Here is a 56,371-nt window from a genome sequence, read left to right as displayed (position 1 = left end):
GCGGCGGACCTGAAGTCCCGCATGCTCCTCCAGGTCCACGACGAAATCGTCCTGGAGATCGCCCCCGGCGAGCGGACGGCCGTCGAGGAACTCGTCCGCCGTGAAATGTCCGACGCCGTCCACCTCAGGGCCCCGCTGGACGTCTCGGTGGGCGTGGGCCCGGACTGGGAATCGGCAGCCCACTAGAGCCCGCGGCGCGCGGACGGGGGCCGGGGCGGTGGGGTGCTGCAACCCCGGGCGCCGGGAGGCTGCGACGCCGGGCGGTGGGGTGCTGCGACGCCGGGCGGTGGGGTGCTGCGACGCCGGGCGGCGGTTACGAGCGGGCGGGGGGCGAGCGGGGGCGGTCGCAAGCGAACGAAGGGGACGCTGCGCTGCCCCGCTCGCGCCGCTGCCCTCCGCTCGTGCAGCCGCTGCTCCGCTCGCGCCGCCGATCTCCGCTCGCGCCGCCGCCCTCCGCTCGTGCCGCCGCCGTCCTCCTCCGCCGTCCTCCTCCGCCGCCCTCCGCCGCCGTCCTCCGCCGTCCCCGTCTCCGCCGCCCCCTTCCCACCCCGGCCACCTCTGTCCGCCGCAACGGCGATCAACCCCCGCGGCGCACTCCGGCGGTGCCGAACCCACCGCAACCCGTACGGCGCCTGCCCCGCCCGGCAGCGCACCCCCCACCCAGCACGGCGCCCCCCTCACCCGCACCCACCATCCCGCCGAACCCCTGGAGGGCCCGTCACTCTCGTGGACCCCGTCAGAACGCCCCCCACCCCCCGCAGCCGCAACACTGCGGGCATGGGTATACGCATGCTTCACCGCCGGACACCCGAGGCAGCCACCGGGGCCTGGGCGGACATCGTCTCGGCGCAGGCCGTGCCCTTCGCGCCGGTCCCGGCTCTCGCGGCCGACGCAAGCACCGCCCGCATCCCGGCCGACCTGGCCACGACCGTCCGCCACGTCACCCGGCGCCTCCGGCGCGGACTCGCCGGCCGCCCGGCCCCCACCCCCGACTGGCGCCAGTGGACCGACCTGGCCCGCGGCTATCTCGCGCTCGTCCTCACCCTGGTCCCGAGATCCCGCCCCCGGCCCACGCTCACGGTCTTCGTCGCGTCCCTCACCGAGCGACCGGCTGCTCCGGGCTCGCGCCGACCACCCCGCCGGGACCCCCAGGGCCCCCAGGACCCGCGGCCGGACGCCAGACCCTGACCCCGACGGCGTACAGCAGCAGCCCCACGACCACCCCGGCGCCCACGCCGAAGCACAGGGTGGGCACCAGTTCCCACGGCCCCGCGGCCGTACCCCGCTGCTCCCGCCACCGCGCCGTCCGCTGTGCCGCCCCCGCCAGCGCACAGCCGCCGATCACCGCGAACGCGCACCACCGGTCCCGCGCGGACAGCACCGGCACTTCCGCCGCCGCCCCGCCCGGCGCCCGCCGCAGCGCGCGGACCACGAACACCGCGATCACCACGGCACCCGCCACCGAGGACCCGTACTGCAGCCAGGTGAACAGCGGCATGCCGGCCGGCCGGTCCCGGCCGATGGCCGGAACCAGCCGCGTACCCCACCGGTCGTGATGCGTGAACGCGTCCCACACCACATGGGTGAGCGCGCCGAGCACCGCGGAGCCGTACCACCGGCCCGCCGACGCGGCCCGCACGCGCGCGCGTGGCGCACCGCAGCGCAGCAGGGCGGCCGGCCTGCCCTGCCAGGCCCGCGGCAGCAGCGCCGGCAAGGGCTCGCGGACCAGTAGCCACAGCCCCGCGAGGGCCCAGGCGATGAGCACGTCGACCGTGACGACCCCGGCGAACGCGTGCGTGACCGTGCCGAACTCCATGCCGCCCGGCAGGACACCGGCCGTGTAATAGGGCATGTCGGGTGCGTAGGAGCCCGCGACGAGCACCGCCGGCACCAGCCGGCCCCGGCCGCTGCCGTCCCGGCGGATCGCGGGCAGCACGGCCGCCGCATGACTGAGCGTGAACGGCAACAGAACCCCCAGAGCGTCCGGCGGCCCGTACTCCGGCACCGGTGATCGACTGCGCCCAGTATGCGTGAGCACGGTCCGGGTCCCCGCGGGGCGACGACAGTTGGCCAACCGGTGAATCGGGGGCGCGAACGGGTGCCCGCTCACAGCAAGTTGTCGTAGGGTCACCTGCGTCGCCGTGCAGGACGGGCGGCCGCACACGCGTCACACGGAGGGAACGGCGGCACAGGGGCAACCAGATCACGGGGTCAACCGTCACACCAGAGCGAGGCAGACAGACGGAGACGGACGCACGGACGTCCATGGGAGGGGTTCACTCTATGGCGGCGCATTTCGGCAGGCGGCTGCGCAAGGGAGCGGCGACCACCGCCGTGGCCGCGGCGGCGGTCGCGGCTCTCTCCGCGTCCCAGGCTCCGGGAGTGACCGGCGAGGACCCCGGCAGACAGACGGCGACCGGCGCCACCGCTCCCGTGCCGGACGGGTCCGCCGCCGGCAACGCCACCGGCAACTCGCCCTACTACACGGACCTGCCGCCGCTGAAGAGCCCCAACCCCAGCCCCTCGGCCGGCGCCGGCACGCCCGTGTCCCGCGGCGAGGCCGAGGCCGGCATCCCGGCGACGGTCCTCGACGCCTACAAGAAGGCCGAGGCCGAACTCCGCTCCGCCAAGCCCGGCTGCAACCTGCCCTGGCAACTGCTCGCCGCCATCGGCAACGTCGAGTCGGGACACGCCCGCGGCGGCCGGGTCGACGCCGACGGCACCACCGTCGGCCGGATCCTCGGCCCGCAGCTCGACGGCAACGGCTTCGCGCTCATCCCGGACACCGACGACGGCGCGTACGACGGCAACAGCACCTACGACCAGGCCGTCGGGCCCATGCAGTTCATCCCGTCCACCTGGGCCTGGGCCGGCCGCGACGGCAACGGGGACGGCAAGAAGGACCCCAACAACGTCTACGACGCCGCCCTCGCCGCCGGCCACTACCTGTGCCGCAACGGCTGGGACCTGTCCACCGACGGCGGCCTGCGCAGCGCGATCCTCAGCTACAACAACTCGCAGGACTACCTCGCCCTGGTCCTGAACTGGCTGGAGTACTACCGCAAGGGCAGCCACTCCATCCCCGACGGCACCGGCGGCGTGCCCGAGCACCGCAGCGACGGCGGCTCCCCCCGCACCACGTCCCCGAGCCCCTCGCACCCGCCCACGACCAGGCCGCACCCGAAGCCCCACAAGCCCGGCGGCGACGGCGACGGCAACGGCGGCCACGAGACGCCCGGCCCCAAGCCCCCGCAGCCGCCCACGCCGCAGCCGCCCACCCCGCCGTCGCCCACCCCTCGGCCGCCCACCCCGCCTGCGCCCCCGCAGACGCCCACCGACCTCGTGGACCACCTGCAAGGCGTGGGCACCGGAAAGCTCACCGCGACGGCCGGCGACGCCTTCGCCGACCCGGTCGCCGTCCGCGCCGAGACCAAGGTCGGCAAGTCCGTCGCCAAGGTCAGGATCAGGTTCACCCTGACCGGCGACACGGACGCCACCTTCGCCGGCGGCGAGAAGGTGGCCACGGTCGTCACCGACGCCAAGGGCCTCGCGGTCGCCCCGGCCCTCCAGGCCGGTGAGAAGACCGGCGACTTCAAGGTCACCGCGACCGTCGTGGGCCGCTCGGTCAAGGGCGTCGACTTCACCGCCACGGTCACCGCGCGCGCCGCCGACACCCTGGCCCGCACCAGCGACACCCCGCTGACCTGCACCCCCGGCGGCGAGTTCGCCGACCAGGTCCAGGTGAAGGCGACGTACAAGGGCGCCGTCGCCGACAAGGTCGCGGCCACCGCCACGCTGATCACGTCCGACACGGACGCCACGGAGAACGGCAAGGGCCCCTACTTCAAGGACGCCGACGGCAAGCCCGTCCGCACCCTCGCCGGCCTCCAGACGGACGCGAAGGGCCTGCTCACCCTCCCGAAGCTGTACGCGGACGACACCACCGGCACCTTCCTGCTCCGCATCACCACCACGGGCGGCGCCACGCTCACCGTGGAACTGAAGGTCGCGGCCGACACCACGGCGAACCCGGCCCCGAGCGAGTCCGCCTCCTGACGCACGGCGGCACCGAGGGCGCCCCTCCGCTGCCGCGGGGAGGGCGCCCTCGTTCGTGCGTGCACCGCTGTTCTCATCTCGCCCGCCCGTTGCTACGGTGCCGGACCTGACGCACCATCAGGCAGCCGTCAGGACACCGACCGTCCGCCGGGAGGCCCCGCATGCGCGCCCTGATCGCCGCCGCGACCGGCCTCGCCCTCGCGTTCGCCCTGGTCCTCGCGATCAGCGCGCTGGGCACGCCGTCGGGCCGGACGTCCCCCGAGCCGCTGCTGACGACCGTGCCCGCGCACCCGTAGCCGCGCCCGTCCGGGAGGGAGGCCGCCATGCGCCGCAAGGCAAGCCTGGTCCTGCTCGCCTGCGCCGTGTTCTGCGCGGCGCTGTCCCCGCTGCTGCGCTGGTACGCCTTCCCGCGCCTGGCCCGGATCCCCGCCGGCCAGTACCAGGACATGGTCCTGGAGGCCCGCGACGCCACCCTCCTCGACTACGGCACCATGCGCGCCGTGAAGGTCCCGAAGGTCACCATCGTGCAGACCCTCAAGGGCGACGTGGAGGCCGCGAAGCGGATCGGGAAGGCGGCCGGACGGCCCGTCGTCGTCTGGGACGGCCTGTCCTACGTCCAGGGCCCCGACGGCAAAATGGTCTCCAAGGTGCCCGAACGCTACATCTTCGACGCCCACACCCAGGACCCCGTCCACGCCACCGGCGAGATGGTCGACGGCGACCCGGTCACCCGCGAGGGCATCGAGTTCAAGTGGCCCTTCCTGACCCGGAAACGGGACTACGAGTACTTCGACGCCCAGACCCGCACCACCCACCCCATCCACTACCGGGGCACCCGTACCTTCCGCGGCCTGACCGTCTACTCCTTCGAGCAGACCATCCCCTGGACCAGGGTCCCGATGCCGAAGACCATGCCCGTGCAGGGCATCACCCCCGCGTCGGTCGCCAGGACCGGCACCACCCGCTGGTACTCCACGGTCCGCAGGTTCTGGGTCGAACCCGTCACCGGGGCACCGGTCTACGGCGAGGAGATCCACCGGGAGGAACTGCGCGGCGGCACCCTGCTCGGCGGCCGCGCCAAGGTCACCGCGTTCGCCGGGCACGTGAAGATGCGCGAGGACTACATCGACCACACGGTCGCCCTGGTCAAGCACAACCGCACCCTCGTCCTCGCCCTCACCTCGTACGTCCCCTGGGGCTCCCTCGGCCTCGGCCTGCTGCTCCTCGCCCTCTCCCTCTGGCTGGAGGCCCGCGCCCGCCGCCCCGAGGGGCCCGCGCCCGCGCAGACCGAGGAGCCCGCACCGGTCAGCGCCTGAGCCGCGCGTTGGTGTGCCGCGTGGGCTCGGCCGCCGCCGGGTCCTCCGGCCACGGATGCTTCGGATACCGGCCGCGCAGCTCCGCCCGCACGGCCCGGTACCCGTCCCGCCAGAACGAGGCGAGATCGGCCGTGACGGCGGCGGGCCGCCCGGCGGGCGAGAGCAGGTGCACGAGCAGCGGCACGCCCGCGACGGCCGGCGTCTCCGGCAGCCCGAACATCTCCTGCAGCTTGACGGCGAGAACCGGCCGCTCCGGATCCCGGTAGTCGATCCGGACCCTGGACCCGCTCGGCACGGTGATCCGCTCCGGCGCCAGCTCGTCCAGCCGGCCCGCCTCACCGCCCGCCCAGGGCAGCAGCCGCGCGAGCGCCTGCCCGGCGTCGATCCGGGCCAGATCGGCCCGCCGCCGGGCCCTGCCCAGCTCCGGCTCCAGCCACTCGTCCACGCGCGCGTGCAGCGCCGCGTCCGACACGTCCGGCCAGGGCTCCCCGAGGTGCGCGCGCAGGAACGCCAGCCGCTGCCGCAGCACCTCCGCCTCCGGCGACCAGCGCAGCAGCCCGAGCCCGTCCTGCCGGAGCCCGTCCAGCAGGGCGGCCCGCACGAGGGCGGGGGCGGGGTCCTTCAGGGGGCGTACGGCCAGCTCGATCGCCCCGAGCCGCTCGACGTGCCGGGCCACCACGTCCCCGTCGGCCCAGTGCACCTCGTCCCGCTCGGCGAACAGCGCCCCGGCGGCGGCGCGCGCCACGTCCTCCGGCACGGCCGCCCCGAGCCGCACCCGCGCGTGCCCCTTCCCGGTGGGCCGGTCGGCGACGGCCACGACGATCCACGGAGCACCGCGCAGCGCCGACCCCTCGGCCGGCTCCGCGCGCGTCCCGGACGCCATGAGGTACGACCCGCCGTCCAGCCTGGCGACCCGCTCGGGAAAGGCGAGGGCGGCGACGAGCCCCGCGAGCTTGTCGTCGCCGGTGGCGGGTCCGATCCGCATGGCCCCTTCCTGCCGACCGTCGTGGGCGGGCGCGGGGGAGGACTCCCCCGACACGGCCCGCAGCCGCCGCACCTCCGCAGTCCACCGCGCGGCGTAGGCGTCACCTCCGCGCCGGGCACGACGCAACGCACCGGCAAGATCATCCCCGTAGTCCCGGGGCACTTCCTCGGACAGCAGGGCGACGACTTCAGCCCCTTGACCGCCGGTGTCCAGCAAGGCGCGCCCCAGCCGGGGGTGCACCCCCAGCCGGGCCAGCCGCGCCCCGAACTCCGTCACCCGCCCGGCGGAGTCCACCGCTCCCACCGCCGTCAGCACGGAGCGCGCCGCCGCCATCGCCCCGCCCGGCGGCGGATCCAGCAACGCCAGCCCGGAGGCGTCCGGATCGCCCCAGCAGGCCGCCTGGAGGGCGAACGCGGTCAGATCGGCCACCTTGATCTCCGGCGCCGGAAATGCCGGCAGACGGCCGTCCTCGGCCTCCGCCCAGCACCGGTACACCGCCCCCGGCGCCTCCCGCCCGGCCCGGCCCGCCCGCTGCCGCCCGGCCGCCCGCGACGCCCGTACGGTCGTCAGCCCGCTCAGCCCGCGCGCGTGGTCCACCCGCGGCTCCCGCGCCAGCCCCGAGTCGACCACCACCCGCACGCCCGGCACGGTCAGCGACGACTCGGCCACCGACGTCGCCAGCACCACCCGGCGCCGCACCCCGGGCGCCAGCACCGCGTCCTGCACCGCGGCCGGCGCCCGCCCGTGCACCTGGAGCACCTCGACGTCGCCGAGGTCCACGAGCAGGCCCGCCACGCGCGCGATCTCGCCCACGCCGGGCAGGAAGCACAGCACGTCCCCGGCCCGCTCGGCCAGCGCCCGCCGCACCACCGACGCCACATGGGCCGGCAGCGCCGGATCCACCCGCATGCCGTGCGGCGGCCGCAGCGGACGCGCCGGGGGAGCCCAGACGACCTCCACGGGATGCGCCACGCCCGCCGCCTCGACCACCGGGGCCCCGCCGAGCAGCCGCGCCCACCCCTCGGCGTCCGTGGTCGCCGACGCGGCCACCAGCCGCAGCTCCGGCCGCAGCGCCTGCCGCACGTCCCACAGGAACGCGGCCGCCGTGTCGGCGTCCAGATGCCGCTCGTGGCACTCGTCGAGGACGACGACGTCCACCCCGGCCAGCTCCTGGTCGCGCTGGAGCCGCTGGAGCAGGACACCGGTCGTCACGACCTCCACGCGCGTGTGCCGCCCCACCGACCGCTCGCCGCGCACCGTGAAGCCGACGCTCTGCCCGGGCCGCTCGCCCAGCAGCCACGCCATGCGCCGGGCCGCCGCCCGCGCCGCGATCCGCCGCGGCTCGGCCACCACCACCCGCCGCGCGGGACCGTCTCCGACCAGCCCCGCCAGCACCAGCGGCACCAGCGTCGTCTTGCCGGTGCCGGGCGGCGCCACGAGCACGGCGGTGCCGTCACCCTCCAGGGCGTCGGCCAGTGCGGGCAGGGCGGAGCGCACGGGCAGCGCGTCCAGAGCGTCGTAACGGATCACGCCCCCAGTGTCGTACGCCCCGGAAAACGGCCCTCACGCGCGCGTGCGCAGACGCGTGCACGGACACGAGTGGATACGACGGCCCGGGCGGCTCGGTCCCTCCCCGAGGCTCCGGCCGGAGGCACCCCCGTCAGTCTCGCTCGCAGACGAAGATCGCCGTGCCCGGGATCAGGTTCCCGCGCAGGGGCGACCAGCCGCCCCACTCGGCGGTGTTCCAGGCCGGCCACTCCGGCTCCACCAGGTCCACCAGCCGGAAACCGGAGGCCACGACGTCCCGCACGCGGTCGCCGAGCGTCCTGTGGTGCTCCACGTACACCGCGCGGCCCTCCTCGTCCTGCTCCACGTAGGGCGTGCGGTCGAAGTACGACGAGGACACCGCCAGGCCCTCCGGGCCCGGCTCGTCCGGGAACGCCCAGCGGATCGGATGCGTCACCGAGAACACGAACCGGCCGCCCGGCCGCAGCACCCGGCGCACCTCGCGCAGCACCAGCCGCGGGTCGGCCACGAACGGCAGCGCCCCGTACGCGGAGCACGCCAGGTCGAAGGAACCGTCGGCGAAGGGCAGCGCGCCGGCGTCGGCACACACCAGCGGGAACGAGCCGCCGATCCGCAGCGCGTGCTGCAACTGGCGGTGCGAGAGGTCCAGGGCCACCGGACGCGCCCCCTGGGCGGCCAGCCAGCGCGCGCACTGCGCCGCGCCCGCGCCGATCTCCAGGACGTCCTTGCCCTTCAGCTCCTCCGGCGGGCCCAGCAGCTCGGCCTCCACCTCGTCCAGCCCCTCCGGGCCCCACACGAAGCGGTCGTCGCCGAGGAACGTGCCGTGCTCGGTCTGGTACTCGTCCGCGTTGCGGTCCCACCAGCCCCGGTTGGCCCGTGCGCTCTCCGTGACATCGGCGTCACGCCGGGTGGCCTCCGGCTCGAAACCTTCGGAACCCTCCGGGTCGTACGCTTCCGGCTCTTGGATGATCGGCTCCCTCGTCGTACTCTTCCGTCCAACCCACGGGGGCCCGTACGAAGGGATCCCACGGGCCCGCGTGGCCTGTCGGGACGATTCTTCTGCCGGGAATGCGGCGATCCGCCCCGGGTGTGCGCCTTCGCGCATTGACCATGTCCGGCCGCCCCCGTATGCTACAAGTTGCGCTGCGGGCCTGCGCACCTCAGACGTAGCAGGCTGCGCTCGCATCTGTTGTATGTCCCCTCGGTTGTCGAGGCGCCATCACCAGTTTCCTGGTGGGGCGCTTCCTTGGCTGTCCGGCTTCTGCAGAGCGAAACGGGCTCCCGGCGTAAGCAGTACCTACGACTTCAATGTCCGTACCGGAGCCCTTTCCCACATGACGAGCAGCACCGAGACCACCGCCACCACCCCGCAGGTAGCGGTCAACGACATCGGTAACGAGGAAGCCTTCCTCGCCGCGATCGACGAGACGATCAAGTACTTCAACGACGGCGACATCGTCGACGGCGTCATCGTGAAGGTCGACCGGGACGAGGTCCTGCTCGACATCGGTTACAAGACCGAAGGCGTTATCCCGAGCCGCGAGCTCTCGATCAAGCACGACGTCGACCCCAACGAGGTCGTCGCCGTCGGTGACGAGATCGAGGCCCTGGTCCTCCAGAAGGAGGACAAGGAAGGCCGCCTGATCCTCTCGAAGAAGCGCGCCCAGTACGAGCGTGCCTGGGGCACCATCGAGAAGATCAAGGAAGAGGACGGGATCGTCACCGGTACCGTCATCGAGGTCGTCAAGGGTGGTCTCATCCTCGACATCGGCCTCCGCGGCTTCCTTCCGGCCTCGCTGGTCGAGATGCGCCGTGTCCGCGACCTCCAGCCCTACGTGGGCAAGGAGCTCGAGGCCAAGATCATCGAGCTGGACAAGAACCGCAACAACGTGGTCCTGTCCCGCCGTGCCTGGCTGGAGCAGACCCAGTCCGAGGTCCGCCAGACGTTCCTCACGACCCTCCAGAAGGGTCAGGTCCGCTCCGGTGTGGTCTCCTCGATCGTCAACTTCGGTGCCTTCGTGGACCTGGGTGGCGTCGACGGTCTGGTCCACGTCTCCGAGCTGTCCTGGAAGCACATCGACCACCCGTCCGAGGTCGTCGAGGTCGGCCAGGAGGTCACCGTCGAGGTCCTCGACGTCGACATGGACCGCGAGCGCGTCTCCCTGTCGCTGAAGGCGACCCAGGAAGACCCGTGGCAGCAGTTCGCCCGCACCCACCAGATCGGCCAGGTCGTGCCCGGCAAGGTCACGAAGCTGGTGCCGTTCGGTGCGTTCGTCCGTGTGGACGAGGGCATCGAGGGTCTGGTCCACATCTCCGAGCTGGCCGAGCGCCACGTGGAGATCCCGGAGCAGGTCGTCCAGGTCAACGACGAGATCTTCGTCAAGGTCATCGACATCGACCTCGAGCGTCGCCGCATCAGCCTCTCGCTGAAGCAGGCCAACGAGTCCTTCGGTGCCGACCCGTCCGCGGTCGAGTTCGACCCGACCCTGTACGGCATGGCCGCGTCCTACGACGACCAGGGCAACTACATCTACCCCGAGGGCTTCGACCCGGAGACCAACGACTGGCTGCCGGGCTACGAGAAGCAGCGCGAGGAGTGGGAGCGCCAGTACGCCGAGGCGCAGTCCCGCTTCGAGCAGCACCAGCAGCAGGTCATCAAGTCCCGCGAGGCCGACGCCGCTGCCGCGGCCGAGGGTGGCGAGGCTGCGGCTCCGGCCGCGACCGGCGGCTCGTACTCCTCCGAGGGCGCGGACACCTCCGGTGCGCTCGCCTCGGACGAGGCGCTGGCCGCGCTGCGCGAGAAGCTGGCCGGCGGCCAGAGCTGACCGCAGCAGCTGAGGCTTAGCCGATAGTCGGCTGAGGGGCCGTACCTTTCGGGGTACGGCCCCTCAGGCGTTTCCGGTGGCCCGTCGAGCCGTGACCCCCGCCGCCGTGCCGGCCGCGAGGTGACGCTCCGCAAGCGATCGCCGCTCAGCGGCGTGTCGCGGGAATTCCGCTGTTCCAGGGCACGTTGTCCATGAGGAACACGAGGAGGAGCGGTCACAGTGCTTGATCCGCAGGGTTTGTACGCATGGGAGCCGAAGGGCCTCGCCGTGGTCGACATGGCGCTCGCCCAGGAGTCGGCCGGCCTTGTCATGCTCTACCACTTCGACGGATACATCGACGCGGGTGAGACCGGCGACCAGATCGTCGACCGGCTGCTCGACTCACTGCCCCACCAGGTCGTGGCCCGGTTCGACCACGACCGGCTCGTGGACTACCGGGCCCGGCGGCCCCTGCTGACCTTCAAGCGGGACCGCTGGACCGGGTACGAGGTCCCGGCCATCGAGGTCCGCCTCGTCCAGGACGCCACCGGTGCCCCCTTCCTGCTGCTGTCCGGTCCCGAACCGGACGTGGAGTGGGAGCGGTTCGCGGCGGCGGTGCGCCAGATAGTGGAACGGCTGGGCGTGCGCCTGTCCGTGAACTTCCACGGCATCCCCATGGGCGTCCCGCACACCCGTCCGGTGGACCTGACCCCGCACGGCAACCGCAGTGACCTCGTCCCCGGTCACCGCAGCCCCTTCGAGGAGGCGCAGGTGCCCGGCAGCGCCGAGTCGCTGGTCGAGTACCGCCTCATGGAGGCCGGGCACGACGTCCTGGGCCTCGCCGCGCACGTCCCGCACTACATCGCCCGTTCCGCGTACCCGGACGCCGCCCTGACCGTCCTGGAGGCCATCACGGCCGCCACCGGCCTGGTCCTGCCCGGCATCGCCCACTCCCTGCGGACGGACGCGCACCGCACCCAGACCGAGATCGACCGGCAGATCCAGGAGGGCGACGAGGAACTGACCTCGCTCGTCCAGGGCCTGGAGCACCAGTACGACGCCGCGGCCGGCGCCGAGACCCGGGGCAACATGCTCGCCGAGCCCGTGGAGATCCCCTCGGCCGACGAGATCGGGCGCGAGTTCGAGCGCTTCCTGGCGGAACGCGAGGGCGACAACTGACCCGCGCCCTGCGCGGCCCCGCCGGGCGGGCGCGGCCGGCCCACCGGCCGGCACCTGCCCTACGGGCCCCGGAGCGGAGCGTCTAGGCTTCCGCTCATGCTGACAGTGGGCCTGACCGGCGGGATCGGCGCCGGCAAGAGCGAGGTGTCGCGGCTGCTCGTGCAGCACGGAGCCGTGCTCATCGACGCGGACCGCATCGCGCGCGAGGTCGTGGCGCCCGGCACGCCCGGGCTCGCGGCCGTGGTCGACGCCTTCGGCGCGGACATCCTCGCCGCCGACGGCAGCCTGGACCGGCCCCGGCTCGGCTCGATCGTCTTCGCCGACCCCGAGAAGCTCGCCGTCCTGAACGCGATCGTGCACCCCCTGGTGGGCGCCCGCTCCCGTGAGCTGGAGAGCGCCGCGGCCCAGGACGCCGTGGTGGTCCACGACGTACCCCTGCTCACGGAGAACGGCCTCGCACCCCTCTACGACGTCGTGGTCGTCGTGGACGCGAGCCCGGCGACCCAGCTCGAACGGCTGGTGCGGCTGCGCGGGATGACGGAGGAGGACGCACGCGCGCGCATGGCCGCGCAGGCGACCCGCGAACAGCGCCGGGAGATCGCGGACATCGTGATCGACAACGACGTCCCCCTGGACGCGCTGGAGAAGCGCGTCGCCGAGGTGTGGAACGACCTCGCCCGCCGGGCCCGGCAGCGCGGCGCGGGTGCTGAGGGCGCGGAATAGCGCTCCGGACCGGCGCGTTGAAACGCTGGAGTGAGGGAAGGACTCTGTCGTGCCCGAGACCAGCGGTTCCACCGGACGTACGCCGGAAACGCATGTCATCGACTTCCGTGCCGCCGAGCACCTGCTCAACGCGCGGGACCCGCGGGGTGCGGTGAAGCTGCTCGACGGAGTCATCGCCGCACACCCCGAGAACACCGCCGCCCGCCTGCTCCGCGCGCGTGCCTTCTTCGCCGCGGCACAACTGCGGCCCGCCGAACTGGAATTCACCATCGTGCTGGAGCGCGAGCCGGACAACGCGTTCGCGCACTTCGCCCTGGCCCGCACCTATGAGCGCCAGGGCCGCCCCGACCAGGCCAAGCGCCACTTCCGGCTGGCCGCGGCGCTCGACCCCAACCCGGAGTACCTGAGGGCGGCACGCTTCGACGACTGACGCGCCCGCCCGCCGCTGGTCCGGCCGTCGCGGCCGGTCACGGATGCCGGTGCCTCGGTGGGCCGGGATACGGAGGTCCGCCGTCCGGCGGCCGGTACGGCGGGATGTCACGGCCCGGCTGGTAGTGCGGGCCCTGCCGGATGTGCCGGAGGATCACGGTCATGTCGAGGGTGACCAGCAGCAACAGCACCCCGCAGGCAACCGCCCAGCCCGGCCGCCCCACCACCGCGAACGCGGCCGTGCCGAAGGCCGCCCAGACCAGCCCCCACGCGCTCAGCCAGAACCGCGCCCGCAGTGCACTGCGCGCAGTCACCGGTTCACTGCCCGTACGCATCGGATCACCACTCCTGCTTGCACCGTACTCCCCGATGACGGCCTGCGGGAGGGAACCGGGGGAGGAGGGGAACGGTCCCGCTCCTGCGATGAGTTCTCGGCTCCGGACCGGTCTACCTGGGTGAAAGCACTCGCCACCGCTGCACCAGGAGACCCCATGTCCGAGACCACCGCCCACGCCGGCTCCTCGACGACGTCCACGGCCCCCGCCGGCCCGCGCACCGGCCGGGCGCGTGCGGCCCGGATCGCCCTGCGCACGGTGCAGGTCCTGCTCGCCCTGTTCTACGGCCTAGCGAGCGCCCTGCCCAAGCTCATCGCGCACCCGGCCGCCGTCGAGTCCTTCGACCGGATCGGCTGGGGCAGCGGGGCCATGTACACCATCGGCGCGCTCGAACTCGCCGGCGCGGTCGCGCTGTTGGTGCCAGTGCTGCAGTCCGTGGCGGCGATCGCCCTGAGCGCGCTCATGGTGGGGGCGTTCATCGTCCAGCTCACCGCGTTCGACGGCCAGAACGCGGCGACCCCGCTGATCCTGATCGTCCCCCTCACCCTGATCGCCTGGACCCGCCGGACCCACAACACCGACCTGGTACGACTGCTGCGCCGAGGGTGACACCGCCTCCCACGAGCCCGCGCCCTTCTCGGCTCACCGCCCGCGGGACCGCCCACCGGACCCGCCGGAGCTGCCGCGTCCGCCGGAGGGACCGGGGTTGCCGAAGCCGGGGACGCGCGGGTAGCCCGCGGGAGTGCCGGAGGCAGCCAGGCCCCGGAGGCGCTCCAGTTCGCGGCGGTCCCGCTTGGTGGGGCGGCCGGCACCGGGGTCGCGCAGGCCGGCGGGGGCGACGGCCTCGCGGGGCGGAGGCGGAGGGGAGTTGTCGACGTAGCACTGGACGGCCACGGGCGCGCCGACCCGCTTGCGGATCAGACGCTTGACGATCACGATCCGCTCCCGGCCCTCGTTCCGGAGCCGTACCTCGTCGCCGACGCGCAGGGAGTAGGCGGGCTTCACCCGTTCGCCGTTCACGTGCACGTGCCCGCCCCGGCAGGCGGCGGCGCCGAGGGAGCGGGTCTTGATCAGGCGGACGGCCCAGATCCAGCTGTCGATGCGGACGGTCTCGCCGTTGCCGGGCCCGGCGGCCTCGGCGGCGGCCACCGCAGCGGCGATCTTGGGATCGAGCGGCTGGCCGGACGGGGAGGGGGCGGCGGAGGGCGCGGGACTCGCTCCGCCCGGCGCGCCTGTTCCCTCGCCGGTCCCACGGTCCACGCTCTCGTCCGCATCCTCGGAAGCCATGCCCCGACCTTAACTCCCGGGGGCCGCGCCACAGGAAGCCTTTTCCTGCGCCAGCGCAGGGCAGGCAGGGTACCCGGCATCCTCCGGCCGGCCGTGGGACGGGACAGGCCCCACCACAAGGGGCCGGTCAGCGGGGCATACGGTGGCGGTATGGACGACAGCAGCGCGCTCGCCCGGCTCGACCGGCGCGTCGCCGACTGCCGGGCCTGCCCCCGGCTGGTGGACTGGCGTGAGGAGGTGGCCCGTACCAAGCGGGCCGCGTTCGCCGACTGGACGTACTGGGGGCGGCCGGTGCCCGGTTTCGGGCCGGCCGACGCCCGGCTGGTGATCATCGGGCTGGCCCCGGCCGCGCACGGTGGCAACCGCACCGGCCGCATGTTCACCGGCGACCGTTCCGGAGACGTGCTGTACCAGGCGCTGTACGACGTGGGGCTGGCCTCGCAGCCCACCTCGGTCCGTGCCGACGACGGACTGCAGCTGTACGGCGTGCGGGTCACGGCGCCCGTGCACTGCGCCCCGCCCGCCAACAAGCCGACCCCCGGGGAGCGGGACACCTGCCGGCCCTGGCTGGTCCAGGAGCTGACGCTGCTCCGGCCGACGCTGCGGGCCGCGGTCGTGCTCGGCGCCTTCGGCTGGCAGGCCGCGCTGCCCGCGTTCGCGGAGGCGGGCTGGACCGTGCCCCGCCCCCGCCCGGCCTTCGCCCACGGCGCCCGGGTCGCGCTCGACGGCCTGGACCTCTTCGGCTGCTTCCACGTCAGCCAGCGCAACACCTTCACCGGCCGGCTCACCACCGACATGCTCCGCGAGGTGCTGCGCACGGCGGCGGACGCGGCCGGGCTGCCGTAGAGCCCGCGACCCCTGCGACGCCGTCGTACCGGCCGGGCCGGGATCACGGGCGGGAGCTGGTGACAGCCCGGCCGGCGGTCCGGCGGAATTCCGGAGCGGACCACGGGGCGGCTGCGCCAGGGTGGACGCATGCCTTCCTCCTCCGACGCCGGCTTCCTCGCCACCACCGCCGACCGGCTGGCCGCCCTCCCCGCCGTCCGGGCCGTGGCCCTCGGCGGCTCCCGTGCCGAGGGCACCCACCGCCCGGACAGCGACTGGGACCTGGCCGTCTACTACCGCGGCCCCTTCGACCCGGACGACCTGCGCGCCCTCGACTGGCCCGGTGAGGTCTCGGACATCGGCGGCTGGGGCGGCGGTGTCTTCAACGGCGGGGCCTGGCTGACGATCGACGGGCGCCGGGTCGACGTGCACTACCGGGACCTGGACGTCGTCGAGCACGAGCTGGCCGAGGCGGAGCAGGGCCGCTTCCGGGTGGAGCCGCTGCTGTTCCATCTGGCCGGGATCCCCAGCTACCTGGTCGTCGCCGAACTGGCGCTCAACCGGGTGCTGCGCGGCGACCTGCCGCGCCCCGCCGGCTACCCGCGGACCCTGCGCCGCACCGCCTTCGACCGCTGGTCCGGCACCGCCCACGCCACCCTCTCCTACGCAGAGGCGAACCATGCCCCGCACGGCCGCCTCACCGAAACCGCCGGAGCCATCGCCACGGCCGCCACCCAGGCCGCGCACGCCGTGCTCGCGGCCCGCGGCGAGTGGGTGACGAACGAGAAGCGGCTGCTGGAGCGGGCCGGGCTGCGGGGCGTCGACGCGGTCATGGGCGCCCTGCGGGCCGAGCCCGCCGCCCTCGCCGCCACCGTCACCGACGCCGGGAAGATCATCGCCGGGGCGTTGCAGTCATCCGGGGCATTGCGTTCATAAAGAAATCAGCCGTCCCGGCAGCTTTCACACGGGCGAAACGTCTTCGGCCCGTGTGCCGGGGGAACGCGATCTATCGTGGATGCACTCCACCGGCCACCGTCGTCCGAAGGCCCACCCCCGCCCTCGTATGAACAGGAGCCCTGTGTCCCGGCTCGCCGTACCCCTCTGGCTCGCCCATGCCTTCCGTGCCCAGCGCGGACCCGTTCCCTGGAGCGCGGTGTGCCGGGGCGCGCTCGCCGCCGGGCCGCTGCTGGCCGCGGGGCTGCTCGCCGGGCAGACCGCGCTCGGTGTGATCGCCGCCATCGCCGCGATGCTCGTCGGCATCAACGACCGGCCCGGCAGCCGGCGGGCGTCGGTGAGGCGGCTCGGCGTGCCCGCGCTGGCCGGGGCGCTGGGGCTGCTCCTGGGGACGTACGCCGGGCAGGGCCTGGCCGCCGTACCGCTGACCCTGGCGCTCACCGCGCTGGGTCTGGTCGCGGGCGGTGTCAGCGCCGTCGGGCCCGTCGCCTCCGCCGCCGGCACGCAACTGCTGGTCGCCGCGGCCGTCGGCGCCGGGATGCCGGCCGCCGAGAGCGGCTGGCTGCGGGCCGTGGCCTTCCTGGCCGGCGCCGGCTGGCTGCTGGTGCTGCGGCTCGCCCTGCCCACCCCCGGCTCGCTCGCCGGGGACTTCCGCTTCGACGGGGAGCGGCAGGCGGTCGCCGACGTGTACGACGCGATCGCCGGGCTCGTCGGCGCCGTGGGCGGGGAGCACGCCACCGCTCGGCGGGCCGCGCTCACCGCCGCGCTCGACCACGCCCAGGACGCCCTCGCCGGGCCCCGGCTGCGCCGGTACGCCGGTTCGGCGGCCGAGCGCCGGCTGCACGGCCAGTTCGCTGCGGCGCTGCCCCTCGCCGAGGCCGCCACCGCCCTGTACTGGGTGGGGGAGCCCGTCCCGGTGCGGGCCGCGGAGGGGCCCCGGCGGCTCGCCGCGGCCGTCCGCGGCAACACCGGCACCGGCCCGCTGCCCGCCCCGCACCGCTCGGCGCCCGCCCTGCGCGCCCTGGACGACGCCCTGCTGCGCGCCGCCGATGCCTTCGACCGGAGCGAGGGCGCCCACCGCGGACTGCTCGGCCGGCGCCGGGACGTCCGGCACGCGCTGCGGGCCGCGCTCGGGGCCGGCGGGCGCGAGTACGGGCTGCGCGTCGCCCTCTGCTTCGGCGCGAGCGCGGCCATCGCCCAGGCCCTGCACCACAGCCGCTGGTACGGGCCGCACACGCACTGGTACTGGCTGCCCGCCACCGCCGTCTTCCTCGTCAAGCCCGACCTCGGCCCGCTCGCCTCCCGGGTGCTGTGCCGGGCCGCCGGAACCGTGCTCGGCGCCGTGGTGTTCGCCGGCTTCGCCGCGCTGCTGCCGCGCCCGGCCGGGCTGATCGTGCTGGTGGCGGTGTGCGGCGCCCTCATACCGGTCGCCACCCGGAACTTCGCGGCGCTCACCGCCGTCGTCACCGTCCTGGTCCTCGCCCTGGTCATGGCCGGCGGGGAGCCGCAGGCCTCGGTCAGCCGGATCGGCGAGACGCTGCTGGCCTGCGTGCTCGTGCTGGTCGTGGGGCATCTGCCGATGCCGGGAGAACGGGGCGGCGCGGTACGGGCCCGGCTCGCGGCGGCCGGCGGCGCCGCGCACGCCTATCTCCTGCACGTCCTCGGCGAGTCCGGCGACCGCGCCGAGCGGTGGGCGCTGCGCCGGGAGGCCTACCGGACCCTCGCCGAGGCCCGGACCGCCATCGCGCTCGCCGCCGCGGAACTGCCCGCCCTCGCCCGGCACACGGAGGGCACGGACGCCGTCGCCGAGGTGCTGGAACGGCTCGTGGACACCACCACGGCCTGCGCCGTCCACCTCGACGACACCGGCCGGCTCACCCCGCGGCACCTGCGCCGGCTGCGCGAGGCGCTCGGGGAGCTGGAGCAGCGGGGCATGCGGGTGCCGCTGCCCGCCGCCGCGTAGCCGCGCCCGGATGCACGGTTCGGCCCACCCCACCCGGCCAGGGGGCCGTACGGTGGGCCGATGAGTGCCGTGTCGTCCCCGAGCGTCCCTCCCGCCGACCTGGTCGTCACCGGCTGCACGCTCCTCGTGCACGAGGGGTACGAGGACCACGACGCGCACGGGGAGGGGGAACGGGTCGGACGGGTCGGGTTCCGCGAGGAGGCCGCGCTCGTCGTGCGCGACGGGCTGATCGACGCGGTCACCACGGCCGCCGCCGCGCGGGAGATCCCGGCCGTGGAGCGGATCGAGGCGCGCGGGCAGGTCGCGCTGCCGGGGCTGACCAACTGTCACACGCACACGCCGATGGTGGCGCTGCGCGGACTCGCCGAGGACCTGCCGACCGAGGAGTGGTTCAACGACGTCGTCTGGCCCGTCGAGACCAACCTGACGGCGCGGGACGTGGAGCTGGGGGCGCGGCTCGCCTGCGCCGAGATGATCCGCGGCGGGGTGACCTGCTTCGCCGACCACTACTTCCACATGGACACGGTCGCCGCCGTCGTCGCCGAGTGCGGGCTGCGCGCCCACCTCGGCGAGACCTACTTCTCCAGCCAGGGCCCCGAAAAGCGGGAGAGGTCACTGGAGTTCGCGCTCCGCGCGCGGGGTGCCGCCGGCGGCCGCATCACCACCGCCCTCGCCCCGCACGCCCCCTACACCGTCACCGACGCCGACCTCACCGCCACCGCCGAACTCGCCCGCGCGCACGGCCTGCCCGTCCACATCCACGCCGCCGAGAACCGCGGCCAGACCGACACCAGTCTCGCCCGGCACGGCCGCACCCCCGTCGAGGTCCTGGACCGCACCGGACTCCTCGACACCGACCTGCTCATCGCCCACGGCACCGGGATCGTGGAGCGGGACCTTCCGCTGCTGGCGCGCACGGGCGGCCGTACGGCCGTGGCCACCGCGCCCCGCGGCTACCTCAAGTTCGCCTGGCCGACGACCACTCCGGTACGGGCCCTGCGCGCGGCCGGCGTCCCCGTCGGTCTCGCCACCGACGGCGCCGCCTCCAACAACTCCCTCGACGTCTGGGAGGCGATGGCGCTGACCTCCCTGATCCAGAAGTCCACCGAGGGCGACCCGCGCTGGCTCACCTCCCGCCAGGCCCTGCACCACGCCACCCTGCAGAGCGCCCGCGCGGTCGGCCTCGGGGACCGGACCGGCACCCTCGCGCCCGGCCGCCGCGCCGACATCATCCTGGTCGACCTCAGCGGACCGCACACCCAGCCCGTGCACGACCTCGCCGCCACCCTCGTGCACAGCGCCCGCGCCTCCGACGTCCGCACCACCGTCGTCGACGGCCGCGTGCTGATGCGGGACCGCGAACTCCTCACCCTGGACGTACCCGAGGTCGTACGGGAGCTGACGGCCCGGCTGCCCGCGCTGACCGCGCGCGGTCACGGGCGGCGCATCCAGGAGTACGACACCTGAGCCGCCGCCCGGCCGCGCCGCCTGGCCGGAAAACGCCCCCTGCGCCGGGCCGGCCGAAGAATTCTCCGCGTCCCGCGATGAGTTCCGCTCCCGCCGCCGGTCACCACCTGAACCGACCGTCGGACAGGAGGGCACATGTCGCTTCCCCGGATCGTCTCGCGCGAGCAGTGGCGCGCGGCGCGCGAGGAGTTGCTGCGCAAGGAGGAGGCGGTCAGACGAGCGCGTGAGGCCCTGGGCGCCGAGCGCCGGCGGCTGCCCATGGTGGAGATCGACCCGGAGTACGTCTTCGAGGGCGGCGACGGCAAGGCCACCCTGCTCGACCTCTTCGAGGAACGGGCCCAGCTCGTCGTCCACCACTTCATGTTCGCCCCGGAGTGGGACTCCGGCTGCCCGTGCTGCGCCGCCTTCCTGGACCAGGTCGGCCACCTCGCCCACCTGCGCGCCCGGAACACCGCCTTCGCCGCCGTCTCCCGGGCACCGTTCACCCGGATCCTGCCGTTCAAGGCGCGGATGGGCTGGGCGGTGCCCTGGTACTCCTCGGCGCACGGCGACTTCAACCGGGACTTCGAGGCCACCGTCGACTCGGGCGGGACCCTGGTCGAACGGGCCGGCCTCAGCTGCTTCCTGCGCGACCACGACCGGGTCTTCCACACCTACTCGGTGTACGACGACGGGCTGGACGGACTGGGCACCACCGCGGCCCTGCTCGACCTGACCGCGCTCGGCCGCAGCCCCGCCGGCAGCGAACGGCTCCGTCTCCACGACGAGTACGACGACTGAGTGGTGCCGTCTGAGACACGGAGGGTCCGCTTCGTGTCACAAGGTGAACGGATCCTCACGGTCCGCGCCGACCCGGTGTCGCCATTGTCTCAGTAGCGTCACTGAGCGAGCCGTTCCCCCTCTCCAGGGCGTTAACTCCTACACGGACGACGCTTTCTGGAGGTGCGAGATGGTGAACGGGCGAACGGTGCTCGAACGCTTTCCCGCCGGTGGTCCGCGGGGATCCTGGCCCGCGGAGGAGTTCGCGCACGCGCGGCGTCTGGAAGGCATGCCCGCCGAGGTCGTCATGGACCTCGCGACGGACACGTTCCTGGTGATCGTCCGCGGTGCCGAGACCGCAGACTGAGCCCGCAGACTGAGCCCGCCGGCTGAGCCCGCCGGCTGAGCCCGCCGGCTGAGCCCGCCGGCTGAGCCCGCCGGGGGAGTCAGCCCGGCCTCGGCGCCGGCATGCGCGCCGTGAACTGCTGCGCCTGGAGCGTGTACAGGCCGGCGTAGACACCACCCCTGGCCAGCAGTTCCTCCGGGGTGCCGGACTCCACCAGGCGCCCGTGCTCCAGTACGTGCACCAGGTCGGCGTGCCGGACCGAGGCCAGCCGGTGGGTGATCAGGACCACCGTCTGCCCGCCCCGCGCCAGCGCCCGGATCTTCTCGAACACCTCCAGTTCGGCCCGCGCGTCCAGCGCCGCCGTCGGCTCGTCCACGATCAGGATGCTCCCGCGCCGGTAGGCCGCCCGGGCGATGCCGAGCCGCTGCCACTGGCCGCCGGACAGCTCGTGCCCGCCGCTGAAGTTCCGGGCCAGCAGCGTGTCCAGGCCGCGCGGCAGTTCCGCGACCACCTCCTCGGCCCCCGCCTCGGCGACCGACGCGGCCAGCCGCTCCTCGGTCATCGGGGCGGCGGAACGGCCGACGGCCACGTTCACCCGGGCGGTGAACGGCCAGCGCTTGAAGTCCTGCGCCACCATCGCGATGCGCTCGGCGAGCAGCCGCCGGTCGGCCTGCGCGGCGTCGACGCCGTCCCACAGGATCCGGCCCCGGTCGGGCGTGTAGAGCCCCGCGAGCAGCTTGACCAGTGTGGTCTTGCCCGAGCCGTTCTCCCCGACGAGCGCGATGATCCGGCCGAGGGGCAGGGTGAGGCTGACGTCGTCGAGGGCGGGGCGGGGCGGGGTGCCCGGACAGCCGGCGGCGGGGTCCGCGTCATGCGGGTAACTGAAGCTGACGTTCTCGAAGCGGATCTCCTTCGGGTTCTCCGGCAGCGGCTCCCCGCCCGCCGGGATGGCCCGCTCGGCCGCCGCGACGTACATCCGCTGCAGATCGCCCACGAACAGGGCCTCCTCGTGCAGCTGGTTGATCTCCAGCACCAGCGTGTCCAGGCTCGCCGCGCCGGTGCGGATCGCGATCACCGCCGTACCGGCCACCGACAGCGCCATCGCCCCGGCCAGCAGCAGTGCTCCCAGCGTGGCGTACGTGGCGAGGGTCGCCAGGCCCGTCCACGCCGCGGCGATGAGACCGGTCCGCGCGGCCAGCCGGGACAGCCGGGCCTGCTCCGCCTCCGCGGTCTCCGACATGGCCCGGAAGTGGTGCAGCAGGAACGGGCCGACCCCGTGCACCCGGATCTCGGGAGCGGCGGCCGGCTCCGTGAGCAGGCTGCTGATCAGCTGGCCGGCCCGGGCGTGCTGCACCCAGGTGTGGAAGGACTCGTAGCGGCGCCGGGCGTTGGTCAGCGCGCTCCAGGCGCTGGGCAGGGTCATGGTGACCAGCAGGGGCAGCAGCGCGGGATGCAGCACGGTGAGCACGCCCGCCGCGGCGACCAGCGAGATCATCGCGTTGATCACCTGGGCGCCGTAGCCGATCATGTGCCGGGCGGACCGGGCACCGTACTGGGCGGTGTCCAGCAGCTTGTGGAAGGCGTGGTCCTCGATCGCGACCAGCTCCACGTTCGCCGCCCGCTCCAGGTACAGCTCGGTCGCCACCCGCTCCACCTTGGGCTCCAGCCGCCCGGTGGCGTAGGTGGAGGCGGCCCGCAGCAGCGCGGCGACCAGCATCACGGCGGCCATCACCACCAGGGCCGGGGCGGCCGAGCGCAGCCGCTGCCCGATGCCGGGGCCGGTGAGCAGCTCGCCGAGCGCGCTGTTCACCGCCAGCAGGCTCACGGCCTGGGCCACGCCCCGGCCCAGCTCGGCCGCGAGCACCACCCGGGCGGCCCGCGCGTCGGCTTGCCGGGCCAGTCGGAGACTGGACGCGAGCATGCCGGGCAGCCGGGTCAGCATCGCCCGGAAGCCGAGCGCCAGGAAGGCGTCCGCGTGCTGGTTCCAGCCCATGTCGTAGCGGAGTGGCCCGCCGAACAGCAGCCGCTCCGACGCCGACACCACGGGCTCGGCCGCCTCCCGCCTCTTTCTCACCGTGACCTCCCGGACCCCGACGGAACGGCCACTATCCCGGCCGGAGCCGCCGCCCGGCAGGGCGCGAAGGAACGTACACAGGGGCGCGGAAGGAGCGCGCCGAGTACGGGGCGCGCGACGCGGGCTCGCCGGTGGGCGGGCTCGTTACGCCGGGACGGCTCGGGACCGGTTGGGGCGGTTGGTGTCACGTGGCGCGGGTCCGGGTGGACGCCGGGTCCATGGCGTGTGGTGCGGGGTGGTCACGCCGGGCCGGCTGGGACTCCGCGGCGGGGCCGGCGGGGTGTACGGGGTCTTGTTCTGCGGGTGATGGGTGGCTCGGTCATGCCGGGACGGCCTGGGACCAGTCCGGGGCGGTCCCCGTCACCCGGCACAGGGCCAGGTACAGGGGGATCGGCGGGGTGTACGGGACCGAGCCCTCGGGGCGGTGGATCAGGCGGGCGGTGCCGGAGATCAGGGCGCCGGTGGCGTAGTGGGCCGGGGACGGCCAGGGCAGGGCGTAGTCGGAGTCCGACGGAACGATCCACCACCAGTGGGAACCGTCGGCGTACACACACCCCACCCGCGGCAGCCGGGGTACGACGAGCGGACCGAGGTGATCGGGCACGGCCACGGCGTCGAAGCCGAGCGGAGCCGTCATGCCGTCCGGCAGCGACAGGCGGTGGTCCGGTTCCGGGGCCGGCCGCCGGCGCTGCAGCCGTACCAGCGTGTTCAGGCCGAGCGACTGCTCCAGACCGGCCCGGGCGCCACCGGCCCGACCGGCGCCGGTCACGGCCGCTCTCCGGGAAGAGGGCGCTCGGGGATGCGGTCCAGGGGCGCGGTGGGCCGGTGCCGGTCCGGGTGCGCCGTGGGCCGGTGCTGCACCGGACGGGCGGCGTGCCCGTGCTCGTCCACCGCCCCGTGCCGGTGCTGCTCGGGCATCCGGCGCGGCGGCTGACCGGCGGATACGTGCCGGTGGTGCTCCGCGTCCGCCTGCCCCTGCCGGCCCGATCCCCCCTGCTGCCCCGGCTCGCCCCGTCCGTCCTGCTCCGGCACCCGTCCGCTCGCCCCACCCGGCTGCTGCTCGTCGGAGTCGTCCGGGCGGCCCGGCTTGGGCCGGGCACCCCAGCCCAGGTCGCCGCGCGGTTCCGCGGTGTCCTTGGCGGCGTCGGCCTGGCGGGGCAGCTCCGCCCAGACCGACAGCCCGGGGCCGTGCTCCTGGGCACCCCAGGCCCGGCACAGCGCGTCCACGAGGAGCAACCCCCTCCCGTGCTCCTCATCGGCTCGCTGCGGGGACGGGTGGGGTTCGCCAGGAGCACAGCCCTGATCGTGTACGGCTATGCGCACCATGTCGTCGTGGTCGAGCAACTCGCACACGACCCGGCTGCTCGCGGTGTGCACGATCGCGTTGGTGACCAGCTCGGATATGACCAGAGCCGCGTTGTCGCAGGTGTCCGCGCCGACCGACCAGCCGGCCAGCCGGGCGTGCGTCAGGCGTCTGGCCTGGGCGACGGAACCCGGATGTGCGGCCAGCTCGAAGCGGAACCTGCGCTCGGCAGCGCCCCGCTGGGGGGTTGCTCCCGCCGCGGCACCCAGACCGGAAGGGTCTGCGGCCGCGTCTGTTCCTAAGGGCGCGGACGGAATCACGCCTGCCACTATCTCCCCGCCGCGGACACTTGGCAAGAGTCACTCTGAAAATTGCAGAGTGCTGTGTGACTCGGTCAGAGGCCGTGGCACACTGCTCGCAACAGCACCACGCGCGGCGCCAATTGGAGTCGTCGGAGATCCGACCCGGTCTTCGAACGGACCCGAATGGCGCCGCAGGGCTGTCAGGAATCTTTGGGGCAAGAGGCTTCTGCAAGCAGCCTCGGCGAGAGGCGTTCGGTGGAGGTGGGAGCGTGAGCGAACCGCGGTCCGCGCCGACGGTGGGCCAGGTGGTCCTCGGCCGGCGCCTGTTGGACCTGCGGGAACGCGCCGGACTGAAGCGCGAGGAGGCCGCCCGCGTGCTCCGCGTCGCCCCCGCCACCGTCCGCCGCATGGAGACGGCCGAGGTCTCCCTCAAAATCCCGTACCTGCAACTGCTGCTGAAGGCCTACGGCGTCCCCGACGACGAGGCCGAGGTCTTCGTCCAGCTGGCCGAGGAGGCGAACAGGCCCGGCTGGTGGCAGCGGTTCCACGACATCCTGCCGGGCTGGTTCTCGATGTACGTCAGCCTGGAGGGTGCGGCCGCCCTCATCCGCTCCTACGAACCGCACTTCGTCCCCGGCCTGCTGCAGACCGAGGACTACGCGCGCGCCGTGCTGAAGTCCGGGGCCATCGGCCAGACCAGCCCGGACGACATCGAGCGGCACGTCGCCTTGCGTATGCAACGCCAGCAACTGCTCACCCGTCCCGACGCGCCCCGCTTCTGGGCGGTGATGGACGAGACCGCCCTGCGCCGCCCGGTCGGCGGACCGGAGGTGATGCGCGCGCAGATCGACAGGTTGCTCGAGGCCACGAAGCTGCCCCATGTGACCCTCCAGGTCGCCCCGTTCGCCAACGGGCCGCACCCGGGCACGTACGGGCCCTTCGTGCTGTTCCGATTTGCCATGTCAGAACTGCCGGACATGGTCTACAGCGAGTACCTGACCGGTGCCGTCTACCTGGACGCGCGCACCGAGGTGGCGACCCACCTGGAGGTCATGGACCGCATGGCGGCGCAGGCCGCTACGGCACAACGCACGAAGGAGATCCTCCGGGATCTCCGCAAGGAGCTGTGAATGGATCGCATCAAGCCGCGCGGACGCGTCTACAACGGCATGCCCGCGCGGGAGTTGGGCAGCGAGGGGTGGCACAAGCCCTGGAGCGGCGGCAACGGCGGGAACTGCCTGGAGGCGATGAAGCTGGCCGACGGCCGGATCGCGGTACGCCAGTCGACCGATCCGGACGGGCCGGCGCTGATCTACACCATGGACGAGATGACCGCGTTCATCGAGGGCGCCAAGGCGGGGGAGGCCGACTTCCTGCTGTCCTGACCTTGGTGTGTGTTGTTTCTATGCGACTTCCTTATGGTGTTGAGCAGTTGATCACAGGTGGGGCCCCGCAAGCCGACGAGAGAGAAGCCGGGACGTAGTCGGGGGCGGCTCTCCGCATCTGCCGCCGGTACGCGTCACTCCGGCGGCAGCACCTCGCACAGGGCCTCCAGCGCCGCCCCGTAGGCGTGTTCGGCCGGGGCCGCGTACCCGACCACCAGGCCGTCGCCGGCCGCCGTCGGACTCCGCGGATGCCGGAACCCGGCGAGTCCGTCGAGGGCGATGCCCTGCCACGCGGCGGCCTTCACCGTGGACCGCTCCGTGCCGGGCGGCAGCCGCAGCACCGCGTGCAGCCCGGCCGCGATGCCCGTCACCTCGATGTGCGGTGCCTGCGCGGCGAGCGCGGCGACGAGCCGGTCACGCCGGCGCCGGTACCGCTGCCGCATGCGCCGCACATGACGGTCGTACGACCCGCAGTTCACGAAGTCCGCGAGCGCGAGCTGGTCCAGCACGCTCGCCCAGCCCTCCCGCTCGCCCTTCACCGCCAGCACCGGCTCCACGTACCGCTCGGGCAGGACCATCCAGCCCAGCCGCAGCGCCGGTGACAGGCTCTTGCTGACCGAGCCGATGTGGATCACCCGCTCGGGATCGAGACCCTGGAGCGCGCCGACGGGCCGGCGGTCGTACCGGAACTCGCCGTCGTAGTCGTCCTCCAGCACCACCGCCTCCCGCGCGCGGGCCCAGTCGATCACCGCCGCCCGCCGCTCCGGGTGCAGCGGGCCGCCGGTCGGGAACTGGTGCGCGGGCGTCAGCAGCACGGCCCGCTCGCGCCCCAGCGCGTCCACCCGTGCGCCGTGCTCGTCCAGCGGCAGCGGTACGGTGCGCACCCCGGCCGCCGCGAGCAGCTCCCGGTGGAAGCCGAGACCGTAGGCCTCCACGCCCAGCGGACCGCGCAGCACCCCGCCCGCCGCCGGGCCCTCCCGGGTGCCCCGGCCGAAGAGGAGCCGCAGCGCGTGCGCGAAGCCCGAGCAGATCACGATCCGGTCCGGCCCGGTACGCACCCCGCGCGCGCGTGCCAGGTACTCCGTGAGCGTCTCCCGCAGCTCGCGGCGCCCGGCGGGATCGCCCGGCCCGAACGCCTCGCTCGGCGCCGCCTGCACCGCCCGGCGGTACGAGGCCGCCCAGGCCGCCCGCGGAAAGGCCGACGCGTCCGGCGTGCCCTGCCGCAGATCGTGCCGTGGCCCACGCGCGCGTGGAGGCGCCTTCACGGGCGTGCGTACGGCGGGGCGCAGCGGCTCCGTCCGCTCGGCGACCCGGGTCCCCGAACCCTGCCGGGCGGTCAGCCAGCCCTCCGCGACCAGCTCCGCGTACGCGTCGGCCACCGTGTTGCGGGCCACGCCCAGGTCCGCGGCGAGCGACCGGTACGGCGGCAGCCGGGTACCCGGCGCCAGCCGGCCGCTGCGCACCGCCTCCCGCAGCGCCCGGGTCAGCGCCGCCCGCCGGCCGCCCGGTCCCGACAGCTCCAGATGCAGGTCCGCACCGATCCGCTCCGCGGAATTGACCCACGAATCCGTCATGGAAATGCACCCTACAGCCGGTCTTTCGGGTCCCTAGGTTTGCACACATGACGACGCACACCACTGCCGCCACCGCCACCGTCGACCTCACCACGGAGATCGCCGCGGCCGACGCCTCCCGCACCCGCCTGGACTTCGCGAAGGCCGCGCCGAAGGTCTTCCGCGCGATCGTCGGCTTCGACGCCGCCGCCCGCGAGGGCCTCGACCCCGCCCTGGTCGAACTGATCCAGATCCGTTCCTCCCATCTCAACCACTGCGCCTACTGCCTGCACATGCACACCAACGACGCCCGCAGGGCCGGCGAGAACGAGGACCGGCTCCACATGGTCGCCGTCTGGCGCGAGGCCCGGCACTTCTTCACCCCCAGGGAACAGGCCGCCCTCGCCCTGACGGAGGCGGTGACCCTGGTCGCCGACGGCGGCGTCCCCGACGCCGTCTACACGGAGGCAGCCGCCCACTTCGACGACCGGGAACTGGCCCACGTCCTCTCGCTGATCCTCACGATCAACACCTGGAACCGCGTGGCCCTGGCCACGGGGAAGGTCGCCGGCACGGACGAACGCACCCGCTGACGCACCGCCCGCCGCCGCGCGGGAGCCGACCGGGCCGCGCCGGGGGTGCCGCCCGGTCAGACCACCATCGGCCGGTCCGTCGGCGCTATCGGGGCCGGGAGCCGGGAACTCCCCGTCAGATAGCGGTCGACGGCCGCCGCGACCGCCCGCCCCTCCGCTATCGCCCACACGATGAGCGACTGCCCGCGCGCCGCGTCTCCGGCGGCGAACACCCCGGGCACGTTGGTCGCGAAACCGTCGTCCCGGGCGATCGTGCCGCGCGGCTGCAGCGCCAGCCCCAGCTGCTCGATCATCCCGTCCTCCTGGTCGGGTCCGGAGAACCCGAGGGCGAGCAGCACCAGGTCGGCGGGGATCGTCCGCCCGGTGCCCGGCACCGGGATCCGCCGCTGGTCGACCTCCACCAGATGCAGTGACCGCACATTCCCCCTCTCGTCCCCGGTGAAGCGGAGCGTGGACGCCGCGAACAGCCGCGCGTCCGCGTCCGCCGCCGGTGCCGTACGCAGGTCCCGCGCCTCCTCGTGCGCGGCCGACAGCCGGTAGATCTTCGGGTACGTCGGCCACGGCTCGGTGTCCTCGTCGCGCTCGTCACCCGGCTGTGCGTAGATGTCCAGCTGGGTCACGGACGCGGCCCCCTCGCGCACCGCGGTGCCCAGACAGTCCGCCCCGGTGTCCCCGCCGCCGACGATCACCACGTGCTTGCCGGCGGCCGACAGCGGCGAAACCTCCAGATCCCCCTCACACACCCGGTTGGCCAGCGGCAGATACTCCATCGCCTGGTGTATCCCGTTCAACGTGCGGCCCGGCACCGGAAGTTCCCGCCACGCCGTCGCTCCCGTCGCGATCACCACCGCGTCGTACCGGGTGCGCAGCTCGCCGGCCGGGACGTCCCGGCCGACCACCGTGGACGTGCGGAACTTCGTCCCCTCGGCGCGCATCTGCTCGATCCGCCGCTCCAGATGCCGCTTCTCCATCTTGAACTCGGGGATGCCGTACCGCATCAGCCCGCCGATCCGGTCGTCCTTCTCGTACACCGCGACCGTGTGCCCGGCCCGGGTCAGCTGCTGCGCGGCGGCGAGCCCGGTGGGCCCCGAGCCGATGACGGCGACCGTCTTCCCGGACAGCCGCTCGGGCGGCCGGGGCGGGGTGAACCCCTCCTCCCACGCCCGGTCGGCGATCGCGCACTCGACGTTCTTGATGGTGACGGCCGGCTGGTTGATCGCCAGCACGCACCCGGCCTCGCACGGCGCCGGACACAGCCGGCCGGTGAACTCCGGGAAGTTGTTCGTGGCGTGCAGCCGGTCGCTCGCGGTCCGCCAGTCCTCCCGGGACACCAGGTCGTTCCACTCGGGGATGAGATTGCCCAGCGGGCAGGCCTGGTGGCAGAACGGGATGCCGCAGTCCATGCAGCGGTCGGCCTGCTTGCTGATGATGGGCAGCAGCGCGCCCGGGACGTACACCTCGTCCCAGTCCCGCACCCGCTGCTCGACGGGCCGCCGCGGCCACTCCTGGCGCGGCGTGGTCATGAACCCCTTGGGATCGGCCATGGGCGTCTTCCTCGCGTACGGGCACCGGAGGCACCGGGTGTACGAAGGGCCGTGCGTCATCGGGCGGCACTCTTTCGGCCACGATACGTCCCGTTCGACGCCCATGCAGAGTGGCGGACAGCGCTTTCTTCCGTGGGTGTCGGGACAGGGTCGGATCAGGTGAGGGCCACGAACCGGATCAGGCGAGGGCCACTACGTAGAGCAGGGCCGTCGCGGCCGAGGCGACGGTCCGTATGTGGTTCCAGGAGGTCCACTCGCGCACGTACGCCGGCCAGTACGCGGCGGCCTCGGGCGCGCCCGGAGTGAGCCTGGCCAGCCGGTCGTTGCGAGGCACGTTCGCGACGATCGTCAGCCCGAACGAACCGGCCAGGTACAGCGCGCTGCCCAGCAGCAGCTCCACCTTCCCCTCGTCCGGCCACACCACGAACGTCACCACCGCTATCAGCACACTCAGCACCGCCGATCCGGCGAACACGGCCATGAAGGCCGGCCGCACCGCGGCGACGTTGATCGAGTTCATCGCCGCTACCCCCTGCGCGGGCGGCAGCGCCGCGAGCCCCCGCATCACGAAGGTCGAGAACCCGCAGAAGACACCGGCCACCAGCCCGGTCCCCAGGATCCCCACCACGACCAGCACGAAGAACGGCCCGTCGATCATCCCCGCACCCCCATTCCGCTCCGTTCGGTCAGGCCCTCACCCCCCGGGGAAAGCCCGGCACCGGAACCCGGCCGGGACCGAGCGAGCCCCGCGACCACACATGCCCCGAAACCGCACTCCTCACTTCCTCGCCCTCGGCACCTCCTCGCTTTCTCCGCGCTCAGCCCGCGTCCTCCGCGCCGGCCCCCTGCCACGCCCGCAGCACCCGCTCCACCGCCGGGGCGATCCGACGCCGAGCCTCGTTCCACGGCACCCCGCGCATCAGCAGCTGGTCGTACGGCGTGTCCACATGCCGCACGCCCGCCACGACCGCGGAGATCACCGCCCCCTCGGTCAGTGCCCGCCCGGCCGCGCTGCGCCCGACACGACCACTGCCCCGCACCGACGCGTGGGCCGCGATCGCCCGGGCCCGCTCGGCCGGACAACCAGGGAACAGCCGCAGGATCTCGGCCGCGAACGCCGCCACGAACCGCTCGTCCTCCGCCGCCCTGCGCCGCGCGTCCCGCGCCCGCCGCCGACGCCGCGCCTCCGCGTCCGCCAGACACCGGGCCTCCGCCCGGGCCAGCGCGTCCTCCTCCACGAGCACGCCCTGACGTTCGTAGCGACTCCTGCGCCGGTTGAACCGCACCACCACCGCCGACAGCGTGCTCTCCTCACGCGACCTGCGGGTCAGGGCCGTGTCACCGCGCGGCAGGAACACCAGGTGCCCGAGATCGGCACAGACCAGACACCACGGTGCCCCGTCCGTCAGCACCAGCAGCGACAGCGGACCCCGCCGGCAGCGGGCGCACCGCTTGCGCTTCAGCGCCTGGACGACGACAAGCCGGCCGGGGAAACGGGGAGTTGCGGGAAGCGCCATACGCGGTACTTTCCCCGTCACCGCCCCGGCCTCCCACGCCGCCACTGCTTGTCCTCGTCCGCTGTCACCCACCCTTCTCCTCCCGGGCTCCTCCCGATTCCTCCCGGAAGCCGCGCCCGGAGCGAAGCCCACCCCCCGCGCTGCTCACGGTCCGCCGCAGGGCCGACCACCTCGGCTGGCCCGGGACCGTCCTTTCCCTCTCTCAGGGCTCACCCCATCTGCCGTCTCCCACGTGGGCACCCCCGCCGCTCTGCCCGGCCACCCGGCATCATGGGGCCCGTGCGACTCGAAGCGATCACCTGGGACCGGCTCGCCGAGCGACTTGCCGACCGGCTGGCCGGTGCGGTGACGGCCGATGGAGGGGCCTGGCCGCGCGTCGGCTTCGACGGTGCCCCGGCCGCCCGACCCGGCGACCTCGCCGAGCGTGTCGGGGAGGCGCTGCGGGTACGCGGCCGGCCCTCCCTCGTGGTGGGCACCGAGGGCTTCCTGCGCCCCGCCTCGCTCCGCCTGGAGCACGGGAGGCGGGACGCGGAGTCGTACTACAGCGGTTGGTTCGACACGGGCGCCCTGTGGCGCGAGGTCTTCGGCCCACTCGACCCCGGAGGCAACGGGCGGGTCCTGCCCGACCTGTGGGATCCGGCCACGGACCGGGCCACCCGTAGCCCCTACATCCAACTGCCGCGCGGCGCAATCCTGTTGCTCCACGGCCCCCTCCTGCTGCGCCACTGGTTCCCCTTCGACCTGACCGTGCACCTCCTTCTCTCCCCGGGCGCCCTTCGACGCCGCACCCCCGAGGCCGACCACTGGACCCTGCCCGCCTTCGAGCGCTACGAGGCCGAGACCGACCCGGCCGGCACGGCGGACGTCCTGGTGCGCGCCGACGACCCGCGCCACCCCGCCTGGAGCGGCTGATCCGCATGCGGCCGTCCGTACATCCGGCCGGGCGATTCAGCCAAACCCCTTTACATGCGCGTGCATATAACTAGAGTGGTTGTCATGACGACCTCACCAGCCACTTCCGTCACTTTCGACGACTCCCTCCGTGCCCTGCTGGACGGCAGGAACTTCGCCAGCGTCGCCACGCTCGGCCCCGACGGCGCTCCGCGGAACTCCGTGGTCTGGATCAAACGCGAGGGCGACAGCGTGCTCTTCTCGTCCGTCGACCACCGCCAGAAGGTGCGCAACCTCCGCCGCGACCCGCGCGTCAGCCTCTCCGTGTTCGACCTGGCGAACCCCTACCACTCGGCCGAGATCCGGGGCGTCGCCGAGATCCTGCCGGACGAGGGCAAGCGACTTCCGCACGAGCTGTCCCACAAGTACCTCGGCATCGACCCGCCGGCCGAGAACGACGACGAGGTCCGCGTGATCGTCAGGATCGTCCCGCAGAAGGTCGTGTCCTTCTCGGCCTGACGGGCACACCGCCGACGCCGCACGGCTGCCGGGAACCGGTGCCCCCGCAGCCCCGTCGCTCAGAGCCAGCCGTTGCGCCTGAAGCCCCGGTACAACACCAGACACGCCGTCGCCATCACGGCCATGACCAGCGGGTACCCGAACGACCAGTGCAACTCCGGCATGTGGTCGAAGTTCATGCCGTACACCCCGCACACCATCGTCGGCACGGCGATCACCGCGGCCCAGGCCGTGATCTTCCGCATGTCCTCGTTCTGCGCGACGGTCACCTGCGCGAGATGTGCCTGCAGGATGGAGTTGAGCAGCTCGTCGAACGCGGCGATCTGTTCCTTGGCCCGGATCAGATGGTCGAGCACATCCCGGAAGTACGCCTGTATCTCCGGGGCGACCACCCGTATCGGCCGGGTGGCCAGGTCCTCCACCGGGCGGCCCAGCGGCACCACCGCCCGTTTCAACTCCAGCAGTTCACGCTTCATCTGGTAGATGCGGCCCGGGTCCAGACGTGCGCCGTTCTCCGAGAACACGTCCGTCTCCACCAGGTCGATGTCGGCCTGCAGCGCGTCCGTGACGCTCAGATAGTCGTCGACCACATGGTCCGCGATCGCGTGCAGCACCGCCGCCGGCCCCTTGGCGAGCTGCTGCGGGTCCGACTCCAGTTCCTCGCGCAGCGGGCCCAGCGAGCCGTGCCGGCCGTGCCGCACCGTGATCACGAAGTCCGAGCCGACGAACACCATGATCTCGCCGGTGTCCACCACCTCGCTGGTCGCTGTCAACTGCTCGTGCTCCACGTAGCAGACGGTCTTGAACACCGCGAAGAGCGTGTCCCCGTAGTGCTCCAGCTTCGGCCGCTGATGCGCCTCGACCGCGTCCTCCACCGCCAGCGGATGCAGGTCGAACAGCTCGGCGACGCCTGCGAACTCACGGTCCGTCGGCTCGTGCAGCCCGAGCCAGACGAAGCCCTCGCCGGTCTTGCGCACCAGCCGCACGGCATCCACCAGGTCGGCACACCCCGGCACGCGCACGCCGTCCTGATACGTCACGCAGTTGACCACCGAAGAGCCCAGCGGTGACCTGGCAGGATGGCTCAGGTCCACGCGCGGCCGGCGCCGGGCCAGCCGCGCCACCTTGCGCAGGCCGCCGACCCTGCCCAGCCCCGTGACCTTCCGCAGATTCCCTGCCATCGACATCTGGATCTCCTCGCGTGGATCTCCTCGCTCAACGCTTTCGCGCCTTGCCCGGCAAGTCTGCCAGGCCCGGGCAAAGCGCGGGCAAGCCTGTGTGAACAGGGAGTTCCGCTTTGTTCCCGCCTGTGGACGACGGGGCGACCGGGCCACGGGAGCCGGCTGACTGGGATGATCGGGGCACGACGCGCTCGGACGGGTACCTCCTGGACAACGGGCAGACCGAGGCGGGCGAACGCTTCGACGCCTTCACCGCGCTCTTCGACCCCACGACCTTCCGGCACTTCGAAGGACTCGGCATCGGTCCCGGCCGGCGCTGCTGGGAAGTCGGCGCCGGCGGGACCTCCGTCGTGTCCTGGCTCGCCGAGAAGGCGGGGCCCTCCGGTCAGGTCGTCGCCACCGACATCGACACCTCCCGGCTCACCGCCGTGGCCCGCCCGCCGGTGGAGGTCCGCGTCCACGGGCGCCGAGGAGCCGCCGGGCGAAGGCTTCGACCTGGTCCACGCCCGGCTGGTGCTCGTCCACGTACCCGACCGGGAACGGGCACTGCGAGTCAAGGCCCTGCGCCCGGGCGGCCGACTGCTGATCGAGGACGCCGACCCCGCCCTCCAGCCCCTGACCTGCCCCGACGAGTACGGCCCCGAGCAGCGGCTCGCCAACCGGCTGCGCCAGGGCTTCCGCAAGCTCCTCGCCGACCGCGGCGCCGATCTCTCCTACGGCCGGAAACTCCCGCGGCTGCTCCGCGAGGCCGGCCTGCGCGACGTCGAGGCCGACGCGCACTTCCCCGTGACCTCACCCGCCTGCACCGTGCTGGAGGCGGCGACGGTCCGTCAGGTCCGTGACCGGCTCGTCGCCGCCGGCCTGGCCACCGACGCGGAGATCGACCAGCACCTGGCCAATGTGGAGGCGGGCACGATGGACCTGACCACCGCACCGATGATCTCGGCGTGGGACCGCAAGGAGTAGCCGGCGGCGCCGGGGCCCTGCGGCGTGCAGGGTCCTTGCTGCGGGCTGCGGGCTGCGGGCTGCGGGCTGCGGGCTGCGGGCTGCGGGCTGCGGGCTGCGGGCTGCGGGCTGCGGGCTGCGGGTAGCGGGTAGCGGGTAGCGGAGGGGGAGGAAGAGGCAGCGGTGAGCGGCCAGCTGAGACCGTCAGCCGACTGCCGACTGCCGACTGCCGACTGCCGACTGCCGACTGCCGACTGCCGACCTGCACCGCACAAGCCGCCGTCGGCCGACGCTTCAGCGGCGGGCAGCCGCCTGGGCCCGGGACGCGCCCCTAACCCCCGCTCGTCAAAGGTGGCGGTCTGCCCCCCACCCGCCGTACCGCCTCCGCGCCCGCCCGGCACCCGTGTGCCGCCGCCTCCTCCGGGCCCGCGCCCGCCAGCAGGGCGGCGAGGAACGCGCCGGTGAAGGCGTCACCCGCGCCCGTGGTGTCCCGGGGGGCCGCCGGTACGGCCGGGACCCGCGCCACCACGGCTCCGGAACGGGCCACCAGCGCCCCGTCCGCACCCGCCTTGGCCACCACCAGCGGCACGAGCCGGCTCAGCTTGGCCGCCGCGTCCGCCGGATCCGGCAGCCCGGTCAGCAGACAGGCCTCGTCGCGGCTGGGCAGCAGCACGTCAAGCCCCTCCGCGAACGCCAGGAAACGGTCCACCCCCAACTCGATCAGGAAGCCGGCCGAGGCCGGGTCCAGGCTGACCGGCACACCCCGCGCGCGTGCCGCCGTGAGCGCCGTCTCGGCGAGCGCCCGGCTGGCCTCCGTGAACAGCAGATAACCCGACAGGTGCAGCCGGGCCGCCCCGTCGAGCAGCGTGTCCGACCAGTCGGCGGGACTCAGCCGCAGGGAGGCCCCGCTGTCCGTCAGAAAAGTCCGCTCGGCCGCCGCACCCGCGTCGACGAGGCAGATCACCGTGCCCGTCGCCGCCTGCGCGTCCACCACGAGCGAGGGCCGCACCCCGGCCGCGACCAGCTCCCGCTCGTGCCACGCGGCGGCGTCCGCGCCCACCCGGCCCAGCAGCCGTACGTCCGCGCAGCCCGCGTGGGCGGCCCAGCAGGCCACGTTGGCGCCCGCGCCGCCCGGCAGCGTCCGGATCACCGCGGCCGTGTCGGTGCCGGCCGCGAGCGGCCCCCGGTGCCGGGCGACCACGTCCGTGACCACGTCCCCGACGACCAGCAGCGCTCCGTTCCGGCCCGCGGTCACCCCCTGCCCCATGACGTGGCGATCCGTGCCGCGAGCCGTACGTTGCCGCGCACCGCCGCCAGGTTGGCGCTCAGCGAGGCACCGTCGGTGTGGCGGACCAGGTAGTCCAGCAGGAACGGAGTCACCGCCTGCCCGGTGACCCCCTGTTCCCCGCAGGCACGCAGCGCGTCGGCGAGCACGCGCGCGTGCAGCTCGGGATCGAGTTGTTCCGCCTCCGGGACGGGGTTGGCGACGATCAGAGCCGACTCGGGCGCTTCCAGCGCGTCCTGGGCGCGCATCACGGCGGCGACCTGCTCCGGGGTGTCCAGCCGCCAGTCGACCGGATGCCCCGAGTCCGACAGGTAGAAGCCGGGGAACCGGTCCGTGCCGTATCCGGCGACGGCCACACCCAGCGTCTCCAGCCGCTGCAGCGTCGCCGGGACGTCCAGGATCGACTTCACGCCGGCGCACACCACCGTGACCCGGGTGCGCGCCAGCAGCCCCAGGTCGGCCGACTCGTCCTGGGTCACCGTCCACTCCCGGTGCACACCGCCCAGGCCGCCGGTGGCGAACACCCGGACCCCGGCCAGCGCGGCCAGCTGCGCCGTCGCCGACACGGTGGTCGCCCCGCTCGCCCCAGCCGCCACCGCGAGCGGCAGATCACGATGGCCCAGCTTGCGGATGCCGTCCTCGTTCGCGACCCGCTCCAGCTGCTGCTTGTCCAGACCGACCCGGGGCCGCCCGTCGAGCACGGCGACGGTCGCCGGTACGGCACCCTCCCGCCGGACCGCCTCCTCCAGCTCCAGCGCCACCTGCAGGTTGCGCGGTCGGGGCAGGCCGTGCGCGATGATCGTGGACTCCAGGGCCACCACCGGCCGTCGAGCGTCGATCGCCTCGCGGACTTCTTCCGACACCACCAGCACCACGTGCCCGCCTCCTGTCCGTCGGTCCTTCCTCATCTCTGGCGGGCGCCGGCCACGGCTAAACGCTTGTGGCCCGTGGCGGCGGCCACCAGCCTGGGTCACATGACGAACAACACCACGCGCCTCGACCACGTCGTCCTCTGGGTGGCCGACCCGGTGGCCGCGGCCGCCTTCTACGAGACGGCCGTAGGACTGGAGCCGATAAGGGTCGACGAGTTCGTGCAGGGCAAAGTGTCCTTCCCCTCCGTACGCGTCAACGAGGAGACCATCCTCGACCTCGCCCCGCACACCCTCGTCGAACGCATGAAGATGCTGCCCGGCTCCGCCGACAGCGCGGGCCACCCGGTCAATCACCTCTGCCTGTCCCTGCCGGCCGACGCCTTCGACGCCCTGCGCGCCCGCTTGCGGGACCGCGGCGTCCCGGTCTCGGACATCGACCACGGCCTCTCCGGCGCCCGCGGCGACGCCACGCGCAGCTTCTACTTCCGCGACCCCGACGGCAACGTCTTCGAGGCCCGGCACTACGACGACTAGCCGTGTCCCGGGCCGGTCAGAACAGCGGCTCGGGCAGCACGCCCTCCAGGGCGAGCAGCTTCCGCTTGGTTTCCAGCCCGCCCCCGAAGCCGCCGATGCCGCCGCCGCTCTCCACCACCCGATGGCACGGCACGACCACCGGCAGCGGATTCGCCCCCATCGCCGCCCCGACCGCCTGCGCCCCTCCGGGCTGCCCGACCCGCCCGGCCAGATCGCCGTACCCCACCACGGTGCCGTACGGCACACCCGAGGCCAGTTCGCGCAGGACCTGCCGGTTGAACCCGGAGATCAGCGACCAGTCCAGCGGCAGGTCGAAGTCGTGCCGTTCACCCGCGAAGTACGCCCGCAGCTGGCGTATCGGCTCCGCCAGCAACGGCGAGCCCGGATCCTCCACGGGCCGGCCGCCGAGCCGGGCGGCCAGCCGTTCCAGTGCCCGGTCGCGCACCGCGTCCGAGGCGTGGAAGACGACGTTGACCAGGCCGTCGCGGGTCGCGGCCAGCATCAGCGGGCCGATGTCCGTCCCCACGACGGTCCACACCACCCGCTGCTCATCCTGCCCCTGGATGTCCATGCGCCCACGGTACGACCCGCCACTGACAACGCCCGCCGGGCTCAGTGCTCACCCAGCGCCGCCCGCACCACGTCGGGCTGGTTGGAGATCAGCCCGTCGACCCCGTAGCCGGCCGCTTCACGGGCGCTGGCCGCGTCGTCCACCGTCCAGGCGAACACTCCGAGCGGCCTGCCGTGCGGCCCGTCGAAGGCGTGCACGGCCGTGACGTACCGGCGGGACAGCGACCCGTACGAGGGGTTGACCAGATCGGAGAAGCGCGCGAACCGGTGCAGCTGCGCCATGGTGGGGGTGCCGAGGTAACCGGTGATCACCGAGGGCTTCAGCTCGTGCACGGTCCGCACGCTGTCGGCGCTGAAGCTCTGCACGATCAGCCGTCCCTGGTGCCGGTGGTCCAGCCAGCCCTCGTTGCCGAGCAGCTTCAGCGTCTGCTGCTCGATGCCCGGGTACAGCTCGGGGTTTTTGATCTCCAGGAGCAGCTTCTCGTGGTTGTGCTCGACCCGGCGCATGTACTGCTCCAGCGTCGGCACGCGCGCGCCCGCGTAGGCGGGGGAGAACCAGCTGCCGGCGTCCAGCCGGGCGATCTCGGCGGCGGTGAAGTCCCGCACCTTCCAGGGTGCCCGGCCGGGGAAGACCTCCTCGACGTCCGTGGTGCGCTGCAGGCTGTCGTCGTGCAGGACGACCAGCTCGCCGTCCTTGGTGCGCTGGACGTCGTTCTCGACCCAGGAGAAGCCCAGCTCGGCGGCCTTGTCGATGGCGGCCAGCGTGTTCTCCGGTGCGTAGGCGGAGGCGCCCCGGTGGGCGATCACCGTGGGCACCCGGATCTCGTGCGCCCGGGCGTCGGAGGTGGGGCTCAGCAGAGCCGCCGCCGTTCCCAGGGCCGCGGCGACGGTGGCGGCGACTACGCGCGCGTACATGCATCCTCCTCGCATCGAGCGAACACCGGCAGCACCAGACTGACAGCAGAGGGTCAACGGCACCCGGGCGCACGATGACCACAGATTGAATGGTGCTGTCCATGTCTGCTCACCGGTGCCGCACAACTGCGGCAAGGCCGTGTTTCTTTGCCGGAAAATCGTTCGACCATTCCGGTGGGGGTCATACTCTCTGCGACAACCCTGACCGCCCGCGCGGTCCTGGGACGGGGGCATATTCAGGTATTCCGGGACGCAAGAAGGCGGAAGGGCAGCCGCGGATGCAAGGCACGGTCGACGGATTCAGCTACGGGGCCGTGACCCCGTTGGTGGCCTACCTGATGGCGTGCCTGGGCGGCGCCCTCGGCCTGCGCTGCACCACACGGTCTCTGCTGGTCACGCACTCCTGGCGGCCCGCCTGGCTGGCCCTCGGCTCGGCGGCGATCGGCTCCGGCATCTGGACCATGCACTTCGTCGCCATGATGGGCTTCACCATCGAGGAGACACCGATCCACTACGACAAGCCGATCACCTACGCGAGCCTCGGCCTCGCCATCGTCATGGTCGGCGTCGGGATCTTCATCGTCGGCCACCGGGGCGCAACCGGCACCCCCCTGTTCACCGGCGGCACGATCACCGGTCTGGGCGTCGCCTCCATGCACTACCTCGGAATGGCCGGCGTCCGCTTCCACGGGCGGTTCACCTACAACACGCTCACCGTCGCGGCCTCCGTCGTCATAGCGGTCGTCGCCGCCACCGCGGCCCTGTGGGCCGCCGGACAGGTGCGGGGCTTCCTGTGGAGCGTGGGAGCGAGCCTCGTCATGGGGCTCGCGGTCAGCGGCATGCACTACACCGGCATGGCCGCCCTCGGCGTCCACCTCGACGGAACCGCCCACAGCAGCGGGAGCGGACCCGCGGCGTCGGTGCTCGCCCCGATGCTGATCGGCCCGCTCGCCTTCCTGCTCCTCGCCGGCGTCGTCGTGATCTTCGACCCGCTCATGATCATGGGCCGGCCCCGGCAGACGCCCGCCGAGCACAAACCGGGTGTCCCGGCCGCCGCCGTCGCCGCGCACACCGACCGCCGCCCCGCCCTCCACGAGGGCCGCCAGCCGGCCCGCCGGACCGAGCACCACCACTCCCGCACCCCGCAGAACCGCTGATCGGGACCGGTTGTCAGTGCGGGGTCGTACGGTGGATGTCATGCGGCCCGTTTCCCACATCGAACGCACGGTGGCGCCCTTCGAGGTCGTCAGCCCCTACCAGCCCAGCGGCGACCAGCCGGCGGCCATCGTCGAGCTGGCCAAGCGCATCGAGGCCGGTGAGAAGGACGTCGTCCTCCTGGGCGCGACCGGCACCGGCAAGTCCGCCACCACCGCGTGGATGATCGAGAAGCTCCAGCGCCCCACCCTCGTGATGGCGCCGAACAAGACGCTGGCCGCGCAGCTGGCCAACGAGTTCCGCGAGCTGCTGCCGAACAACGCGGTCGAGTACTTCGTCTCGTACTACGACTACTACCAGCCCGAGGCCTACGTCCCGCAGTCGGACACCTACATCGAGAAGGACTCCTCGATCAACGAGGAGGTCGAGCGCCTGCGTCACTCGGCGACGAACTCGCTGCTCACCCGCCGCGACGTCATCGTGGTGGCCTCGGTGTCCTGCATCTACGGCCTCGGTACCCCGCAGGAGTACGTGGACCGGATGGTGCCCCTGAGGGTCGGCGACGAGATCGACCGCGACGAGCTGCTGCGCCGCTTCGTCGACATCCAGTACACGCGCAACGACATGGCCTTCAGCCGCGGCACCTTCCGGGTCCGCGGCGACACCATCGAGATCTTCCCGGTCTACGAGGAGCTGGCCGTCCGCATCGAGATGTTCGGCGACGAGATCGAGGCGCTCTCCACGCTCCACCCGATCACCGGCGAGATCATCAGCGACGACCAGCAGCTCTACGTCTTCCCCGCCTCCCACTACGTCGCCGGCCCCGAGCGCATGGAGCGGGCCGTCAACGACATCGAGAAGGAGCTGGGGGAGCGGCTGGCCGAGCTGGAGAAGCAGGGCAAGCTCCTGGAGGCCCAGCGGCTGCGGATGCGCACCACGTACGACATCGAGATGCTCCGCCAGATCGGCACCTGCTCCGGTGTCGAGAACTACTCGATGCACTTCGACGGCCGTCTGCCCGGCTCCCCGCCCAACACGCTGCTGGACTACTTCCCGGACGACTTCCTGCTCGTCATCGACGAGTCGCACGTCACCGTCCCGCAGATCGGCGCGATGTACGAGGGCGACGCCTCCCGCAAGCGCACCCTCGTGGACCATGGCTTCCGCCTGCCCTCCGCCCTGGACAACCGCCCCCTGAAGTGGGAGGAGTTCCAGGAGCGCATCGGGCAGACCGTCTACCTGTCGGCCACCCCGGGCACCTACGAGCTGTCCCGCTCGGACGGCGTCGTCGAGCAGATCATCCGCCCGACCGGCCTGGTCGACCCGGAGGTCGTGGTCAAGCCCACCGAGGGCCAGATCGACGACCTGGTGCACGAGATCCGCAAGCGCACCGAGAAGGACGAGCGGGTCCTCGTCACCACCCTGACCAAGAAGATGGCCGAGGACCTCACCGACTACTTCCTGGAACTCGGCATCCAGGTCCGCTACCTGCACAGCGACGTCGACACCCTGCGCCGCGTCGAGCTGCTGCGCGAGCTGCGCTCCGGTGAGTACGACGTCCTGGTCGGCATCAACCTCCTCCGTGAGGGCCTCGACCTGCCCGAGGTGTCCCTGGTGGCGATCCTCGACGCCGACAAGGAGGGCTTCCTCCGTTCGGGTACCTCGCTGATCCAGACCATCGGCCGCGCGGCGCGCAACGTCTCCGGCCAGGTCCACATGTACGCCGACAAGATCACCCCGGCGATGGAGAAGGCCATCGAGGAGACCAACCGCCGCCGGGAGAAGCAGGTCGCCTACAACAAGGCGAACGGCATCGACCCCCAGCCCCTGCGCAAGAAGATCAACGACATCGTCGCGCAGATCGCCCGCGAGGAGATCGACACCGAACAGCTCCTCGGCTCCGGGTACCGCAAGACGAAGGACGGCAAGGCCGCGAAGGCACCCGTCCCGGCGCTCGGCGACAAGGCGGCCAAGGGCGCGAAGGCCGGCAAGGCGGCCAAGGGCAAGGCCGTGCCCACGGACCGTCCGGCGGCCGAACTGGCCGAGCAGATCGAGGAGATGACCGAACGCATGCGCGCCGCCGCCGCGGAGCTGCAGTTCGAGATCGCGGCCCGGCTGCGCGACGAGGTCTCCGAGATGAAGAAGGAGCTGCGTCAGATGCGGGAGGCAGGCATCGCCTGAACCTCCGTTCCGGTGCCGGACCTCGGCATAAGCGCCAAGTGTTGCAACACCGACACAAAGCGCGAGCCGAGGGTCGGCACTTTCAGCGGCCCTGCGTAGGGTGCTGAGCAACCGCGCGGTGCACAGCGACAGCCCGGTGCGGCAACAGGGGACCGTCGAGAGGGGATTGAGTCGTGTCCGTCAACTTGTCCAAGGGTCAGGCCATCAGCCTGGAGAAGAAGGACGGGGCCACCCTGACCGCGGTCCGCATGGGGCTCGGCTGGCAGGCGGCGAAGCGGCGCGGCCTGTTCGGCTCTCGCACCCGCGAGATCGACCTGGACGCCTCGGCGGTCCTGTTCGCCGGCGCGGAGCCCAAGGACGTGGTCTTCTTCCGCCACCTGGTGAGCGACGACGGCTCCGTGCGCCACACCGGCGACAACCTCGTCGGCGGTGCCGGCCAGGGCGGGGACGACGAGGCGATCCTGGTGGACCTGCAGCGCGTCCCGGTCCACATCGACCAGATCGTCTTCACGGTGAACTCCTTCACCGGACAGACCTTCCACGAGGTGCAGAACGCGTTCTGCCGACTCGTCGACGAGACCAACGGCCAGGAACTCGCCCGCTACACGCTGGCCGGCGGCGGCGAGTACACCGCCCAGATCATGGCCAAGGTGCACCGGGCGGGCTCCGGCTGGACGATGACCGCCATCGGCGCCCCGGCCAACGGACGCACCTTCCAGGACCTCATGCCGGCGATCGTGGCGCACCTCTAGGAGCGGACCGCCCGCCAAGGACGGGCCGTCCGCCAAGGAGCCGTCGCTCGCACCCGAAGCGGCAGTAAGGCAGAACAACACAGGGGGGCGACGGCGATGGCGGCTGAGCTGGTGCGGGGGCAGAACCACGCTCTGACCCAGGTCCGGCTGGAGATCCGGATCTCGGCCGGGGTGCCGGTCCTGGCCGGAGCCACACTCGGTGACGAACACGGGACGGTGCACGGCCGCCAGTGGCTGGCCCACCCCGGCGCCCCCGCACCGCCCGGTGTCGAGGCCCCCGGGCAGGCCGCCGCCGAGCACCGCCTGGCCGTCGACCTGGCCGCCCTGCCCGAGGCCGTACACCGTGTCGACGTGTTCCTTGCCCTGCCCGCCGGCAGCGCGGTCCCGCCCCACTTCGGGGCCGTCCCGGCCCCGCACACCACGGTCAGCGGCCTGGACGGCACCGAACTCGTCTCCTACACCGTCACCGGTCTGGACGCCGAGACGGCCGTCGTCACCCTGGAGCTGTACCGCAGACAGGGCGCCTGGAAAGTCCGGGCCATGGGCCAGGGGTACGCGGGCGGTCTCCCCGCACTCCTCGCCGACAAGGGTCTGAGCGACGCCGCCGACCTCGCCGTGTTCATCCAGCAGGCGGCGACCCCCAGCCTGCCCGGCGCGACGACCGTGCCGACGGCCCGTTCCGACCCGCGCTCCACCGCGTCCGCCTCCCGAGCCACCTCCACCTCCCGGCCGGCGCAGCCGCCCCGGCCGTACGGCCCGGCGAACGCCGGCGACCCCGCTGCCCGGCGTCCCGGAGGCCCGGTCGACTACACGCATCCCCACCGCACCCACAGCGTCCCCTCCCCGCCCCCGTCGGCCGCGGACGTGCAGCCCGCGCCGCCCGTTGCCGGAGACGCCGTGGGCTGGTCGATGGAGGAGCGGCTGTACAACCAGGTCTGGGGGATGTTCGAGGACCTGGCCCGCACCACGGCCGCCTACCGCGGTGCCGTCGAATTCGCCGACTCCCGCCTGGAGAAGGAGCTGGACCAGGCACTGGCCGATCCACGGCAGCGGCTCGGCCCGGCGGGCGAAGCGGCCCGGGAGACGGCCCACGCCCGCCGGACCCTCCTGGCCGAACAGGCGCGCGCGGCCCTCGACCGGGACCTGGCCCAGCTCACCGCCGAGGCCGAGGTGGTCGAACCGGCGCTCCCACCCGCCTACGCCCGCTGGGACAGCCCCGTCTGGCGCACCTACCGCGTCCCCGCCGAACCGCCGATGGCCCTGCGGCTCGGCGACCTCCACCTCCCCGAGAGCGCGCCGCTGCGCATCCCTCTGCTGGTCAGGATGCCGTTGGAACGAGGTCTGTGGATCGACAGCGGTCCGGCACGGGCGGCCGACGAGCGGGTACCGGGCCCCGCCGAGCCACGGGAGCGGGCCATGGCGGCGGCGGTCGCCCTCGCGGCACGCCTGCTCGCCGTCCACCCGCCCGGGGCGTTCGCCGTGCAGATCATCGACCCCACCGGGGCCGGCACCCGGGCACTGCTGCCGCTGACGGAGACCGGAGTCCTCGCGGCGCCGCCCGCGGCGGGGGCGGCGGGGGCCGCGCAGACGCTGGAGCGGTTCACGCGGCGGGTCGATCTGGCACAGATGGCGGTGCGCGGCGGCGTGGCCGAGTCGCTGCCGGCCGACGTCGACACCGCCCGGCAACTCCTGATCGTCAACGACTTCCCGCACGGCTTCGACGACCGGTCAATGGCCCGGCTGCGCTATCTCGCCGACGAGGGGCCGGCCGTCGGCGTACACCTCTCTTGGTCGCCGACCGACGGGACACCGCCGCCCACGGCCCCCTGCTCGATCCGCTGTGGCGTTCGCTGCTGCGACTCACCCCGCTGCCCGACGACCACCTCGCCGACCCGTGGGTCGGTCACGCCTGGACGTACGAGCCCTCGCTGGCCCCGCATGGCAGCCGGATCCTGCAGGAGGTGCTCACCGAGGTGGCCCAAGCCCGTGCCAAGCGGTGGTAAAGCCGCTCCGACCTGCCAACTTGGGCATTCTTTTACTTTTCGCTTTACCTTTCCTTGGTGATTGGGGTACTGTTTTCCGTACGGAGGGGAGTACTCCCTGACTGCGGCGCACCCGTCAGTACGGACCGGTTCCGGTCCCGGGGCGTCGGCCCATCGCGGGTGGAAGAGACCTCCGGCAGCGACAACGCTGATGTGTTTGCCGTCTCGTCATGCCGGAGGTGCAGTGGAAGTCTCCATGGGCCTGTGGGTCCTCACCATCGTGGGCCTCGCCGCCCTGATCGCAGTCGACTTCTTCATCGGTCGCAAGCCGCATGAGGTGTCGATCAAGGAAGCGGGTGTCTGGACGGTCGTCTGGGTCGCCCTGGCCGGCCTCTTCGGACTCGGCCTCCTCGTCTTCGGCGGTGGACAGCCGGCCGGCGAGTTCTTCGCGGGCTTCATCACCGAGAAGTCACTGAGTGTCGACAACCTCTTCGTCTTCGTCCTGATCATGGCGAAGTTCGCGGTGCCCACCCAGTACCAGCAGCGCGTCCTGCTCGTCGGCGTCCTCATAGCCCTGGTCCTGCGGGCCGTCTTCATCGCCGCCGGGGCCGCCATCATCGCCAGCTTCTCCTGGGTGTTCTACCTCTTCGGGGCCTTCCTGATCTGGACCGCCTGGAAGCTCGTCCAGGAGGCCCGTGCGGATAAGGAAGACGAGGAGTACGAGGAGAACAAACTGCTGAAGGCGGCGGAGCGCAGGTTCGGCGTGGCCGACCGCTACCACGGCACCAAGCTGTGGATCCAGCAGAACGGCAAGCGCGTCATGACCCCGATGCTGGTCGTGATGCTCGCCATCGGCACCACGGACGTGCTGTTCGCCCTGGACTCCATCCCCGCGATCTTCGGGCTGACCCAGGACCCGTACATCGTCTTCACCGCCAACGCCTTCGCCTTGATGGGGCTGCGCCAGCTGTACTTCCTCATCGGCGGGCTGCTCAGGAAGCTGGTCCACCTCTCGTACGGACTGTCGATCATCCTCGGCTTCATCGGCGTGAAGCTGGTGCTGCACGCCCTGCACGAGTCCGGTGTCCACGTGCCCGAGATCAGCATCCCGGTCTCCCTCGGCGTGATCTGCGCGGTCCTCGCCATCACCACGGTCACCAGCCTGCTGGCCTCCCGGAAGCAGGCCGCCGTCGAGGCGGAGCACGCCCGGAAGGACAGCGTCGATGTCCAGGGGTGACGTCGCGGGCGCCCGCCGTTCGGACAGCCCCTAGCGAGGCTCCGTCCCGACGCGGGACCCGACGCGGGACCCGGTCCCACTGGCACCGGGTCCCGCACCGGAAAGGATGAGAGGTATCCGGAAAGAACGGAATGCGAACCCTGTAGGCCTCTGCGACCATCGCCGCATGATCACTCGGCTCCGGTCGCTCACCCGTTCATGGACGATGCTCGTGCCGGTGCTCGCGGTCGTCCTGCTGGTCCTCACCTGGGGCCGGCACCTGCCCGGCGTGATCGTCGGCCTGGTGACCGTCGTACTCGCCGGTTCCGTCCTGGCGGCGGTACACCACGCCGAGGTGATCGCCCACCGGGTCGGCGAGCCCTTCGGCTCCCTGGTGCTCGCCATCGCCGTCACGGTCATCGAAGTGGCCCTCATCGTCACCCTCATGGCCGACGGCGGCGACAAGAGTTCCACCCTGGCCCGGGACACCGTCTTCGCCGCCGTGATGATCACCTGCAACGGTGTCGTCGGGATCTGCCTGCTGGTCGCCTCCCTGCGGCACGGCACGGCGGTCTTCAACCCCGAGGGCACCGGCGCGGCGCTGGCGACCGTGGCGACGCTGGCCACCCTCAGCCTGGTGCTGCCGACGTTCACCACGAGCAAGCCCGGGCCGGAGTTCTCCACCGTCCAGCTGACCTTCGCCGCGCTGTCCTCACTGGTCCTGTACGCGTTGTTCGTGGCCACCCAGACCGTGCGCCACCGCGACTACTTCCTGCCCATCACCCGGCAGGGCGAGGTCATCACCGTCGACGATCACGCCCAGCCGCCGTCCGCGCGTGCCGCCTGGACCAGCCTCGGCCTGCTCGCACTCGCCCTGATCGGTGTGGTCGGCCTGGCCAAAGGCGTGTCGCCCACGATCGAGTCGGGCGTGGCCGCGGCGGGTCTGCACCATGCCGTCGTCGGTGTGATCATCGCCTTGCTCGTCCTGCTGCCCGAGACGATCGCCGCGCTGCGCTCCGCCCGCCGTGACCGCGTGCAGACCAGCCTCAACCTCGCGCTGGGCTCCGCGATGGCCAGCATCGGCCTGACCATTCCGGCCGTCGCGCTCGCCTCCGTGTGGCTGTCCGGACCGCTCGTCCTCGGCCTCGGCTCCACCCACATGCTGCTGCTCGCGCTGACCGTGGTGGTCAGCTCCCTGACCGTGGTGCCGGGCCGGGCCACACCGCTGCAGGGCGGCGTCCACCTGGTGCTGTTCGCGGCCTACCTGGAACTGGCGATCAACCCGTAGCCGCCGGTCGCGCCGAGCGCGTCAGCCTGCGCGTCCTTTCAGCCCCCGGCCGGCTCCGCGGCCGGCTCCGCGGCCGGCACGGGCACCGGGCGCGTCTCCGGCAGCAGCGCGAAACACACCAGGCTGATCAAGGCGATGCACGTCAGATACACGCCGACGCCCCACGGGACCCGTCCGCCCCGCTCGGCGAGTGCCGTGGCCACGATCGGGGTGAGGGCGCCGCCGAGGACACCGCCGAGGTTGTAGCCCACGGCGGCGCCCGTGCAGCGCACCCGGGGCTCGTACAGCTCGGGCAGGTAGGCGGCGATCACCGCGAACATGACGACGAAGCCGAGCAGGGCACCCAGGATGGCGAGGAACATCAGCAGCGGCTCGCCGGTCGACAGCAGCGCCACCATCGGCAGCATCCACAGGGCACAGGCCGTGCACCCCGTCAGACACATCGGCCGACGCCCGTACCGGTCGCCGAACAGCGCCACGACGGGCGTGAGCGCGCCCTTCACGACCACCGCGCCCATGACGCACACCAGCATGACCGTGCGGCTCACGCCGAGCCGTTCCGTCGCATACGCCAGCGACCAGGTCGTCACCGCGTAGAACACCGCGTAGCCGACCGCCAGCGCCCCGGCCGTCAGCAGCACCAGCCGCCCGTGGTGCCGCACGACCTCGACGAGCGGTACGCGCGCGTGGTCGTCGATCTCCAGGAACCGGGGGCTCTCCGCGAGGGACGAACGCAGCCACAGCCCGGCCAGCGCCAGCACGCCGGCCGCCCAGAACGGCACGCGCCAGCCCCAGCGCGCGAACTCCGCGTCGGACAGGGCCGCCGACAGTGCGAGCATCACCCCGTTGGCCAGGACGAACCCGAGCGCCGGCCCCACCTGGGGGAAACTCGCCCACAGGGCACGCCGCTGGGCGGGAGCGTGTTCGGCGGTCAGCAGGACCGCCCCGCCCCACTCCCCGCCGAGCCCCAGCCCCTGCAGGAAGCGCAGCACGAGCAGCAGCACGGGCGCGGCCGTGCCGATGGCGCCGTAGGACGGCACACAGCCGACCGCGACCGTCGAGGCGCCGGTCAGCAGCAGGGAGACGACGAGCACCGGCCGCCGCCCGCGCCGGTCCCCGAGGTGCCCGAACAGCACCGAGCCCAGCGGCCGGGCCACGAACCCCACCCCGAACGTGGCGAACGCCGCCAGTGTCCCCGCGAGCGGCGAGAACGTCGGGAAGAACAGCGGCCCCAGAACGAGGGCCGCCGCGGTCCCGTACACGAAGAAGTCGTAGAACTCGATCGCTGTGCCGACCAGGGAGGCGGCGGCGAGCCGCGGCATGGACGGGGTGACGGCGCGTACACGGTGCATGCCGCGTCAACTACCCCTGGTGATCACGGGTTACGGGGGCGTGCGGTGGTGATCACGGGACCGGAGCGCACGCCCGGGCGGCCGGCGCGCACGGCCCGATCTCCGCCCTGGCCGGCGTGATAGACCGGGTGCGAGCAGCGGTCGTAGACGCACCGCCCCGAACCGACCGGAGGAAACGTGCCCCGCACCCTGGCCAACGCCCCGATCATGGTCCTCAACGGGCCCAACCTCAATCTGCTCGGCCAGCGCCAGCCCGAGATCTATGGCAAGGACACGCTGGCCGACGTGGAGGCGCTGTGCGCCAAGGCGGCGGCCGCGCACGGCGGGACGGTGGACTTCCGGCAGTCCAACCACGAGGGGGAACTGGTCGACTGGATCCACGAGGCGCGGCTGAACCACTGCGGGATCGTCATCAACCCCGGTGCCTACTCGCACACCTCGGTCGCCATCCTGGACGCGCTCAACACCTGTGACGGCATGCCGGTGCTGGAGGTCCACATCTCCAACATCCATCAGCGTGAGTCGTTCCGGCACCACTCCTACGTCTCCCTGCGCGCCGACGGCGTGATCGCCGGCTGCGGCGTGCAGGGCTACGTGTTCGGCGTGGAGCGGGTCGCGGCGCTGGCCGGGGCGGGGCAGACGGAAGCCTGACCTCCCGCGCGCGGGACTACAGCCGGCCCGCCTCCACGATCCGCCGCAGGAAGCGCCGGGTGCGCTCCTGCCGCGGCTCACCGAAGACCTGCTCGGCGCTGCCGCGCTCCAGCACGACCCCGCCGTCCAGGAAGCACACCTGGTCGGCGACGTCCCGCGCGAAGCCCATCTCGTGCGTCGCCAGCACCATGGTCATGCCCTCGTCCTTCAGGCCGCGGACCACCTCCAGCACCTCGCCCACGAGTTCCGGGTCGAGCGCGGCCGTGATCTCGTCCAGCAGCAACAGGCGGGGCCGCACCGCGAGGGCCCGTACGATCGCCACACGCTGCTGCTGACCGCCGCTCAGCCGGTCGGGATAGGCATCCGCCTTGTCGGCCAGTCCGAGGCGCTCCAGCAGCTCCCTGGCCCGTTCCTCGGCCTCCGCTCGGGAGACGCCGTGCACCCGGCGCGGCGCGAGCGTGATGTTGTCGAGCACGGTCATGTGCGGGAAGAGGTTGTACGCCTGGAAGACGACGCCGATCCGGCGCCGTACCGCGTCCTGGTCCGTACGCGGGTCGGTGATCTCCTCGCCGTCCAGCCAGATCGCGCCGTCGTCGATCTCCTCCAGGAGGTTGGCACAGCGCAACAGCGTCGACTTGCCCGACCCGGAGGCGCCGATCAGCGCGGTCACCGTGTGCGGGGCGACCTCCAGGTCGACGTCCCGCAGGACGACCGAGCCGCCGAAGGTCTTGCGGACCGACTCCATCCGCAGGACGGGCGCGTTGCTCACGGGTGTGCTCTCCGACGTGCTCACAGGGCTCCTCCCCGGGCGCTCACAGGGACCCTCCCTGGGCCCGCCGCCGGTCCGTCCGGGCCGTCACCCAGTCGGTGAACCGGGTCATCGGGATGGTCAGCGCGACGAACACCAGCCCCGCGACGATGTACGGCGTGTAGTTCAGACTGCGGCCCACGATGATGTCGGCCGCCCGTACGGCGTCCACCGCACCCCCGATGGACACCAGACCGGTGTCCTTCTGCAGCGACACCAGGTCGTTGAGCAACGGCGGCACCTGACGGCGCACCGCCTGCGGCAGGACGACGTAGCGCAGGGCCTGCCGGTTGGTCAGTCCCAGCGAGCGGGCCGCCGCGCGCTGCGAGGGATGGATGGACTCGATGCCGGCGCGGAACACCTCCGCCACGTACGCCGAGTACGTCAGCGTCAGCGCCGTACCGCCGAGCAGCACCGGATCGACGGTGACGCCCTGCAGCCGCAGCGCCGGCACACCGAGGACCACGATCATCAGGTTGATGATCAGCGGCAGACCGCGGAAGAAGTCGGTGTACGCCGCGGCCAGCGCCCGCAGCGGGAAGAAGACCGGGCCGCGCAGGGTCCGCGCGACGGCGATCAGCATGCCGAGGACGAGGACGGCGGCACCGCAGATCAGCAGCAGCCGGACGTTCAGCCAGAGCCCTTCGAGGACCTTCGGGAACGCCTCGCGCGCGTAGTGCGCGCTGAAGAAGGTCTCCTTGGTGCGCGGCCAGCCCGGCGCGTTGACGACGACGAGGTAGAGCACGGCGGCCGTGACGAGGGTCGACAGGGCCGCGATCGCCGTGGCGCGGCGGGCCCGCGCGCGTCGGTAGCGCTCGCGCGCCAGCCGCCGTTCGGACGGTACGTAGCCGTCGGCGGAGCGGCCGGCGTCCTCGGGCATGTCGCCCTTGTCGTCCGCCCCCTCCCGGGCCGACTCGCCCTTGGTGACCGTCACTTGAGCACCGGGGCGTCGACGGCGTCGGAGAGCCACTGCTTCTCGATGCCGGCCAGCGTGCCGTCCTTGCGCAGGGCGTCGACGGCGGTGGTCACGCAGGAGGTCAGCGCGCTGCCCTTGTCCAGCACGAGGCCGAACTGCTCCGGGGTGCCGCCCTGGTTCTCGAACTGGCCGACGATCCTGGCGTCCGTCACCTCGGCCGCGGTGATGTAGAACGCGGTCGGCAGGTCGGTGACGATGGCGTCGACCTGCCCGTTCTTCAGGGCGGACTTGGCCTGGTCGTTCTTGGCGTAGACGGCCGCCTGCTGGTCCGGCTTCACCACGTCGCTGATGTAGTCGAGGCTCGTGGTGCCGACCTGGGCGCCCAGCTTCAGCTTCTTCAGATCCGCGATGCTCGTCGCCTTGGCGGCCTTGCCGTCCTTCAGCGCGATGACGGCCTGGCGCACGTCGTAGTAGCCGGAGGAGAAGTCCACGGCCTTCTTGCGCTCGGCGCTGATCGACACCTGGTTGATGTCGAAGTCGAAGGTCTTCACCCCCGGCGCGAACGCCTTGTTGAACGGCACGCTCTGCCACACGACCGCGCTCTTGTCGTATCCCAGCCGCTTGGCCACGGCGTAGGCGACCGCCGACTCGAAGCCCTTGCCGTTGGCGGGCTTGTCGTCCTTGAACCAGGGCTCGTACGCCGGTTCGTCCGTCGCGATCGTCAGCTTCCCGGACGTCTTGGTGGTGAGCTTGCCCTTGGCGCAGCTCTTCGCGGCCGAACCGGACGGTGCGGCCGACGCGTTCTCCTCGGGCTGCGGAGCACAGCCGACGGCGGTGGCGAGCAGGGCTACGGTGACCGCGGCGAGGGCGCGGCGCAGGGCGCGAGGGGCAGCATGCATGGCGGGAGAGTGGCAGCGAACTCCGCGTCTGTCCAGGTCACAGGGGTGGTTGTCCGCATACTGGGAACGGGTGTTGCGGCCGTGTGAACGCGGCTGCGCGCAGCCCACGCGCGCGTGTGCCCGGGCCTGGGCCGCCGGCCGAGGGCGGGGTTGGAGACCGGCGGCCCCTACCGCTCAGGAGCCGTCGTCCTGCGCGGGGCTGCTACCAGTTGACTGCGCACGACGGCTCTCCGGGAGTGCGCACGGGGGAGCGTTGCGTGCGAAAGGTTCACACGGGGCGCGCACAGGGGTGGTGCACGCCGGGCGTGCGGACGAGGAGCGCGCCCGGCGCGTGTGCAACTCCCCTACGCGGGACGCGCGTACGACCTGTGCGCCGGAGCACGAGGCGCTCCCTGGGGCCGGGTGCGTGCACGAGAGCCGCGCGGCCGCAGGCGATCCTCCCGTGCGGGCCCGGGGACCCGCCCGGTGGACAGCCGCCCGCTCACCACCCGCGCGCGTGCCACTCCGGCAGGTGCGGCCGTTCCGCGCCCAGCGTGGTGTCGTTGCCGTGCCCCGGGTAGACCCACGTCTCGTCCGGCAGCACGTCGAAGAGCTTCGTCTCCACGTCGTGGATCAGACTGGCGAACGCCTTCGGATCCTTGCGCGTGTTGCCGACACCGCCAGGGAACAGGCAGTCACCGGTGAAGAGGTGCGGGTGGCCGTGCGGGTCGTCGTAGACCAGCGCGATCGAACCGGGCGTGTGCCCGACCAGGTGCCGGGCGGTGAGCTCCACGCGGCCCACCCTGATGACGTCGCCGTCGTCCACGAGGACATCGGTGGGCACCGGGATCCCGGGGGCGTCTTCCCGGCCGGCGTACGTACGCGCGCCCGTGGCCGCGACCACCTCGGCGAGCGCCTGCCAGTGGTCGCCGTGCTGGTGCGTGGTGACGACGGACGCGATGCCGTCGTCACCGATCATGCCGAGGAGCGTCTCCGCCTCGTTGGCGGCGTCGATCAGCAACTGCTCGTCGGTGGCCCGGCAGCGCAGCAGATAGGCGTTGTTGTCCATCGGGCCGACCGCGATCTTGGTGATCATCAGGTCTTTCAGCTCGTGCACATCCGCCGGCCCGCCGACCTTGACCTCTCCGGAGTACGTCATGACGGCCAGCCTATAGCGGACAAGCCCCGGTGGGCGGCCGTCCGCACGGGCCCGCGGACGGTCGTCGTGCCGCCCGGGAGGCGGCAGCGGGGGCGGCTCCGGCGATCTACAGCGGAGGCAGCTTCGGCAGGGCCCCGCCCCGGACCTCCAGCGCCGCCCCGTCGCGGCGCCCGGCGAGCCAGCCCACCAGGTCCGCCGGCCGGCCGGTGACCGTGATCTCGGGCTCGTCCGCCGCACGCCCCGTGCTCCACGCGCGCGTGCCGTCCGTGAGGCGGGTCGCCGGGACGTCGGCGTGCCCGGAGAACCGGTCCGCGAGGAAGTCGGTCTCCCGCTCGAGGAACTCCGCCGGGAGATCCTCCAGCTCGTACCCGATCCCGAGGTCGACGTGGTGCAGGTCCACCTCGGCCCACCGGCGGAACGGCACCCGGGACGCGGAGTCGGTGATCCCGTGGCGCAGCTCCACCGTCCGCGACCAGTCCGCGGGCTCGTCCCCGGTCGCCTGGAAGCGGGCGGCGCTCTCCCGGAGGTCGGCGGCCTGGACCTCCACGGGCCGCGCAGCGTCCCGCTCGATGTCGGCGTCCCGCGCCTCGGCGCTGACGTACATCGGGCGGCCCCGGAGAACGTTCACCAGCGCGTCCGCGTTCCGGGCGAGGTGGGCGAGGACGTGTCCGCGGCTCCAGCCCGGGAGCCGTGACGGCTCGGCGAGCGAGGCGTTGTCCATTTTCGCGACCGCGTTGAGCAGCCGCTCGGTCGCTTCCCGTACACAGGCCAGGTCATGAGCGTGATCCATCATGCGGCTGACCCTAGCCGGGCCACACCTTCGGGTGAAGGTGGTGAACCTCGACCGCAAATCGAATGCACGTGCTATATGGTCGAGGGCGGCGTCGGGCATGCTGGAGGGCCGGGGGTTGTTATGCAACCGGGCAATCCGACCGGCGTTGTCAGTGGCTCCCCCTAGTCTGAAGAAGGACGGGGGCCCCGCCCCTGTCACTTCTCTCAAGAAAGGTGCGGACCGGCGTGGCCGACCGTCTCATCGTCCGTGGCGCGCGCGAGCACAACCTGAAGAATGTCTCGCTCGACCTGCCTCGTGACTCGCTCATCGTCTTCACGGGCCTGTCCGGGTCGGGCAAGTCCTCCCTGGCCTTCGACACGATCTTCGCGGAGGGCCAGCGCCGCTACGTCGAGTCGCTCTCCTCGTACGCTCGGCAGTTCCTCGGCCAGATGGACAAGCCCGACGTCGACTTCATCGAGGGCCTCTCCCCGGCGGTCTCCATCGACCAGAAGTCGACCTCGCGCAACCCGCGCTCGACGGTCGGCACGATCACCGAGGTCTACGACTACCTGCGTCTGCTCTTCGCGCGCATCGGCAAGCCGCACTGCCCCGAATGCGGCCGTCCCATCACGCGCCAGTCGCCGCAGGCCATCGTGGACAAGGTCCTGGAGCTGCCGGAGGGAAGCCGCTTCCAGGTGCTGTCCCCGCTGGTGCGCGAGCGCAAGGGCGAGTTCGTCGACCTCTTCGCCGACCTCCAGACCAAGGGCTACTCCCGCGCGCGCGTGGACGGCCAGACCGTCCAGCTGTCCGAACCGCCGGTCCTGAAGAAGCAGGAGAAGCACACCATCGAGGTGGTCGTGGACCGTCTCACGGTGAAGGACTCCGCCAAGCGCCGCCTCACCGACTCCGTGGAGACCGCCCTCGGCCTGTCCGGCGGCATGGTCGTGCTCGACTTCGTCGACCTCCCCGAGGACGACCCGGAGCGCGAGCGCATGTACTCGGAGCACCTGTACTGCCCGTACGACGACCTGTCCTTCGAGGAGCTGGAGCCGCGCTCCTTCTCCTTCAACTCGCCCTTCGGCGCCTGCCCCGAGTGCACCGGCATCGGCACGCGCATGGAGGTCGACCCGGAGCTGATCGTCCCGGACGAGGACAAGTCCCTGGACGAGGGCGCCATCCACCCCTGGTCGCACGGGCACACCAAGGACTACTTCGGCCGCCTGATCGGCGCCCTCGCGGACGCCCTCGGCTTCCGCACGGACATCCCCTTCGCGGGGCTGCCGCAGCGCGCCAGGAAGGCCCTGCTCTACGGCCACAAGACCCAGATCGAGGTCCGCTACCGCAACCGGTACGGCCGGGAGCGCGTCTACACCACCCCGTTCGAGGGCGCGGTGCCCTTCGTCAAGCGCCGGCACAGCGAGGCCGAGAGCGACGCCAGCCGCGAGCGCTTCGAGGGCTACATGCGCGAGGTGCCCTGCCCCTCCTGCGAGGGCACGCGCCTGAAGCCGATCGTCCTCGCAGTGACGATCATGGGCAAGTCGATCGCCGAGGTCGCCGCGATGTCGATCAGCGACTGCGCGGACTTCCTGGGCGAACTGAAGCTGAGCGCCCGCGACAAGAAGATCGCCGAGCGAGTCCTGAAGGAGGTCAACGAGCGGCTGCGCTTCCTGGTCGACGTCGGCCTGGACTACCTCTCGCTCAACCGCGCGGCGGGCACCCTCTCCGGTGGCGAGGCCCAGCGCATCCGCCTGGCCACCCAGATCGGCTCCGGCCTCGTCGGCGTCCTGTACGTCCTCGACGAGCCGTCCATCGGTCTGCACCAGCGGGACAACCACCGCCTGATCGAGACCCTGGTCCGCCTGCGCGACATGGGCAACACGCTCATCGTCGTGGAGCACGACGAGGACACCATCAAGGTCGCCGACTGGATCGTGGACATCGGACCCGGCGCCGGCGAGCACGGCGGCAAGGTCGTGCACAGCGGCTCCGTGAAGGAGCTGCTGGCCAACACCGAGTCGCAGACCGGCGCCTACCTCGCGGGCCGCAAGTCGATCCCGCTCCCGGACGTGCGCCGGCCGCGTGACCCGTCCCGGCAGCTCACCGTGCACGGCGCCCGGGAGAACAACCTGCAGGACATCGACGTGTCCTTCCCGCTGGGCGTGTTCACGGCCGTCACCGGTGTCTCCGGCTCCGGCAAGTCGACCCTGGTCAACGACATCCTGTACACGCACCTGGCCCGCGAGCTGAACGGCGCCCGGACCGTCCCCGGACGGCACACGCGCGTGGACGGCGACGACCTGGTCGACAAGGTCGTGCACGTCGA

Annotated in this window: 51 protein-coding genes and 3 pseudogenes (1 of these 54 cut by a window edge); 31 read left to right on the top strand and 23 right to left on the bottom strand. The window is 72.8% G+C overall.

The genetic code is table 11. The annotated features are described in order from the left end of the window. Both polA and ABZ923_RS05900 read left to right on the top strand, forming a co-directional pair. Positions 1-186, top strand: the 3' portion of a protein-coding gene (polA, locus tag ABZ923_RS05905; RefSeq protein WP_361467319.1) for a DNA polymerase I. 2,541 nt of this gene lie to the left of the window's left edge; only the last 186 of its 2,727 coding nucleotides appear in the window; its start codon lies off the left edge, out of view; the stop codon is at positions 184-186. 591 nt (positions 187-777) lie between these two features. Next, positions 778-1,188: a hypothetical protein gene (locus ABZ923_RS05900; RefSeq protein WP_361467317.1), complete on the top strand. Its 411-nt coding sequence runs from the start codon at positions 778-780 to the stop codon at positions 1,186-1,188. On the opposite strand, the gene ABZ923_RS05895 is transcribed toward ABZ923_RS05900, so the two are convergent. Next, positions 1,097-1,966, bottom strand: a complete 870-nt coding sequence (locus ABZ923_RS05895; RefSeq protein WP_361467315.1) for a DUF4184 family protein — start codon at positions 1,964-1,966, stop codon at positions 1,097-1,099. The genes ABZ923_RS05900 and ABZ923_RS05895 overlap by 92 nt on opposite strands. Positions 1,967-2,283: 317 nt before the next feature. On the opposite strand from ABZ923_RS05895, the gene ABZ923_RS05890 reads away from it, so the two are divergent. From ABZ923_RS05890 to ABZ923_RS05880, 3 genes are all read left to right on the top strand, one after another. Continuing rightward, positions 2,284-4,056: a lytic transglycosylase domain-containing protein gene (locus ABZ923_RS05890; RefSeq protein ID WP_361467313.1), complete on the top strand. Its 1,773-nt coding sequence runs from the start codon at positions 2,284-2,286 to the stop codon at positions 4,054-4,056. Between the two features lie 161 nt (positions 4,057-4,217). Further along, complete coding sequence (locus ABZ923_RS05885) at positions 4,218-4,352, top strand: SPW_0924 family protein (protein WP_361467311.1); 135 nt, start codon at positions 4,218-4,220, stop codon at positions 4,350-4,352. Between the two features lie 27 nt (positions 4,353-4,379). Beyond that, positions 4,380-5,372: a DUF3068 domain-containing protein gene (locus ABZ923_RS05880; protein ID WP_361467310.1), complete on the top strand. Its 993-nt coding sequence runs from the start codon at positions 4,380-4,382 to the stop codon at positions 5,370-5,372. On the opposite strand, the gene hrpB is transcribed toward ABZ923_RS05880, so the two are convergent. Together hrpB and ABZ923_RS05870 are read right to left on the bottom strand one after the other, a co-directional pair. Beyond that, the gene (gene hrpB / locus ABZ923_RS05875; RefSeq protein WP_361467307.1) at positions 5,362-7,887 is read right to left on the bottom strand and encodes an ATP-dependent helicase HrpB; all 2,526 of its coding nucleotides are present in this window, start codon (positions 7,885-7,887) and stop codon (positions 5,362-5,364) included. The genes ABZ923_RS05880 and hrpB overlap by 11 nt on opposite strands. A 130-nt stretch (positions 7,888-8,017) precedes the next feature. Beyond that, positions 8,018-8,989 (bottom strand): class I SAM-dependent methyltransferase, encoded by a 972-nt coding sequence (locus ABZ923_RS05870; RefSeq protein ID WP_361467305.1) that lies wholly within the window; start codon positions 8,987-8,989, stop codon positions 8,018-8,020. A 229-nt stretch (positions 8,990-9,218) separates the two neighbouring features. On the opposite strand from ABZ923_RS05870, the gene rpsA reads away from it, so the two are divergent. From rpsA to ABZ923_RS05850, 4 genes are all read left to right on the top strand, one after another. Then, positions 9,219-10,709 (top strand): 30S ribosomal protein S1, encoded by a 1,491-nt coding sequence (gene rpsA, locus ABZ923_RS05865; protein WP_208031661.1) that lies wholly within the window; start codon positions 9,219-9,221, stop codon positions 10,707-10,709. A 219-nt stretch (positions 10,710-10,928) separates the two neighbouring features. Next, on the top strand, positions 10,929-11,867 hold the full coding sequence (locus ABZ923_RS05860; protein ID WP_361467302.1) for a PAC2 family protein: 939 nt from the start codon (positions 10,929-10,931) through the stop codon (positions 11,865-11,867). 96 nt (positions 11,868-11,963) lie between these two features. Further along, positions 11,964-12,590, top strand: a complete 627-nt coding sequence (gene coaE, locus ABZ923_RS05855) for a dephospho-CoA kinase (protein WP_361467299.1) — start codon at positions 11,964-11,966, stop codon at positions 12,588-12,590. 49 nt (positions 12,591-12,639) lie between these two features. Next, positions 12,640-13,020, top strand: a complete 381-nt coding sequence (locus ABZ923_RS05850; RefSeq protein WP_030348040.1) for a tetratricopeptide repeat protein — start codon at positions 12,640-12,642, stop codon at positions 13,018-13,020. 37 nt (positions 13,021-13,057) lie between these two features. Here the strand turns inward: ABZ923_RS05850 and ABZ923_RS05845 are convergent, their stop codons facing one another. After that, positions 13,058-13,354 carry a DUF6343 family protein gene (locus ABZ923_RS05845; RefSeq protein ID WP_361467296.1) on the bottom strand — a complete coding sequence of 99 codons (297 nt, stop codon included), beginning with the start codon at positions 13,352-13,354 and terminating at the stop codon, positions 13,058-13,060. A 156-nt stretch (positions 13,355-13,510) separates the two neighbouring features. Here ABZ923_RS05845 and ABZ923_RS05840 point away from each other — a divergent pair, with 156 nt between their 5' ends. Beyond that, entirely contained in the window at positions 13,511-13,963 is a 453-nt protein-coding gene (locus ABZ923_RS05840) for a DoxX family protein (protein ID WP_361467295.1), read from the top strand. Between the two features lie 33 nt (positions 13,964-13,996). On the opposite strand, the gene ABZ923_RS05835 is transcribed toward ABZ923_RS05840, so the two are convergent. After that, a complete protein-coding gene (locus ABZ923_RS05835) occupies positions 13,997-14,641 on the bottom strand; it encodes an RNA-binding S4 domain-containing protein (RefSeq protein WP_361467293.1) in 645 nt (214 codons plus the stop codon). A gap of 150 nt (positions 14,642-14,791) precedes the next feature. On the opposite strand from ABZ923_RS05835, the gene ABZ923_RS05830 reads away from it, so the two are divergent. From ABZ923_RS05830 to ABZ923_RS05805, 6 genes are all read left to right on the top strand, one after another. Next, entirely contained in the window at positions 14,792-15,487 is a 696-nt protein-coding gene (locus tag ABZ923_RS05830) for a uracil-DNA glycosylase (protein WP_361467290.1), read from the top strand. Positions 15,488-15,616: 129 nt separating this feature from the next. Next, on the top strand, positions 15,617-16,402 hold the full coding sequence (locus ABZ923_RS05825; protein WP_361467289.1) for a nucleotidyltransferase domain-containing protein: 786 nt from the start codon (positions 15,617-15,619) through the stop codon (positions 16,400-16,402). A 127-nt stretch (positions 16,403-16,529) separates the two neighbouring features. Next, positions 16,530-18,383: an FUSC family protein gene (locus ABZ923_RS05820; protein WP_361467288.1), complete on the top strand. Its 1,854-nt coding sequence runs from the start codon at positions 16,530-16,532 to the stop codon at positions 18,381-18,383. A 60-nt stretch (positions 18,384-18,443) separates the two neighbouring features. Then, entirely contained in the window at positions 18,444-19,850 is a 1,407-nt protein-coding gene (locus ABZ923_RS05815) for an amidohydrolase (protein ID WP_361467285.1), read from the top strand. Positions 19,851-19,985: 135 nt separating this feature from the next. Then, entirely contained in the window at positions 19,986-20,630 is a 645-nt protein-coding gene (locus tag ABZ923_RS05810) for a DUF899 domain-containing protein (RefSeq protein WP_361467283.1), read from the top strand. 169 nt (positions 20,631-20,799) lie between these two features. Beyond that, complete coding sequence (locus ABZ923_RS05805) at positions 20,800-20,976, top strand: hypothetical protein (RefSeq protein WP_361467280.1); 177 nt, start codon at positions 20,800-20,802, stop codon at positions 20,974-20,976. A gap of 79 nt (positions 20,977-21,055) precedes the next feature. Here the strand turns inward: ABZ923_RS05805 and ABZ923_RS05800 are convergent, their stop codons facing one another. The 3 genes and pseudogenes from ABZ923_RS05800 to ABZ923_RS05790 all read right to left on the bottom strand — a co-directional run. Beyond that, positions 21,056-23,029: an ABC transporter ATP-binding protein gene (locus ABZ923_RS05800; RefSeq protein ID WP_361467278.1), complete on the bottom strand. Its 1,974-nt coding sequence runs from the start codon at positions 23,027-23,029 to the stop codon at positions 21,056-21,058. Positions 23,030-23,348: 319 nt separating this feature from the next. Further along, a complete protein-coding gene (locus tag ABZ923_RS05795) occupies positions 23,349-23,798 on the bottom strand; it encodes a hypothetical protein (protein ID WP_361467275.1) in 450 nt (149 codons plus the stop codon). A gap of 311 nt (positions 23,799-24,109) precedes the next feature. Further along, positions 24,110-24,661, bottom strand: a pseudogene (locus ABZ923_RS05790) (ATP-binding protein); the annotation flags it as partial. A 242-nt stretch (positions 24,662-24,903) separates the two neighbouring features. Between ABZ923_RS05790 and ABZ923_RS05785 the strand changes: the two are divergent. Both ABZ923_RS05785 and ABZ923_RS05780 read left to right on the top strand, forming a co-directional pair. Continuing rightward, entirely contained in the window at positions 24,904-25,764 is an 861-nt protein-coding gene (locus tag ABZ923_RS05785; RefSeq protein WP_361467272.1) for a helix-turn-helix transcriptional regulator, read from the top strand. Continuing rightward, positions 25,765-26,019: a DUF397 domain-containing protein gene (locus ABZ923_RS05780; protein WP_030348027.1), complete on the top strand. Its 255-nt coding sequence runs from the start codon at positions 25,765-25,767 to the stop codon at positions 26,017-26,019. A 134-nt stretch (positions 26,020-26,153) separates the two neighbouring features. Here ABZ923_RS05780 and ABZ923_RS05775 read toward each other — a convergent pair whose 3' ends face one another. Further along, positions 26,154-27,593: a PLP-dependent aminotransferase family protein gene (locus tag ABZ923_RS05775; RefSeq protein WP_361467270.1), complete on the bottom strand. Its 1,440-nt coding sequence runs from the start codon at positions 27,591-27,593 to the stop codon at positions 26,154-26,156. Positions 27,594-27,640: 47 nt separating this feature from the next. On the opposite strand from ABZ923_RS05775, the gene ABZ923_RS05770 reads away from it, so the two are divergent. After that, positions 27,641-28,165: a carboxymuconolactone decarboxylase family protein gene (locus ABZ923_RS05770; RefSeq protein ID WP_361467269.1), complete on the top strand. Its 525-nt coding sequence runs from the start codon at positions 27,641-27,643 to the stop codon at positions 28,163-28,165. Positions 28,166-28,221: 56 nt separating this feature from the next. Here ABZ923_RS05770 and ABZ923_RS05765 read toward each other — a convergent pair whose 3' ends face one another. From ABZ923_RS05765 to ABZ923_RS05755, 3 genes are all read right to left on the bottom strand, one after another. Continuing rightward, positions 28,222-29,709 (bottom strand): glutamate synthase subunit beta, encoded by a 1,488-nt coding sequence (locus ABZ923_RS05765; RefSeq protein ID WP_361467267.1) that lies wholly within the window; start codon positions 29,707-29,709, stop codon positions 28,222-28,224. Positions 29,710-29,887: 178 nt separating this feature from the next. Further along, entirely contained in the window at positions 29,888-30,367 is a 480-nt protein-coding gene (locus ABZ923_RS05760) for an anthrone oxygenase family protein (RefSeq protein WP_361467264.1), read from the bottom strand. A 160-nt stretch (positions 30,368-30,527) separates the two neighbouring features. Then, positions 30,528-31,226 carry a DUF2293 domain-containing protein gene (locus tag ABZ923_RS05755; RefSeq protein ID WP_361467262.1) on the bottom strand — a complete coding sequence of 233 codons (699 nt, stop codon included), beginning with the start codon at positions 31,224-31,226 and terminating at the stop codon, positions 30,528-30,530. A gap of 279 nt (positions 31,227-31,505) precedes the next feature. On the opposite strand from ABZ923_RS05755, the gene ABZ923_RS05750 reads away from it, so the two are divergent. Continuing rightward, positions 31,506-32,138 (top strand): uridine kinase, encoded by a 633-nt coding sequence (locus tag ABZ923_RS05750; RefSeq protein ID WP_361467259.1) that lies wholly within the window; start codon positions 31,506-31,508, stop codon positions 32,136-32,138. Between the two features lie 84 nt (positions 32,139-32,222). Continuing rightward, positions 32,223-32,636 (top strand): PPOX class F420-dependent oxidoreductase, encoded by a 414-nt coding sequence (locus ABZ923_RS05745; RefSeq protein ID WP_361467258.1) that lies wholly within the window; start codon positions 32,223-32,225, stop codon positions 32,634-32,636. A 59-nt stretch (positions 32,637-32,695) separates the two neighbouring features. Here ABZ923_RS05745 and corA read toward each other — a convergent pair whose 3' ends face one another. Further along, positions 32,696-33,823: a magnesium/cobalt transporter CorA gene (gene corA / locus ABZ923_RS05740; RefSeq protein ID WP_361467255.1), complete on the bottom strand. Its 1,128-nt coding sequence runs from the start codon at positions 33,821-33,823 to the stop codon at positions 32,696-32,698. A 200-nt stretch (positions 33,824-34,023) separates the two neighbouring features. Here corA and ABZ923_RS05735 point away from each other — a divergent pair. After that, a pseudogene (locus ABZ923_RS05735) lies at positions 34,024-34,783 on the top strand (methyltransferase). 310 nt (positions 34,784-35,093) lie between these two features. Here ABZ923_RS05735 and ABZ923_RS05730 read toward each other — a convergent pair. Both ABZ923_RS05730 and ABZ923_RS05725 read right to left on the bottom strand, forming a co-directional pair. Then, on the bottom strand, positions 35,094-36,029 hold the full coding sequence (locus ABZ923_RS05730) for a PfkB family carbohydrate kinase (RefSeq protein WP_361467253.1): 936 nt from the start codon (positions 36,027-36,029) through the stop codon (positions 35,094-35,096). Beyond that, positions 36,014-36,922: a pseudouridine-5'-phosphate glycosidase gene (locus tag ABZ923_RS05725; RefSeq protein WP_361467250.1), complete on the bottom strand. Its 909-nt coding sequence runs from the start codon at positions 36,920-36,922 to the stop codon at positions 36,014-36,016. The genes ABZ923_RS05730 and ABZ923_RS05725 overlap by 16 nt, the downstream gene beginning before the upstream one ends. A 99-nt stretch (positions 36,923-37,021) precedes the next feature. Here ABZ923_RS05725 and ABZ923_RS05720 point away from each other — a divergent pair, with 99 nt between their 5' ends. After that, the gene (locus tag ABZ923_RS05720) at positions 37,022-37,453 is read left to right on the top strand and encodes a VOC family protein (RefSeq protein ID WP_361467248.1); all 432 of its coding nucleotides are present in this window, start codon (positions 37,022-37,024) and stop codon (positions 37,451-37,453) included. 16 nt (positions 37,454-37,469) lie between these two features. Here ABZ923_RS05720 and ABZ923_RS05715 read toward each other — a convergent pair whose 3' ends face one another. Together ABZ923_RS05715 and ABZ923_RS05710 are read right to left on the bottom strand one after the other, a co-directional pair. After that, positions 37,470-38,024 (bottom strand): methylated-DNA--[protein]-cysteine S-methyltransferase, encoded by a 555-nt coding sequence (locus ABZ923_RS05715; RefSeq protein WP_361467245.1) that lies wholly within the window; start codon positions 38,022-38,024, stop codon positions 37,470-37,472. A 41-nt stretch (positions 38,025-38,065) separates the two neighbouring features. Continuing rightward, a complete protein-coding gene (locus ABZ923_RS05710; RefSeq protein WP_361467244.1) occupies positions 38,066-38,938 on the bottom strand; it encodes a glycerophosphodiester phosphodiesterase family protein in 873 nt (290 codons plus the stop codon). Between the two features lie 278 nt (positions 38,939-39,216). On the opposite strand from ABZ923_RS05710, the gene ABZ923_RS05705 reads away from it, so the two are divergent. The 6 genes and pseudogenes from ABZ923_RS05705 (at position 39,217) to ABZ923_RS05680 (ending at position 47,512) form a co-directional block, all read left to right on the top strand. Further along, on the top strand, positions 39,217-40,095 hold the full coding sequence (locus tag ABZ923_RS05705) for an MHYT domain-containing protein (protein WP_361467241.1): 879 nt from the start codon (positions 39,217-39,219) through the stop codon (positions 40,093-40,095). A 40-nt stretch (positions 40,096-40,135) separates the two neighbouring features. Beyond that, positions 40,136-42,274, top strand: a complete 2,139-nt coding sequence (gene uvrB, locus ABZ923_RS05700) for an excinuclease ABC subunit UvrB (protein WP_361467238.1) — start codon at positions 40,136-40,138, stop codon at positions 42,272-42,274. A gap of 173 nt (positions 42,275-42,447) precedes the next feature. Then, the gene (locus ABZ923_RS05695; protein WP_361467236.1) at positions 42,448-43,026 is read left to right on the top strand and encodes a TerD family protein; all 579 of its coding nucleotides are present in this window, start codon (positions 42,448-42,450) and stop codon (positions 43,024-43,026) included. Positions 43,027-43,122: 96 nt separating this feature from the next. Beyond that, positions 43,123-45,029: pseudogene (locus ABZ923_RS05690) on the top strand (TerD family protein). Positions 45,030-45,252: 223 nt separating this feature from the next. Beyond that, positions 45,253-46,245 (top strand): TerC family protein, encoded by a 993-nt coding sequence (locus tag ABZ923_RS05685; RefSeq protein WP_361467233.1) that lies wholly within the window; start codon positions 45,253-45,255, stop codon positions 46,243-46,245. 166 nt (positions 46,246-46,411) lie between these two features. Further along, positions 46,412-47,512: an ionic transporter y4hA gene (locus ABZ923_RS05680; protein WP_361467230.1), complete on the top strand. Its 1,101-nt coding sequence runs from the start codon at positions 46,412-46,414 to the stop codon at positions 47,510-47,512. Positions 47,513-47,550: 38 nt separating this feature from the next. Here ABZ923_RS05680 and ABZ923_RS05675 read toward each other — a convergent pair whose 3' ends face one another. Then, a complete protein-coding gene (locus tag ABZ923_RS05675; RefSeq protein ID WP_361467505.1) occupies positions 47,551-48,834 on the bottom strand; it encodes an MFS transporter in 1,284 nt (427 codons plus the stop codon). A gap of 207 nt (positions 48,835-49,041) precedes the next feature. Between ABZ923_RS05675 and aroQ the strand changes: the two genes are divergently transcribed. Further along, positions 49,042-49,515, top strand: a complete 474-nt coding sequence (gene aroQ / locus ABZ923_RS05670; RefSeq protein ID WP_361467227.1) for a type II 3-dehydroquinate dehydratase — start codon at positions 49,042-49,044, stop codon at positions 49,513-49,515. Between the two features lie 16 nt (positions 49,516-49,531). Here aroQ and ABZ923_RS05665 read toward each other — a convergent pair whose 3' ends face one another. From ABZ923_RS05665 to ABZ923_RS05645, 5 genes are all read right to left on the bottom strand, one after another. Further along, positions 49,532-50,260, bottom strand: a complete 729-nt coding sequence (locus tag ABZ923_RS05665) for an amino acid ABC transporter ATP-binding protein (protein ID WP_361467502.1) — start codon at positions 50,258-50,260, stop codon at positions 49,532-49,534. A 67-nt stretch (positions 50,261-50,327) separates the two neighbouring features. Then, on the bottom strand, positions 50,328-51,257 hold the full coding sequence (locus tag ABZ923_RS05660) for an amino acid ABC transporter permease (RefSeq protein WP_361467224.1): 930 nt from the start codon (positions 51,255-51,257) through the stop codon (positions 50,328-50,330). Next, positions 51,254-52,138, bottom strand: a complete 885-nt coding sequence (locus ABZ923_RS05655; protein WP_361467222.1) for an ABC transporter substrate-binding protein — start codon at positions 52,136-52,138, stop codon at positions 51,254-51,256. Before ABZ923_RS05655 ends, ABZ923_RS05660 begins: the two co-directional genes overlap by 4 nt. Before the next feature lie 481 nt (positions 52,139-52,619). Further along, positions 52,620-53,276, bottom strand: coding sequence for an MBL fold metallo-hydrolase (locus ABZ923_RS05650; protein ID WP_361467219.1), 657 nt, complete (start codon positions 53,274-53,276; stop codon positions 52,620-52,622). Between the two features lie 106 nt (positions 53,277-53,382). After that, complete coding sequence (locus ABZ923_RS05645) at positions 53,383-54,069, bottom strand: maleylpyruvate isomerase family mycothiol-dependent enzyme (RefSeq protein WP_361467216.1); 687 nt, start codon at positions 54,067-54,069, stop codon at positions 53,383-53,385. Between the two features lie 224 nt (positions 54,070-54,293). Between ABZ923_RS05645 and uvrA the strand changes: the two genes are divergently transcribed. Continuing rightward, on the top strand, positions 54,294-56,371 hold a 2,078-nt coding region (gene uvrA / locus ABZ923_RS05640; protein ID WP_361467213.1), incomplete at its 3' end, for an excinuclease ABC subunit UvrA.

Origin of the sequence: Streptomyces sp. NPDC046881, from assembly GCF_040645015.1 — a bacterium.
In the GTDB taxonomy this organism is placed as follows: Bacteria; Actinomycetota; Actinomycetes; order Streptomycetales; family Streptomycetaceae; genus Streptomyces.
This window is presented reverse-complemented; position numbering and strand designations above follow the sequence as displayed.

Excerpts from the sequence above, each read along its gene's own strand:
- ABZ923_RS05730 (WP_361467253.1), bottom strand. The coding sequence starts at position 36,029 with ATGGGGCAGGGGGTGACCGCGGGCCGGAACGGAGCGCTGCTGGTCGTC.
- ABZ923_RS05835 (WP_361467293.1), bottom strand. The coding sequence starts at position 14,641 with ATGGCTTCCGAGGATGCGGACGAGAGCGTGGACCGTGGGACCGGCGAG.
- ABZ923_RS05780 (WP_030348027.1), top strand. The coding sequence starts at position 25,765 with ATGGATCGCATCAAGCCGCGCGGACGCGTCTACAACGGCATGCCCGCG.
- ABZ923_RS05770 (WP_361467269.1), top strand. The coding sequence starts at position 27,641 with ATGACGACGCACACCACTGCCGCCACCGCCACCGTCGACCTCACCACG.
- ABZ923_RS05645 (WP_361467216.1), bottom strand. The coding sequence starts at position 54,069 with ATGATGGATCACGCTCATGACCTGGCCTGTGTACGGGAAGCGACCGAG.
- ABZ923_RS05765 (WP_361467267.1), bottom strand. The coding sequence starts at position 29,709 with ATGGCCGATCCCAAGGGGTTCATGACCACGCCGCGCCAGGAGTGGCCG.
- ABZ923_RS05655 (WP_361467222.1), bottom strand. The coding sequence starts at position 52,138 with ATGCATGCTGCCCCTCGCGCCCTGCGCCGCGCCCTCGCCGCGGTCACC.
- ABZ923_RS05805 (WP_361467280.1), top strand. The coding sequence starts at position 20,800 with ATGGTGAACGGGCGAACGGTGCTCGAACGCTTTCCCGCCGGTGGTCCG.
- ABZ923_RS05890 (WP_361467313.1), top strand. The coding sequence starts at position 2,284 with ATGGCGGCGCATTTCGGCAGGCGGCTGCGCAAGGGAGCGGCGACCACC.
- ABZ923_RS05885 (WP_361467311.1), top strand. The coding sequence starts at position 4,218 with ATGCGCGCCCTGATCGCCGCCGCGACCGGCCTCGCCCTCGCGTTCGCC.
- ABZ923_RS05720 (WP_361467248.1), top strand. The coding sequence starts at position 37,022 with ATGACGAACAACACCACGCGCCTCGACCACGTCGTCCTCTGGGTGGCC.
- ABZ923_RS05845 (WP_361467296.1), bottom strand. The coding sequence starts at position 13,354 with ATGCGTACGGGCAGTGAACCGGTGACTGCGCGCAGTGCACTGCGGGCG.
- ABZ923_RS05880 (WP_361467310.1), top strand. The coding sequence starts at position 4,380 with ATGCGCCGCAAGGCAAGCCTGGTCCTGCTCGCCTGCGCCGTGTTCTGC.
- ABZ923_RS05775 (WP_361467270.1), bottom strand. The coding sequence starts at position 27,593 with ATGACGGATTCGTGGGTCAATTCCGCGGAGCGGATCGGTGCGGACCTG.
- ABZ923_RS05870 (WP_361467305.1), bottom strand. The coding sequence starts at position 8,989 with ATGCGCGAAGGCGCACACCCGGGGCGGATCGCCGCATTCCCGGCAGAA.
- ABZ923_RS05815 (WP_361467285.1), top strand. The coding sequence starts at position 18,444 with ATGAGTGCCGTGTCGTCCCCGAGCGTCCCTCCCGCCGACCTGGTCGTC.
- corA (WP_361467255.1), bottom strand. The coding sequence starts at position 33,823 with ATGTCGATGGCAGGGAATCTGCGGAAGGTCACGGGGCTGGGCAGGGTC.
- ABZ923_RS05650 (WP_361467219.1), bottom strand. The coding sequence starts at position 53,276 with ATGACGTACTCCGGAGAGGTCAAGGTCGGCGGGCCGGCGGATGTGCAC.
- rpsA (WP_208031661.1), top strand. The coding sequence starts at position 9,219 with ATGACGAGCAGCACCGAGACCACCGCCACCACCCCGCAGGTAGCGGTC.
- ABZ923_RS05675 (WP_361467505.1), bottom strand. The coding sequence starts at position 48,834 with ATGCCGCGGCTCGCCGCCGCCTCCCTGGTCGGCACAGCGATCGAGTTC.
- ABZ923_RS05825 (WP_361467289.1), top strand. The coding sequence starts at position 15,617 with ATGCCTTCCTCCTCCGACGCCGGCTTCCTCGCCACCACCGCCGACCGG.
- ABZ923_RS05710 (WP_361467244.1), bottom strand. The coding sequence starts at position 38,938 with ATGTACGCGCGCGTAGTCGCCGCCACCGTCGCCGCGGCCCTGGGAACG.
- ABZ923_RS05830 (WP_361467290.1), top strand. The coding sequence starts at position 14,792 with ATGGACGACAGCAGCGCGCTCGCCCGGCTCGACCGGCGCGTCGCCGAC.
- ABZ923_RS05840 (WP_361467295.1), top strand. The coding sequence starts at position 13,511 with ATGTCCGAGACCACCGCCCACGCCGGCTCCTCGACGACGTCCACGGCC.
- ABZ923_RS05705 (WP_361467241.1), top strand. The coding sequence starts at position 39,217 with ATGCAAGGCACGGTCGACGGATTCAGCTACGGGGCCGTGACCCCGTTG.
- ABZ923_RS05760 (WP_361467264.1), bottom strand. The coding sequence starts at position 30,367 with ATGATCGACGGGCCGTTCTTCGTGCTGGTCGTGGTGGGGATCCTGGGG.
- ABZ923_RS05665 (WP_361467502.1), bottom strand. The coding sequence starts at position 50,260 with ATGGAGTCGGTCCGCAAGACCTTCGGCGGCTCGGTCGTCCTGCGGGAC.
- ABZ923_RS05680 (WP_361467230.1), top strand. The coding sequence starts at position 46,412 with ATGATCACTCGGCTCCGGTCGCTCACCCGTTCATGGACGATGCTCGTG.
- ABZ923_RS05820 (WP_361467288.1), top strand. The coding sequence starts at position 16,530 with ATGAACAGGAGCCCTGTGTCCCGGCTCGCCGTACCCCTCTGGCTCGCC.
- ABZ923_RS05715 (WP_361467245.1), bottom strand. The coding sequence starts at position 38,024 with ATGGACATCCAGGGGCAGGATGAGCAGCGGGTGGTGTGGACCGTCGTG.
- ABZ923_RS05745 (WP_361467258.1), top strand. The coding sequence starts at position 32,223 with ATGACGACCTCACCAGCCACTTCCGTCACTTTCGACGACTCCCTCCGT.
- uvrB (WP_361467238.1), top strand. The coding sequence starts at position 40,136 with ATGCGGCCCGTTTCCCACATCGAACGCACGGTGGCGCCCTTCGAGGTC.
- coaE (WP_361467299.1), top strand. The coding sequence starts at position 11,964 with ATGCTGACAGTGGGCCTGACCGGCGGGATCGGCGCCGGCAAGAGCGAG.
- ABZ923_RS05810 (WP_361467283.1), top strand. The coding sequence starts at position 19,986 with ATGTCGCTTCCCCGGATCGTCTCGCGCGAGCAGTGGCGCGCGGCGCGC.
- ABZ923_RS05755 (WP_361467262.1), bottom strand. The coding sequence starts at position 31,226 with ATGGCGCTTCCCGCAACTCCCCGTTTCCCCGGCCGGCTTGTCGTCGTC.
- ABZ923_RS05900 (WP_361467317.1), top strand. The coding sequence starts at position 778 with ATGGGTATACGCATGCTTCACCGCCGGACACCCGAGGCAGCCACCGGG.